This is a genomic window from Erwinia sp. MMLR14_017, from assembly GCF_033657285.1.
Taxonomy (GTDB): domain Bacteria; phylum Pseudomonadota; class Gammaproteobacteria; order Enterobacterales; family Enterobacteriaceae; genus Erwinia.
The window spans coordinates 1-57,671 of the sequence record NZ_JAWVWP010000017.1 but is presented as its reverse complement, the minus strand read 5'-3'; the positions used below and the strand labels follow the sequence as shown (position 1 = coordinate 57,671).

Here is a 57,671-nt window from a genome sequence, read left to right as displayed (position 1 = left end):
ACCGGGAAATTCAGGGTTGTCCCCACCTTTTCCGGCTGGGTGAGCAGAGTGGCATAAGGTTTGGCCTCAAATTTCAGGTTGGCCAGCAGTTCAGGAATATCAATATATTTTGGCGTCAGGCCCGCACGTAACACGTTATCGGAATTCGCCATCACCTCCAGCGCCACGCCCTGCAGATAGGCATGCGGTGTTTCGGCAAATAAGAACATCGCTTCGCCAGGCTGCAGTTCAATCACATTCAACAGCAGTGGGGAAAAGAGTCCGCTGTCATCCGGGTAATCCTCTGCAATCAAAGCAATGGTCTCCCACGGCTCTCCTGTACGGCTTCGCAGTTCACTCTTCAGTAAATCCAGCGCCAGGCTTTTTTGTTCCCCTTCCATCGACAGCAGCGCAGCAAACAGCGCTGACAGGCCGCTCATCGCAGGCGACTGCAGGAAGTGGGCAATGGCCGGGTGCGCGCCCGCTATGGGTTGCAGCAGGGAGATAATTTCATGCAGCTCACGAAATCCGTTGATCGCCTTAAATGGGGTAAGGGCAAACACCAGTTCTGGCTTGTGGTTGGCATCTTTATAATTACGGTTCGCTGCTGAAAGAGGAATGCCGGCAGCATTCTCTTTAGCAAACCCCACTTCGGCAGCGGCCTTGCTGGGATGAACCTGAATGGATAAAGGCTGGTCAGCGCAGAGCACTTTGAATAAGAAAGGCAACTCTCCAAATCGCTCTGCTACGGCTTTACTTAATAAAGTTTCTTTATCTGTCTCTATAACCGCACGCAGCGACTCTTTTTCACCGTTAACTTCAATATAAGAGGGGCTTTTGGGATGCGCGCCCATCCAGAGTTCAGCCATAGGTTGCCCATCTGGATTAGCAATCCCATACAGATCCGTCAGGGCCGTCGGGCTTCCCCAGGCGTAATTTTGCAGAGAATTGATCAATTTTTGCATGTTAAGTCACCTGTATTTTGATAATTTCTGCTGATATTAAAGCAGAAAACCGTGACTAAAAGACAATGCGGTGTGCAATAAGAGCGTATGAGTCGCATAATGTTAAATTATTGTATGACACACTACGCCCCGCGCTTTCAGCCCGGAAGGGAGAAAGAAAGGGTTAATATTCATATCATTGTGTAAAAGGAGAGAATCATGGCTGCCAACCGTATTGAGAAAGACTCAATGGGTTCCATTGAAGTTCCTGCGGATAAGCTTTGGGGGGCGCAGACACAGCGCTCGCTGGAACACTTTCGCATCTCCACGGAAAAAATGCCCGTTGAGCTGGTGCGCGCGCTGGCGCTCACCAAGCGAGCAGCGGCAAAGGTTAACAGTGATTTAGGGCTGCTCCCGGCTGAACGTGCAACGGCAATCATCAACGCAGCGGATGAAGTCCTGGCCGACAAGCACAGCTCAGAATTCCCGCTCGCTATCTGGCAAACCGGCTCCGGTACGCAAAGCAATATGAATATCAATGAAGTGCTTGCCAACCGCGCCAGTGAGATCCTGGGCGGCGTACGCGGCATGGAACGTCTGGTTCACCCTAACGATGATGTGAACAAGAGCCAAAGCTCTAACGATGTTTTTCCGACAGCGATGCACGTCGCTGCCGTGCTGGCGGTGCAGGAGCATTTACTGCCCGAACTGAGAACCCTGCAAAAGACCCTGAATGAAAAAGCAGAAGCCTTTAAGGATATTGTTAAAATTGGCCGAACTCACCTGCAGGACGCCACGCCGCTGACGCTGGGCCAGGAGATCTCCGGCTGGGTTGCCATGCTGGGGCACAATCTGCGGCATATTGAGCAAAGTATTCCCCATCTGGCTGAGCTGGCGCTGGGCGGTACGGCGGTGGGAACCGGCCTCAATACCCATCCTGAATATGCCGTTCGCGTGGCGGAAGAGCTGGCCAACCTCACCAGCCAGCCATTTGTTACTTCACCCAATAAGTTTGAAGCGCTGGCAACCTGCGATGCGCTGGTTCATGCCCACGGTTCGTTGAAGGGTCTGGCCGCTTCTTTGATGAAGATCGCTAACGACGTTCGCTGGCTCTCTTCCGGCCCGCGCTGCGGCATTGGTGAAATATCTATTCCTGAGAACGAGCCGGGCAGCTCAATCATGCCAGGAAAAGTCAACCCAACACAGTGTGAAGCCATGACCATGTTGTGCTGCCAGGTTATGGGGAATGACGTTGCCGTGAATATGGGGGGCGCTTCAGGCAACTTTGAACTGAATGTTTACCGTCCGATGATTATTCATAATTTCCTGCAATCCGTACGTATGCTGGCGGACGGCATGGAGAGTTTTAACCATCATTGCGCCGTAGGTATAGAGCCTAACCACGATCGCATCACTCAGTTGCTCAATGAATCTCTGATGCTGGTGACGGCGTTAAATACGCATATTGGCTACGATAAGGCGGCTGAAATAGCCAAAAAGGCACATAAAGAGGGATTAACCCTTAAAGCATCAGCGCTGAAACTTGGCTATCTCTCGGAAGAGGAATTTGATGCCTGGGTACGCCCGGAAGATATGGTTGGCAGCATGAAGTCGTAAAATTATGCGGATAAAAAGAGCGGGGCGCCTCCCGCTCTTTTTTGCTTTCTGTCGCGTTTAAAGCTCAATATCGCTATATAGATGCAGCCTTGGGATCACGGAAAAGAGAGGTTTTGCCTGGGGTTTAAATTTGTGAACCACATTATCGGCATCGTAATTGAGCAACTCCCCTAATTTCGGCACGCTGGTTGCATCCGGACAAAGAATCAGTAGCGGGGAAGGGCAGGCAAGCTGCGTTTGCTTCTGCTGCTGTTTATTCCATACGCGCGCAATGGGCTGCACCTTAACCGGGCGTTTTATCTTTAGCTTCGCGGAAGCGGGCAGGGAATTAAGCAACGCAATCTCGTCGCTGAGTTTTTCTGCCCACTCTTCCCGCGTCCAGGGCGCCATTGCCCGTCCGGCCTTAACGCTTTTATTCAGTTTTTCCAGCATCTCTTCGCGTGTGACATTTTTAATAATATGCTTGTTTGCCCAGCCAAAATGCAGGGAATCTGCGGAGTCCAGCAGGGTAATAGTCCTGTAAGCATTCAGCGTAATTAGCCCCTTTAAATGCGTATGGACAAATTCAAAGCGCTCCTCGCTGGGCACACCAGATTCCACGGTAATAATCTGCTCAAGGCGCTGTTTAAGGCTATTAATGTTATCGATATGTTGGTGTACCAGCCGGGATTGTTCGGGGCTGGCGGCAAAACAGAGGGCGCCCGGTAAGCGAACCGCAGCTTTAGTACTTAACGATTCAGACTGATGCTGAATAAAAAGGCGAAGGTAGTGTTTGAGTGCAAGCTCCAAAGCGGGTTGCGCCAGGTGCTGTCTCACCAGAATTTTGCGCACCGGGTCATGCTCTTTTCCCTTCATAACGGGCGGCAATTCAAACACCCGTGCCACTAACAACCGCAGGTCAGGCAGGGAGTTTGTGAATGTTTTCAGCGCGGTCTCAAGGTCCGCCACGCAGCGATGAAGATTGTCTACAGCTTCATAACGACTCATCTGGCATCCTTAGTTACAACATACTAATCGCTGTCAGCGTAATATAACAAGTGAGTTTATAAAACTTAAAAATTAAGCGGGCAGGGATAATAAAACGCAGAGGCCACGCCAGGATAAGCTGACGTGGCAGGAAGATTAAATCAGGAAATCTTCCAGTTTTTTACCCTGATCTAACGCCTGCTTAATTACCGCTGGGGTACGACCCTGGCCGGTCCAGGATTTAGTTTCACCATTTTCGTCGGTGTACTGATATTTAGCCGGGCGGGGAGCACGTTTAGCACGGGATTTGCCGGTAGTGGTTTCTGCCGCAGTCAGTTCGCTTAAATCAATGCCGTCATCCAGCAACATCTGACGATATTTCGCCAGCTTTTCTTCTTTTTCCTTGACTTCAGAAGCAATGGCCGCTTCTGATTCACGACGTTCATTCACTACCGCTTCGAGTTTTTCCAGCATCTCTTCAAGTTCAGTTAAAGAAACTTCACGAGCCTGTGCACGAAGAGTTCGAATGTTATTTAATACTTTCAGAGTTTCGCTCATAAAGGAATCCGTAGCGTTGAGTGGTTTAAAAATTAAACAGTTGAGGTAACAGGGCTCAGTGTACAGAGAAAATTCCCGGTAAAAAACAGTTAATGCGTAAATTCGTTATTTATTTTCTGTGCCGTCACCTTTTTAACCGAAAGAACAGGGCGTCTGCATTAATATATTTACATTAATAAGACAATTCTTAACGGTGCATGAGCGGAACGTTTGGACAAATGAACAAACCCCATTCTGCAGAGAAGGATAATTGTCGGCGTCATTCGTTCAGCTATATTCAGTCGCTCTGGCAGGGCCGCACTTAAAAAGTTCAGAGCCAGAGTTAATATGAGTGAGCATACCAATATTTTTAGCTGGTAAAAATTAGCCTGCTGTCATTGTTATAGTAATAACTCCTCTCTTCATCAGGATTAAAAGCGGTTTATCTGGCTGCCCGCCAGACAGATTGATAAAAGCACCATGCTTTTGGCTTTTCAAAGCATATGTTTATTAACGGCCAGCCGGTCAGGAAGGCGCAAAAATGAGGATGGCAGAAAGTGGTTGTTGCTCATATTTTAGTTACAACATACTATTAATTGAATCAGACAACCATCGCGGCAAAACCGAGTAAACCTGAAAAAAAATGTAGCTGTAAGAATGCCTGGCAGGCAGGCGATGAGCTGATAAAATGCGGGGGTTCGTGTTGAACACCTCCTGGAGCTATAAATGAAAACACCCCGCATGCGCTGGTTCTGGCTGATTCTGTTTTCGGCTCTTACGGTTGTTGGGCTGGAGAGCCTGAATCTACCGGCAGCACTACTGTTGGGACCCATGGCCATGGCTATTATTTTCGCAGCACGTGACAAGCCATTGGTTATCCATCGCCAGCTCTTTTCTCTGGCTCAGGGGGTGGTAGGGATGATGATTGCCAGAGCGATGCCCGCCTCACTCTTTGTTGAAATGGCTAAGAACTGGCCTTTATTTGTCGCCAGTATCAGTTCGGTGATTATCGCCAGCACTCTGCTGGGATGGTTACTGGCTCGCTGGCAAGTGTTGCCAGGTTCAACCGCTATCTGGGGATCGTCACCCGGTGCGGCTACGGCCATGACATTAATGGCAGAAAGTTATGGGGCAGACGTGCGGCTGGTCGCCTTTATGCAATATCTGCGGGTAGTGGTCGTGGCTATAACGGCAACGCTGATGGCGCGTATCTGGGCACCCGCAGTGCCTGCAGGCAGCATGGCTTCAAGCTTTGATATCATTCAGGCCGTGGCATGGAGCCATTTTGGTTATACGCTACTGATTATTGTCGGGGGAGTGCTGGTGAGCCGGTTCTGGCGTATTCCGGCAGGGCCGTTATTAATCACCCTTGCGGGCGGGGCGCTCTTGCAGGATTTCAAAGTGATCTCAATCGAATTGCCGCCAGCTCTGTTAATGGTGGCTTATGCGATTATTGGCTGGAGTATTGGGCTGCGCTTTAACCGGGCAATTCTTACTTATGTAGCGAAAGCCTTGCCGCGACTCTTATTATCGATTTTCAGTCTGGTAGCGATCTGCGGTGTATTTGCTTTTTGCCTGGTCCATTTTGCCGGTATCGAGCCGCTGACTGCCTATCTGGCAACCAGTCCGGGCGGGGCCGACTCGGTGGCTATTATTGCTTCATCCAGCCACGTTGATATGCCGTTTGTGATGTCAATGCAAACCGGGCGTTTTATTATTGTACTCCTGACAGGACCTGCTCTTGCAAGGTGGGTTGCGAACTCAATGGCGGCTAAACAACGAAAGCAGGAGAGGCTGCGCTAAATATAAAGCCAGGCACTTGCCTGGCTTTATTACTAACAAGAGTGCGTTAAGTGACTTCGGGGAAGGGCATGGTGTTGCCCGGCGCTTCCCGATGAATATGCAGGAAGGTTAAGTGACGCTCATACTGATCGAGGATGTCATTAATGATCTGCTCTTTGGTGTAATCCATCAGGTCATTGCCCTGGGTACCTTCAAGCAGGAATGTTTCCAGCCGGAAATAATCTGACTTGCCGCTGCGTGCCCGATAAGTAAAGGCGGGCACAGAGTAGCGCTGAGGCCAGATCTGGTAGAGAAAACGCTGCTCTTCGCCCAGCGTAACTAACATCTCCAGATGATTCAGACGCTCATCTTCCAGCGGCGGCAGTTCGTTAACCTGTACCTCAGCACCGCGCCTTTCCAGCTCCAGCGCAACTTCCTGCAGGGCGGGCAGACAAACGGTATCCAGCATCTTTTTAGTGTGGGTGCTGCCAGGGTAGTTCATCACGCGAGAAATACGCTGCTTCCAGTTCAGACGGTCTTCACGGGAAACCGGCATGGGCGGAGTACTGGCAACGCTGCTTGCACGCCGGTGATCTTCCACGCGCAGAGATTTGTACAAACCGGCCATGACAAAGAAAATCACAAAGCTGAACGGCAGTCCCATGATCACCGTGGTTTTCTGCAGCGCCGTGACGCCATTGACCATCAGCATTCCCAGCGTAAGCAACCCAATAGCCAGTGACCAGAAGATCCGCAGCCAGTTTGGTGCATCACTATTGATGTCGCTGAGTTGAGAGGTGAAATTTCCCAGCACCAGCGAGCCGGAATCAGCAGAGGTGACGTAGAACAGCAGGCCGGTAATGGTTGCCACCGAAGCGCTGAAGGTAAAGGCTGGATATTGCGCCAGCAGGCTATAGAAGCCGCGCTCAGGATGCGCCAGCGTTTCCTGCGCAAAGCCCAGGTTACCGTGGATAATTTCATTCAGCGCGCTGTTGCCGAAAATCGACAACCAGAGCAGGGTAAAGATAAAGGGAATGGTCAGCGTGCCGACGACAAACTGTCGGATTGTACGGCCACGAGAGATTCGGGCCAGGAACAGGCCGACAAACGGCGACCAGGCAACCCACCATGCCCAGAAAAAGAGCGTCCAGTTATTCATCCATTCCGTTGGGCGATCGAAGGCAAAACTGTTCAGCGTCATGCCCATAAAGCGGTTGATATAATCCCCGACGTTCAGCACCAGCGCATTCAGCAGGAAACTGGTATCGCCCATAAACAGCACAAAGAGGATCAGCCCCAGCGCCAGCAGAACATTCAATTCCGAGAGGATGCGGATCCCTTTATTTACGCCTGAGGTCACCGAGATGGTCGCCATAATCACGGAAAGGGCAATTAACGCAGCCTGCGCCGTCAGCCCTTCAGGCACATGGAACAGCACATTGAGTCCATAGTTCAGCTGAACTACGCCAATCCCCAGTGTGGTTGCAATGCCAAAAATGGTACCGATTACCGCAGCAATATCGACCGAGTGACCGATAGGGCCATTAATACGTTTGCCAAAAATAGGATAAAGGGCAGAGCGGATGGTCAGCGGCAGACCGTAGCGGTAGCTGAAGTAGCCCAGAGCGATCCCCATCAGTGCGTACATAGCCCAGCCGGTTAAACCGTAGTGGAACAGCGTCCAGACCATGGCCTGGCGCGCCGCTTCCATCGTCTGACCCTGGCCTTCAGGCGGCATCATATACTGTGTCACCGGTTCTGCTACCGAGAAAAACATCAGATCAATACCGATACCCGCAGCGAACAGCATCGCCGCCCAGCTCATCAGGCTGAATTCAGGTTTGGATTGTTCTGGTCCCAGTTTGATAGAGCCAAAGCGCGAGGCGGCAATAACCACTACAAAGACGATATAAACCGTAGCTGCCAGCAGATAATACCAACCAAAGGTATTTGATACCCACTCCAGGGCAGTGTTAATCCACCGATCGGATAATTCAGTAAAAAAAATGGTGGTTAAAGAAAACAGCAGTATCAGCGCTGCTGAGGTATAAAAGACCACAGGATTTATGCGGTCTTGTTGTTCTTTCCTGGATATTTCAGTTGTCGGCATACCTTCTCCGAAATCAATCAAGATGGAACCTGATTTTCGCAAAGCGTGCCTTAGCGCATACTGGGAAAAGTCGCCGCATATCCGCTAACTACACTGGGGAAATCTCAGGTGTGTAAAGTTATCTTTCTGATTTAACTCTGTTAATTAACCAATTTTTCACCTTTTCAATAACATAATGTGCAAAAACTGATAACCATCATAGTTTTTATTGATTGAGCATTCAATTAAAAATAATCAGGGGAGGCCGGGCATGATCTATTTCCGCATTAAGAGTGCGGTATATATTTCCACCGCTTAGTTGCAGTAAATAAACCAGATCTAAAAGGGATTTTGAGGGGATTTAGCGCTGCGGGATTTGTACACATGTTGCAGAGAGAACAAAAAGCGAAGGGGAAGGAAAAGAAAAAGGAATATTTTTTCCTGAGTGCAGAAAAATAACCGCCGCCAGCTGTGAGCTGACGGCAGGGCGGCTGTCGAAATTAATTATAAATGATGGCTGTGCCATGCAGGTTGTTCTGACCAGAGGTCGAAGTGATGAGGAAAGATTTCGCGCCCGCCTCCTGAGCCTTTGCCGAGAGTTGTGCCTCCAGCGAAGCCAGGTTAGTGCTGCCGGTTGCGCTGACTACGCCCAGCTTCTGCTGACTGGATGGGGCACTGGTAACCAGTTCTGCCGCCATGCTGCCAAAAGAGAGAGAACCCAGGAGAACGGCCGCGATAGTTAATTTGATATTTTTCATGACGATACCCTTAATAATTTAAATTTTTAGAAAGAAAGCTCATTCGGCGTAATTACTGGTAAATCTCTGCAGTAGCATGCATGCGGTTATTACCTGTAGTTGAGGTAATCCGGAATGATTTAGCGCCTGCGGCATCGGCTTTAGTAGCCAGCTGAGATTCCAGTGAGGAGAGGTTGCTACCTGTAGCACTTACCACGCCCACCTGTTGTTGGTTCATCGGTTCCTGATTCACGCTGTCTGCCGCAAAACCGGCAAATGAGAGGGAAGTCAGTGCGAGGGCTGCAAGGGTCATTTTCATCGTTTTCATGGTTTATATTCTCCTTCAATCCGGTTTAGTTTATCTGTGCGTCGTTATTAGTTAACGATCGATAACTAAATGGTATGCCTGCCTCGCCTGTTCGTCAATAGTATTTTGTTATCGATCGTTAATTTAATTATCATCTCCCTGATTTATAAGATTTTAAACCCAAAAAAAAATTTTAAATCTCCCCTGAACCTGCGCTTGCTGCGGTAAATTATTTTTGCAGCAGGAATGTGATAAAGAGACTCGACATCACGCCCTGAAAGTTTTTATAATGATCGGTAATTTAATCAGCAAGTGCTGTGTCAACAGAGAGGACTTATGACTGATCAGGACATCTGCACACGTAAGGGCCGGGGACGGCCAAAAACGTTTAACCGCGAAGCTGCCCTTGATAAGGCGCTTGAACTCTTCTGGCAACATGGCTATGAAGCCACATCCTTGTCAGATCTGGTCGAGGCGACGGGTGCAAAAGCCCCAACGCTCTATGCAGAATTTACCAATAAAGAGGGGCTGTTCCGCGCGGCCGTAGACAGATATACCGAGAAGTTTGCCGATCAACGGCAGGCGGCTTTAGCCTGTCCGGAGAGCTGCGTTGAAAAAGGGGTGGAAAACTATTTCCGTTCTACCGCAGCCTGTTTTACCGACGGGCAGAAACCAGCGGGCTGCTTCTTTATCTGTACTTCTACGGCGCTTTCAGCGGACTCTGCCGAAGTGGCAGATATGCTTAAAGCGCGCCACACCAGTCAGGAGAGCCATCTCCAACACTTTTTACTTGAACGTCAGAGCGCTGGTGAACTTGATGCACAAACGAATATTGCCGCGCTTTCAGCCTATCTTGGCTGCCTGCTGCAGGGCATGTCCGTGCGCGCACGGGAGGGGGCAAGCCGGGAAGAACTGGATGGTATTATTGACACGCTTATGCTGCAATGGCCTGCATTGAGCCGGATCGGCTGTCATTAAGTCCGGCTACATTAAAAGAGGAGTCACCATGACAATAGAATATGCAACCATCGCCGGAGGCTGCTTCTGGTGTACCGAAGCGGTCTTCAAACAAATCAACGGTGTAGTTTCTGTAGAAAGTGGTTATATCGGCGGGCATACTGCTAATCCAACTTACCGTGAGGTTTGTGAGGGTGATACGGGCCATGCTGAAGCCATCCGCCTGGGCTTTGATCCTGAAAAGGTGAGCTATGGTGACCTGCTGGATATCAGCTTTGCTACCCACGATCCAACCCAGCTTAATCGCCAGGGTAACGATATCGGTACTCAGTATCGTTCAGCCATTTTTCCCGCTGATGAAGCTCAGGCTGAAGAAGCCAGGGCCGCTATCGTGCGGGCACAGGAAGATCATACCAGCCCAATTGTGACCACGATTGAGGGGCCGGCGGAGTGGTATCCGGCTGAAGATTATCATCAGAATTACTGGGAAGGCGAAGGGCAGCAGAATCGTTACTGCCTGGCAGTTATTCCCCCTAAACTGCAAAAGCTACATAAACGTTATGCGGACCGCACTAAAGCGTAAGCCTTTAGGTGCAGCAGAGCAGAGGACGGGCGCAAGGCCCGTTCTTTTACAGCTGTTTACTTCTGAGACGAACCCCCACCAGCAAAGCCACCATCAGCAGTACAATAATAAAAGCGGTAATTCCCTGCCAGCCGAACTGATGCCAGAAAACCCCGCCCGCCGTCCCGGCCACGCTGGAACCCAGATAATAACTGAACAGATAGAGAGAGCTTGCCTGGCCTTTAGCCCGTCGGGCACGTGGGCCGATCCAGCTGCTGGCTACCGAATGTCCGGCAAAAAATCCTGCGGTAAACAGCATCATACCCGGCAAAATCAGCCAGACGGAACTGAACAGCGTCATCAGTACGCCTGCCACCATCATGCCAATCGCAAACAGCAGTACGGCTGCACGACCAAATTTTGCCGTCATCAAACCCGCTTTCGGCGAACTCCATGAGCCGGTGAGATAGACCACGGAAAGCAGGCCGACAATGGCCTGGCTCATAAAGTAGGGCGGCGCCAGCAGGCGATAGCCGATGTAGTTAAACAGCGTAACAAAGGCACCCATCAGCAAAAATCCTTCTGCAAACAGCAGCGGAAGACCGTTATCGCGCCAGTGCAGCCTGAAATTAATCAGCAGACTGCGGGGTTTTAAGGATGCAGGACGGAAATGGCGCGAAGGCGGCAGGATTTTCCAGAACATCAGGGCCGAGGCGAGAGCGAAACAGCCGATAACAGCGACAGCAATACGCCATGAGCTGAAATCGGTGATCACTCCGCTTAGCAGTCGGCCGCTCATTCCGCCGATAGAGTTACCACTGATATAGAGCCCCATCGAGAAGGCGATCACGCCTGGGTGCATCTCCTCGCTGATATAGGTCATGCCCACCGCAGCCACGCCGCTTAGTGATAAGCCGATAAGCGCCCGCATAATCAGGATCCCGTGCCAGCTGGTCATGACGGCTGAAAGCAGCGTACAGCTTGCGGCCAGAAGCAGCGCGGTCACCATCACAGATTTCCGGCCGACGGCATCCGAAAGCGGCCCGGTCAACAGTAAACCCAGCGCCAACAGCCCCGTAGAAACAGAGAGCGAAAGGCTGCTGGCGGCCGGAGAAACGCCAAATTCATGCGACAGCACCGGCATAATGGGCTGCACGCAATAGAGGAGGGCGAAGGTGGCTAATCCCGCTGAAAATAAGGCCAGGGTTACGCGCAGGTATTGCGGGGTGCCGCGCTCAATAAATTCACTATCAGGCACAGGTTGCGGATTCCGCTTAACGCGGTCGTCCAGCGTCGCGGAAGATAAGGAGCGATTCACTGCAAATCCTTTCAGGGAGTTAATTTCATCATTTACTGTAATAAGCGCTCAGTATGATGTCTAATATATTAATAATCTTAAATGAGATTTTAAAGATATGAATATAGAGCTGCGCCATTTGCGCTATTTTATTGCCGTAGCGGAAGAGCTTCATTTTGGCCGGGCGGCACAGCGTCTTAACATCTCTCAACCTCCGCTCAGCCAGCAGATCCAAATCCTTGAGCAGCAGATCGGCGCACGGCTGTTCGCGCGAACTAACCGAAGCGTTCAACTGACGGCAGCAGGTATGCAGTTTCTTAATGATGCCAGGCAGATCATGCAGAGCGTAACGCAGGCTGCGGATAAAGCTGCCCGCCTGCATCGGGGAGAAGAGGGCGAGCTGCGGATTGGGTTTACCTCTTCGGCTCCCTTTATTACCGCCGTATCAGATGCCTTATTCACTTTTCGCCAACGGCATCCGGGCGTCCATATTCAGATGCAGGAAATCAATACGCGACAGCAGCTTGAACCTCTGAATGAGGGCCGACTGGATCTGGGGGTGATGAGAAATACACCGCTACCTGAAACGCTTGCCCATCAGTTGCTGCTTCGTGAACCGCTCTGTGCGGTACTCCCTCGCGATCATCGCCTGGCGGGGAAAGCGGCAATCTCAGTCACGGAACTGGCGCAGGAACCCTTTGTCTTTTTTGACCCCCAGGTCGGCACGGCGCTCTATACCGAAACGCTGGCTCTGCTTCAGCGATACGCTGTTGCGCCCAATATTGCTCAGGAAGTGGGAGAGGCGATGACCATTCTCGGCCTGGTCGCCACTGGCCTGGGCATTTCCATTCTTCCAGCCTCGTTCAGCCGTATTCGTCTGGATGATGTCCGCTGGCTGGCACTGAAAGAGCAGGATGCCTGGTCCGAAGTCTGGCTGGTCTGGTCGCGACGACGCGAAACCACAGCGGTTATTGAACAGATGAAAATCCTGCTGCTGGCGGCCAGCGTTGGCGGTTTATCGGGCAGCTGAAGCGCTTTTATGTGCTGTAAATCACATTCCGAATCAAATATTTGACGGCATCCGTGAAGTGTTTCACCATGCAGATAGGCTTTATTTTGAAGCGTGAAAATAACCAGGAGCAGGGTGTGATAGTGGACGGCCAGCCAGGCCATATTGACCAGATCAAACAGACCAATGCCGGGGCCGTTTATCGCCTGATTGACCGCTGTGGTCCCATTTCGCGCATTGAACTGTCTAAAAAAGCGCAGCTCGCCCCCGCCAGCATTACCAAAATTGTACGTGAGATGCTGGAAGCGCACCTGGTACAGGAAACGGAATTTCAGGAACCGGGAAGCCGCGGACGGCCTGCCGTTGGTTTGATCCTCGACACCAAAGCCTGGCACTACCTCTCGGTGAGTATTGGCCACGGCGATATTCTGCTGGCTTTACGCGATTTAAGCAGTCAACTGGTTACGGAAGATATCTGTCCGTTGCCTGTAATGGACAGCGAGCCGTTGTTAAACAGGATCATTGCAGAAATAGACGCTTTCTTTATTCGCCATCAACAAAAGCTGGAGCGCCTGACAGCGATAGCCATTACGCTTCCCGGCATTTTAAATGCCCGCAGCGGCATTGTTCACCGCATGCCTTTTTATGACGTCACCGATATGCCTCTCGGGCCAGAGCTTGAGAAACGCACTGGTTTACCGGTCTATATTCAGCATGATGTCTGTGCCTGGACGCTGGCCGAGTCGCTTTTTGGTGCTTCCCAGCAGGCCAGAGACGTCATTCAGGTCGTTATCGATCATCAGGTAGGGGCGGGAGTCATCACTGGTGGAAGACTGTTGCATAACGGCAGTAGTACGCTGGTAGAGATTGGCCATACGCAGGTCGATCCTCACGGCAAACAGTGCTATTGCGGCAATCACGGCTGTCTGGAAACAGTCGCCAGTAGCGAAAGTTTGTTAGAGCTGGCTGAACAACGCCTGCGAACTGGTGAAGCCAGCAGCCTGCAGGGGCAGCCCCTGAGCATTGACAGCCTGTGCGAAGCGGCCATGCAAGATGATGCGCTGGCAAAAGAGTTGATAGCGGGCGTTGGGCAGAGCGTGGGACGCATCGTCGCCATCATGGTTAATCTCTTTAATCCACAAAAAATTCTGATTGGTTCGCCGCTTAATCAGGCCCAGTCGATCCTGTTCCCCGCTATCGCTAACGCGATTCATCGCCAGGCATTACCGGCTTACAGCCAGCAGATTGAAGTCGAACCCACACATTTTCATCAGGTGGGAACAATGCGCGGCGCGGCATTAGTTAAGGATGCGCTTTATGACGGCACCTTGCTGGTGAAGCTCCTGCAGGGGTAATAAATATTCGCACTTAATGAGAAAATATTGCGCTAACGCAAACCGATCTCATCTCGCCTGTCCTACCATGCCTGCTCTGACAGTTAACGAAATTTAATTGATTGACCAAGCGGGGTCGATGGGGAGGGCATGTTGATGCAGTTATTTGTCACTGGCACCGATACCGAGGTGGGTAAAACAGTGGTCAGTCGTGCGCTTCTGCAGAAACTGGCAGAGGGCAATAAAATCACCGTTGGCTACAAGCCTGTAGCAAAAAGCAGCCAGCAAACAGATGTGGGGCCACGTAATAAAGATGCGTTGATTTTACAGGCCTCTTCTTCACTGCAGCTACCCTATGCCGCAATCAATCCGGTCACAGCACTGGATGATGAACTCAGCACCAGCCGCGAAACCACAATCGATTACCCGATGCTGAGTGCCGGTCTGCGATCGCTGGCAGAACAGGCCGATTATGTGGTCGTGGAGGGAACGGGGGGCTGGCGAAGCCTGATGAACGATCTCAGACCGCTGTCAGAATGGGCAGTAAAAGAGAAGCTTCCGGTCGTTATGGTGGTAGGGATCAAGCTGGGTTGCCTGAGCCATGCGTTACTGACCGCAGAGGCTATCCAGAATGATGGCCTGCCGCTGTTGGGCTGGGTTGCCAACCGCATCAATCCGGGGCTGGCGCATTATGCCGAGATCATCAGCGTGCTGAGCAGCAAAATTCAGGCGCCGTTATTGGGTGAGCTACCTTATTTACCGCGCGCCGAAACGCGGGAGTTGGCAAAATATCTGGATCTTAGTGCGTTAAAACTGTGACAGCCCAGTCAGCGGCAAAGTCTTCTGATAAGCTTTGCCACCACAACTGGTGGCACAGAGTGAATATAACAGCCAGCGGCTCATCACCGCTGGCTGGATCGTCAGGCCAGATTCAGCACCCGACGGGTACGACCTGAACTCAGATAATCCGCAATATAATCCTGCGAAATCTCTCCGCTGTAACGGCCTTCCTCATCCACAATTGGCATCCAGACCAGGTTGTGCTCATAAAGTTTGGACAGCACAACGCGCAGGTTCTCTTCCGCACGTCCGGTTACGGTAAATTTATTCAGCATATCGGCACAATGACCAGAAGCGCCGCGCGCCTCGCGGCGTTTCACAAAGCCAAGCGGTTTGCCATCATCATCCACCACCGTAATGGAGCGCATATCATTATCGTCCATCATGCCGAACGCCTCAGCAAGCGGGGTGCTTTTCCTGACGGTGATGGTAGGTTGCTGGTCGGTTACGTCGCCCGCCTGAACCAACAGCAGTCGCTTCAGCGTACGATCCTGGCCGACGAAAGAGCCAACAAACTCATTAGCCGGTTTTGCCAGAAGCTCATCCGGGCTGGCGCACTGCACAATTTTACCCTGACCAAATACCGCAATGCGGTCACCCAGCTTCAGCGCTTCATCAATGTCGTGGCTGACCAGCATCACGGTCTTCTTCAGCTGACGTTGCATATCAAGGAATTCATTCTGGATAGCTTCGCGGTTGATCGGGTCGACCGCGCCAAAAGGTTCATCCATCAGCAAAACCGGTGGATCGGCGGCCAGGGCACGGATCACGCCGATACGCTGCTGTTGCCCGCCAGACATTTCACGGGGATAGCGATGCAGGAAGTTTTTGGGGTCCAGCGCAACCATACTCATCAGTTCACTGGCGCGATCGCGGCAGCGTTTCTTATCCCAGCCCAGCATCCGGGGCACCACGGTAATGTTCTCCTCAATGGTCATATTCGGGAACAGACCAATCTGCTGGATAACATAACCAATATTCCGGCGGAGGGTAACGGTGTCCAGTCCGCTGGTATCTTCACCGTTGATCAAAATTTTACCGCTGGTCGAGGGGATCAGACGGTTAATCATCTTAAGAGTGGTCGATTTACCGCAGCCGGAAGGGCCAAGCAGCACGCACATTTCGCCTTCCGGCACGTTAAGGCTGACATTATCCACGGCATTAAAAGTGGCGCCGTTTTTCTGGCTAAAGGTTTTGGTGAGGTTTTCCAGTTTTATCATTATCGAATCCCCTTTGGAGTCAGCGCCAGCTGCAGACGGTGCAGCAGCCAGTCGAGAATAATTGCCAGCAGGCAGATCATCAGAGCGCCTGCAATCAGCATACGGATGTCGCTGCCGCTGATACCATCCAGCAGCAGCAGGCCCAGTCCGCCGGCGCCAATAACGGCGGCAATCGCCATCACGCCTACGTTCATCACTACAGCGGTACGAATACCGCCAAAAATCACCGGCAGCGCCATCGGGATCTCAACCCAACGCAAACGCTGAGAAAAAGTCATACCAATACCGCGACCCGCTTCGCGAAGCCCCGGTGGGATATTCTCCAGAGCAGTATGGGTGTTGCGCACGATAGGGAGCAGAGAGTAGAGAAATACTGCGGTCACCGCTGGCAATACCCCAATTCCCTGGCCCACCAGCGAAAACAGCGGGATCATCAGGCCAAACAGCGCAATGGAAGGGATAGTAAGCACAATGGTTGCCAGGCCAAGAACCGGTGTAGCCAGCCATTTGTAGCGCACGATAACAATTCCCAGCGGCACGCCGATAACGATCGCCATTCCCACCGCCAGCCCTACGAGCCAGAGATGCTGGAAAGTTAAGGTAGCCAGATAGCTCCAGTTATCAATAATATAATGAAGGGTGTCCATATGGTCTCCTCAGATCAAACCTTTAGATTTCAGGAAATCACTCGCCACCTTTTGCGGAGACTGATGATCGATATCAACGCGCTTATTCATTTCGGTAATCGCATCGTCTGTGATCAGCGGTGACAGACTGTTAAGCGCTTCGGCCAGTCCGGGATGCGAATCCAGCGCGGCCTGGGTCACTACCGGCGTAACGGCATAGCTGGGGAAGAAACCTTTATCATCTTTCAGGATTTTCAGATCGAAGCCTTTTACGCGGCCATCGGTGGTATAGACCAGTCCGGCATCAACAAAACCATCCCGTACAGCGTTATAAACCAGTCCGGGGTCCATCTGCCGGATCTGCGGCCGATCCAGCGGCATGTTATAGGCTTTCTGTAACGGCTTCATGCCATCTGAACGTCCGGCAAACTCCAGATCCAGGCCCAGCATCCAGTTATTATCGGGGTCATTTTTGCGAATATCTTCAATTTTCGCCACCAGTTGCGACATTGTTTCAATGTGCTCTGCCTCAGCACGCTTACGCTGCATGGCGAAGGCGTAAGTATTGTTCATCGGCGCGGGATTCAGCCAGACCAGGCCCAGTTTGGCATCCAGTTTTTTAACCGTGTTATAGGCTTCTTCAGAAGACATCGGCTTATTAATATGGTTGAAAATAATCAGCGAGGTGCCGGTATATTCCCAGGTCATATCAATTTGTTTGTTGATCATGGCATTACGGCCAATGGTGGTCGCAATATTGGTTTTAGGCTCTATCTGAAACCCTTTTTTACGCAGGTACTGCGTGGTCAGGGCTGAAAGGATATGTTGCTCAGTAAAGCTTTTGGTTGCCATTCTGATCGGTTCAGCCGCTACGGTAGCGCTCATTGCCAGCGTGGCTCCCAGCGCCAGCGCGGTAGATCTGACCCAGCGGGTCATTGAGAAGGCCTTAGCCATGATTCACTCCTGATTATTCTTATACGGCCGTGTGAGGGCTTAAAATACGCCCCAGGCCAGCGAGCAGCATATCGAGGATCAGCGCAAACAACGCTGTCGCTGCGGCGCCAAGGATGAGCGTAGGGAAGTCATTAAGGTAAATTCCGGGGAAGATCAGCTCACCATAGCTGCTGGCGCCAATCAGAAACGCCAGCGGCGCGGTACCTACGTTAATGGCTGTCGCCACGCGAATGCCGGACAGCATAACCGGCCAGGCGTTAGGCAGTTCGACCTGGCGCAGGCGCTGGCCTTTAGTCATGCCGATGCCCTTAGCCGCTTCGGTCAGAGAAGCAGGCACCGAGCAGAGACCGGAGTAGGTGTTACGCACAATAGGCAGTAAAGAAGCCAGGAAAAGCGCGATGATGGCAGGGCGATCGCCAATGCCCAACACCACCATGGCCAGCGCCAGGACGGCAAGCGGCGGAAGAGTATTGCCGACGTTGAAGATCTGCATGACATATTCAGCCCATTTACGGGCGAAAGGACGGCTGAGGATAATCCCGCTGGGAATGCCTACCAACAGGGCTAAGAGCATCGACCAGAATACCAGCAGCATGTGTTGCTGGCCGAGATAAAGCAGATCGACCTGACGGGCTTTAATGGTTTCTAACCCAAGGCCGTAAACCAGCAGACCAATAACTACAGCGATAAAGAGCATGGCGAGTAGAGCCCGCCGAAGCAGAGTATGATGTTGCATGGATCCCATTCTCCCTGAAAATCCCAAAGGGATAGAGCTAAGTAACAATCTGGCAGTCTCACTGCACAAAAGCAGCGCATGGCCAGAAAACGTCTAACTTGTTCAACACGGTACGACACCTGAAAAAGTGTGACGTTTAACGCTTTTTGTTGATAAAGGGTCTGAAAGCGCCTTCAACCTATAGCAGTCTTCATCGGGTAATGCCAAGTTTAAGGCTTAAAATCAGAGGGATAGTTTTAGTGAGCAGGGCGCTTAATCCCTTACCGGTACTGGCCTGAGTTCAATGAAAATATTTTATCGATTGAAAAGTGACACTGTCACAATGAATCTTGCACAAAAAGCACTTTTCGGAAATTATTGCCCCCATTCCAGGCCAGAATAAAGGAAGCTTATTCAAGGAGACTTATGTCTGATACAGCCCAATCCCAGGTGACGCATCGCCACTGGATCCTGGTTGCCGCTATGCTGGCGATGTTTATGGCGGCCATTGAGGTGACCATTGTTGCTACAGCAATGCCTACCATTATTGCTGAACTCGGTGGGTTTTCGCAGTTTGGCTGGGTTTTTTCCATCTATTTACTGACGCAGGCGGTAAGCGTCCCTGTCTATGGCCGGCTGGCGGACTTATGGGGTAGAAAACGGGTCTTTTTCATCGGCACCTCGCTGTTCCTGTCAGGCTCTGTGCTTTGCGGTTTTGCCACTAACATGGCCTGGCTGATCCTCTTCAGGGCGTTCCAGGGACTGGGCGCAGGGGCGATCATGCCGCTGACTTCAACCATTATTGCTGACGTCTATCCTCCTAAAGAGCGCGCCAGCATTCAGGGTTGGCTTTCCAGCGTGTGGGGCATTGCTGCTATAACCGGCCCGTTGACGGGGGCGTGGATTGTGCAGCACTTCAACTGGGCGCTGATTTTTTGGGTTAACGTGCCCATTGGGATTGTTTCGATGCTGATGCTGGCCCGCTGGTTCCCTGAATCCCATAGTGAGAAAGGGCAAAAGTTAAACCTTGCGGGTAGCGCCTGGCTGATGCTGACCGTCAGCGCGCTGCTGACCGCTTTATTACAGGCGGAATCACTGGGTTACTGGGCTTTAGCGCTGATTGCGGTAGCTTTAGTGGCGGGAATGGCGTTGTTGCGCCATGAACGAGGGACTGATGAGCCGCTCTTTCCAATGGCTATCTGGCGCAGCCGCACGCTGGTGGCGGGCAACGCCGGTAATCTGGCGATCGGCGCTGCCATGATGGGGATCAGCGCCTTTTTACCTACCTGGATACAGGGCGTAAATGGCGGAACACCGCTCCAGGCGGGCAGCGCGTTAGCAATGATGTCCATCGGCTGGCCGCTTGCCAGTACCCTGAGCGGGCGGCTGATGCAAAAAACATCCTACCGTTTTACTGCTCAAACAGGTTCTGTGCTGTTGATACTGGGGACCTCATTACTGTTAACCTTGCACAGCAGCAGTTCAGTACTGCATGCCGCGATCTCCGCTTTTGTCATTGGCACCGGCATGGGTATGACAAGTACCACTTTCCTGATTGCAGTGCAAAATACAGCAGAGTTTTCAATCCGGGGTATTTGTACCGCATCCATTATGTTCAGCCGTATGCTCGGCTCAGCGCTGGGTACCGCAGTCATGGGGGCAGTGCTGAATTATAATCTGATGGTTCGCCTGCCGGGCCATAACGATCCGGTACAGCAGATTATGTCCCAGCCGCAGCGGGATGCGCTCGGTCAGGGCGTGCTGCACTCTATGGTGAATGAGGTTGCTTATTCACTGCACTGGGTGTTTGTGGTATCGGTAGGAATTGCCGTGGCCAGTCTGCTGATTGCGCGCTGGGTTCCCGCAACAAAGCCCCATTAGAAGGAACAGGCGAGAGAAGTCTGGGGGCGAGAACCGCCCCCATGTTTATCAGGAAGCAGGAGCATCCTGAGAGGTTCCGGTGCTGGCAGGGACAGATTCGCTTTCTGCACCGTTGCGCTTATAAACGATTTTTTGCGTGTCGTTCGCGCAGTGTCCCACCACCTGGCCGCCCGCCTGATCGACCTGATCGTTTGGCACAACATCTAACGTAAAATCACTGGCGCCAACGCCGTTATTAATGATTTTCTGATTAATGTCCGCTTTAACCGTCTCGCAGGAGGCCTGTACGGCCAGCGGCGCGGCGATCATCACTGCGGCTAACATCCACGAATACTGTTTCATCCTGTCATCCCTCTGTTTACCGGAGCTGTTTGCTTCGGGCTAACTATAGCAGTTCTTATTGATTATGGCGCAACCGGACGCCCGTTACGGCGGTCAAGGCAGCGGAGGGTGTTTGGTTCCCAGTAAGCATTAACGTTAAGGCTCTGGTCGCAAGCGTCACGGGTATCAATAGCGCGGTCTGCTTTATCAAAATTCTTTTCAACGCGCGTGTTTACTTTACTGCGTAGCCGATGGGTTTCATCCCACTGCTCTTTCTCCTGACGCGCCTGCTCGTTACTCAGTGCGTTATCGCCATCCTGAATAATTAAACGATCTGTTTTGGCCTGAGCACTCTGCTGTATGCTGAACAGGGCGCCCAAAAGCACCAGCGGCAGAGCAGCCTTGCTCAGATTTTTTTGCCATTGTTTCATCGACATTTCCTGATTTCCTCTGTTTTCGCTATTCTTGAAGGCTCATACATCCAGTAGTGAGTATATCATCTGCCGGAAAAGTGTAACCCGTGAGCCGCCCCTTCGTTTATCTTTCTGAGAGAAAGTTCATGCTGTTTTTCAAGACCACATGCCTGTTTTTCCTCACGGCCATCGCCGAGATTGTCGGCTGTTTTTTGCCCTGGTTATGGCTTAAAAAGGGGGGCAGCATAGCGCTGTTAGTGCCTGCAGCAGCCAGTCTGGCACTGTTTGTCTGGCTGCTTACATTGCATCCGGCAGCCAGCGGCAGAGTCTACGCCGCCTATGGCGGTGTTTATGTCGTAACGGCATTAATCTGGCTGCGGTTTGTGGATGGCGTGAAGCTCACGCATTACGACTGGCTGGGTGCTGCCGTCGCTTTTTGCGGCATGCTGATCATTGTTGCCGGATGGGGAAGGGCTTAGCGCTAAAACGAATAAAAAGGAATAAAAAAGGTAAAAGGGATAAGAACGGTAAGTTGCCTGAAAGTTGGGTAGCCTGGTCAGGGAGAGCGGGCTGAACACAAAAACGCCGTGAACCCATCCCTGGGGCTGCGAAGCGGCGTCCATGCCGCTTAGCTTTTGCTTATCAGCCCGCTCTCCCTTCCCCCAAACATTGGTGTTGCCTGTTATAGAAAATCAAAACCAACTTCCAAATCCATATCCATATCCATATCCAGTATCAAATCTGGTTTTGACCTGTGTGAACGTCAAACTCATCAACAACACCGAATTCATTGGGTGGCACCCCGGTGTGCATTAGCCGAGTGTATGCCGCAGGGATGCGGCAGCCAAGTCTCCACGGATGGATTCACGACGTCCCGGATAATGTGCTCCGTGGTGACGCCTTTCCACCGCACCCGGTTTAGTCATGAATAACATGCTCCGTAACAATGCCTTGCTACCAGCCAGGTTTTTTTCTTTCACCTTATGCCTTATGCACCTTCAGGCCTGCCAGCGTCTGGCCCACCGGCATCATCTCCAGCGTGTTGATGTTGACATGCCCAGGCAACGTCGCCACCCAATAAACGGCTTCAGTTACATCTTCTGGCGTTAATGGCTCGGTACCGTCATAAACGCTTCCTGCTTTGGCATCATCACCTTTAAAACGCACATTAGAAAACTCCGTTCCGCCTACCAGGCCCGGTTCAATATCCGTAACGCGCAGGGCGGTACCGTGCAGGTCGGTACGCAGATTCAGGCTGAACTGCCGGACAAAGGCTTTGGTCGCGCCATAGACGTTTCCACCAGCGTAAGGCCAGCTGCCCGCTATCGACCCGATATTGATAATATGACCAATATTTCTTTCCACCATGCCCGGCAGCACCGCGCGGGTCATATATACCAGACCTTTATTATTGGTGTCGATCATCAGCTCCCAGTCATCCAGATTGGCCTTGTGCGCCGGCTCGATGCCAAGCGCCAGCCCGGCATTGTTCACCAGGACATCAATGTTGCGCCATTCAGCAGGCAGACTTGCCAGCGCTTCTTCAATTCCCGCACGATTGCGCACATCCAGTTGCAGAGGATAGAGCGCATCGCCTAACTCCTCTTTTAAAACCTGAAGTCGCTCCTGACGACGGCCAGTGGCCACCACTTTATGCCCATGGGCAATGAACCGACGGGTGATGCTTTCTCCAAAGCCAGCGGTGGCGCCGGTAACAAATACAATCATCTTACTGTTCCTCAACACATTTCAGGGTTACGTCACCATACCACTTCGAACCCAGGCTGGTAAGGATGAAAAAGTTATGAATTATTGACCTGTTTAAAGCGCACGCGGATGGTGCAGGTCAGCATTAAAACGCCTTAATTCAGTGCAGAGGTTTGCCGCGTGGCCGCTCTTTATCCTTAACAAAAGAGTTATTTGCCGAATGCAACCGTTTGCTAACACAGGCAACCGGTTGCGCATACGTTTCCATGCCGCCGCGCTCACAAAACAGGCCATTAATAAGTTAACTTACTGATAATTAACTATAATAATAGTCATAGTGAACTGGCATAACAATTGCTACCTACAATAAAGCTCTTTACCTGCACTTAACACCAGAGAGAGTAAAACTCTCTCCACAGGAATCGCTATGTCAGTTACCTATACGCAGGCACTTCGTGGCAGTTTTTTTGATATTACTGCGGTCGTGGATACTCCTCAGCAGTTACCCGATCATGCCCGTTATATTGAAGATGGTTTATTGTTGCTCAATGGCGGAGAGATCGTCTCTCTGCAGAGCTGGGAGGAGGGAAGAGGCCTGCTGGCTGAAGGGGCCGCAGTACAGGACTATCGCGGTAAGCTCATCGTTCCGGGCTTTGTCGATACGCATATCCACTATCCGCAAACGGAGATGATTGGCGCCTATGGCGAGCAGCTGCTGGAATGGCTCCAGCAATATACCTTCCCGGTGGAAAGTCAGTATCACTGCCCGCAGCATTCGGCAAAAATGTCCGCGTTCTTTCTCCATCAGCTGCTGAGCAACGGCACCACCACCGCGCTGGTGTTCGGCACCGTTCATCCTGAGTCCGTTGATGCCCTGTTCCACGCCGCCGATCGACTTGGCATGCGCCTGATCGCCGGAAAAGTGATGATGGATCGCAATGCGCCGGACTATCTCACGGAAACGCCTGAACAGAGCTATCAGCAAACGCGTAAACTGATCCAACGCTGGCATAATCATGGCCGGCTCAGCTATGCGTTAACGCCGCGCTTTGCGCCAACTTCCTCACCCGAGCTGCTTGCCAGAGTTCGTCAACTTAAAGAGGAGTTCCCGGATACCTGGGTACATACCCATCTCAGCGAAAACCCACAGGAGGTGGAGTGGGTTAAATCGTTGTTCCCGGAACATAAGGGCTATCTGGACGTTTATCATCACTACCAGCTTACCGGCCGCCGCAGCGTATTTGCGCACTGTATTCATCTTGAGGAAGAGGAGTGGGACTGCCTGCATCACACCGATTCTGCCATCGCTTTTTGTCCTACCTCTAACCTGTTTCTGGGCAGTGGGCTGTTTAACCTGAAAACCTGCTGGGACAAAGGGGTGAAAATGGGGATCGGCACCGACGTGGGCGCTGGCACCACCTTTAATATGCTGCAAACGCTGGGCGAGGCTTACAAAATCGGCCAGCTACAGCGCTACAGGCTGGCGGCCTGTGAAGCGTTTTACCACGCCACGCTTGGCGGCGCTAAAGCACTGGATTTGGCAGACCGCATCGGCAATTTTGTTGCGGGAAAAGAGGCAGATTTTGTGGTGCTGGATCCGGCTGTTTCGGCTCTGCAGCAGATGCGCTACGCGAACAGTCGGGATATCTGGGAAAAGCTGTTTATCCTGATGACGCTGGGCGACGACCGAAACATCGCCGCCACCTGGGTTAATGGCGAATGCGTCTGGCAATCACACAGCGAGGAAAAAGCAGCATGATCCAATTCTTACTTAATCAGACGCTGGTGACAGAACACGCGCTGGACCCTAATCTCACCGTCCTGAATTATCTGCGCCAGAATCAACGGCGTTCCGGCACCAAAGAGGGGTGTGCCTCTGGCGACTGCGGAGCCTGCACGGTCACGCTGGGGCGCGTTGAAAAAGGGGAGATGGTCTATGAAACGGCTAACAGCTGTCTGACGTTTGTCAGCAGCCTGCAGGGCAAACAGCTGATCACCGTGGAAGATCTCAGACAGGGCGACAAGCTACATTTGGTCCAGCAGGCGATGGTGGAGTGCCACGGTTCGCAATGCGGATTCTGTACGCCTGGCTTTGTTATGTCGCTTTTTACGCTACAAAAAAACAGCAGCGGCTGGCAACACAAAGAGGCTGAGCAGGCGCTGGCCGGAAACCTTTGCCGCTGTACCGGCTATCGTCCCATTGTGGATGCCGCCCGCAAAGCTTGTGAAAATCGGGAAGAGGACAGCTTCCGGCTGCAGGCGGCACTGACCGTTAAACGTCTTACGGCGCTAAAAAATGGCGATCTACAGACGCTGACGCTCAACGGCAAAGCCTGCTTTATCCCTAAAACGGTCGGACAATTATCCCTGCTGCTGAAGGATAATCCCGAGGCGAAATTGCTTGCCGGGGGGACCGATCTGGCGCTACAGGTCACGCAGCAATATAAATCGCTGCCGCTGTTGATCGCGCTGGAGCAGATTGACGAACTCAAAGTCTGCCAGATTAATCAGCATGAAATTGTGCTCGGTGCGGGTGCTTCACTGCATCACTGTTATCAGCTGCTGGCGGAGGAGATCCCCGCTTTTGCCGCCATACTGGAAAGATTTGCTTCCTTACAAATTCGTCATCAGGGCACGCTGGGTGGGAACATCGCTAATGGCTCACCCATCGGCGACACGCCACCGATGCTGTTGGCGCTGAATGCGACGCTGGAACTGCAACAGGGGGAGACACTCCGTCGCCTGCCGTTGGAAAAGTTTTTTCTGGCTTACCGGAAAACGGCGCTCAGGAAAGGCGAATTTATTCGCAACATTATCATTCCAAAGGTGACAACGTCACAAACATTTCAGGCATGGAAAATCTCTAAACGACGGGAAGATGATATCTCCGCCGTGTTTGCCGCTTTTATGATTGAAACAGACGAAAAGGGTCTGATTACCCAGGCGCGTATCGCCTTTGGCGGCATGGCCGAAACATCCAAACGCGCCACACAGTGCGAACAGCAGCTTGTGGGTAAACCTCTTACGGCAGCTAGCGTTGAGCAGGCCTGCGTAGCGCTCGCTGAAGACTTTACGCCGCTGAGCGATTTTCGGGCCAGTGCAGATTACCGCCTGCAAATCGCTAAAAATCTGCTGCGCCGCTATCATGCATCCTGCTCTGGCGAACTTAAGCTCCTGGAGGTATCACGCTATGTCTCATAATCGACCTGTTGTGGCTGAAGAGGTGATTGCAAGCCAGTACCGCGAAGGAATTCAGAGCGGCGTGGGTAAAAGCAACAAGCATGAAAGTGCGGAAAAACATGTCTCTGGCGAGGCTCTCTACATCGATGACAAGCTGGAATTGCCCGGGATGCTGCACCTCTGTCCGAGGCTGAGTGAACATGCCCATGCCCGCATCCTCTCTCTGAACCTGGAGCCTTGTTACGCCATACCGGGCGTGGTGCAGGTGCTGACCTGGCAGCAGGTTCCCGGCGAGCTGGATATCGGGCCTCTGGAGCCAGGCGACCCGCTGATGGCTAAAGATCTGGTGGAGTATGCAGGCCAGGTGATCCTGGTGGTGGCGGCAGAAACGCCAGAAACTGCCCGACTGGCAGCGGAAGCCGCCATCATCGAATATGAAATCCTCACGCCAGTGCTGGACGTAAAGGAGGCACTGGAAAAGCAGCATTTTGTGCAGCAACCTCACGTGCATCAGCGCGGCGATGCCCAGGCCGCGCTCGACCGCGCTGTGCATCGCGTGCAGGGCGAATTCCATATTGGCGGGCAGGAACATTTTTACCTGGAAACGCAGATAGCGATGGTTATTCCCGGTGAAGATCGCTCTTTACAGGTATTCTCCTCCACGCAAAATCCTACGGAAGTCCAGAAGCTGGTGGCATCGGTGATGGGCGTGACCATGAACAAAGTCACTATTGATATGCGCCGGATGGGGGGCGGATTTGGCGGCAAAGAGACACAGGCGGCGGGTGTAGCCTGTCTTTGTGCCGTAGCCGCCAGACTCACTAATCGACCGGCAAAAATGCGCCTGGCGCGGCGGGATGACATGCGCATGACCGGTAAACGACATCCATTTTATGTGCGCTATGACGCAGGCGTGGATCAGGAGGGACGGTTCTGCGGCGTAAAAATCGATCTGGCGGGCAATTGTGGCTATTCGCTGGATCTCTCAGGCTCCATTATAGATCGCGCCATGTTCCACGCAGACAACGCCTATTATCTGGGCGATGCGCTGATCACCGGCTATCGCTGCCGTACAAATATGGCGTCCAACACGGCCTATCGCGGTTTCGGCGGACCGCAGGGAATGGTCGCCATTGAGCAGATTATGGATCATATTGCCCGCGAACTGCATCTCGATCCGCTGGAAGTGCGTAAGCGTAATTACTACGGCAAACACGAGCGTAACATTACCCATTACCATCAGCAGGTGGAAGACAACCTGCTGGATGAAATGACAGAAACGCTGGAGGTCAGTTCCTCTTATCAGGCACGTCGTGAAGAGATTACCGCATTCAATGCTGGCAGCCCCTACCTGAAGCGGGGATTAGCGCTGACGCCGGTAAAATTTGGCATCTCCTTTACCTCAAGTTTCCTGAATCAGGCGGGTGCGCTGATCCTGATTTATACCGACGGCACGGTGCAGCTTAACCACGGCGGGACGGAGATGGGACAGGGGCTGAACACCAAAGTTGCGCAGATTGTCGCTGAAGTGCTGCAAATCGATGTCGATCAGATCCAAATCACCGCCACCGATACCGGCAAAGTACCTAACACATCGCCCACCGCGGCTTCAAGCGGTACTGACCTCAACGGAAAGGCGGCACAGAATGCGGCGGAAATTCTGCGCGATCGTCTTACTGAGATGTTGTGCAAGATCTGTAAGTGCTCTCGCGATGAGGTGAACTTCAGTAACGGCATTGTCCGGGTCAAAGAGCAGCACTTTACCTTCCCGGACGTGGCGCAGATGGCATGGCTGAATCAGGTGCCGCTTTCCGCTACGGGCTACTACAAGGTGCCGGGCATCCATTACGATCGCCAGGCGGGGCGCGGTACGCCTTTCTACTATTTTGCTTTTGGCGCCGCCTGTGTGGAAGTCATCATTGATACCTTAACGGGCGAATATCGCCTGCTTCGCGCTGATATTCTGCATGATGTGGGAGCCTCGCTGAACCCGGCAATTGATATTGGCCAAGTGGAAGGGGGATTTGTACAGGGCGTGGGCTGGCTCACCTGCGAAGAGCTGGTGTGGAACGATCAGGGGCGTCTGATGACCGACGGCCCTGCCAGCTACAAAATTCCGGCAATTGGCGATGTGCCTGCCGATATGCGGGTCACGCTGGTAGAGAACCGTAAAAACCCTAAGGATACGGTATTTCACTCTAAGGCCGTTGGGGAACCGCCCTTTATGCTGGGGATTGCCGCATGGTGCGCCCTGCAGGATGCCGTCTCCAGCGTCAGCGACTATCAGCAGCATCCCCGGCTGGATGCGCCCGCCACGCCAGAGAGAGTCTTCTGGGGAGCAGAAAGATTGAGTAAGGGTAATGTGAATGCGAACGGATGACTGGATAGCGGTGCTGGCAAAATTACGTGAGAAGCGTGAACCTTGCGTTCTGCTGACCGTGCTGGAGGAAAAAGGCTCCGTGCCGCGCGATCGCGGCAGCAAAATGGTGGTCACTGCTGATAAAACCTATCTGACTATCGGCGGCGGACATCTGGAGTTTCACGCCATCGGCATCGCCAGGAAAATGCTGACGGAGCACCATTCTCAACCATTAAGCGAACAGTTCAACCTGGGCGCAAGGCTGGGGCAATGCTGTGGCGGAATAACCACCGTATTTTTTGAACCGCTGATCCAGCCTCAACCGCAGATTGCAGTATTTGGTGCCGGGCATGTTGGTCAGGCACTGGTTAATCTGCTGTCAACGTTACCCTGTCACGTATTTTGGGTGGATGAGCGGCGCGAACAGTTCACCCATGTGCCGGAAAACGTCACCGTATGCTGCCTGGAAGATCCTGTCGATCAGGTCAATCTGATGCCACCGGAGAGCTACTTCGTGGTGATGACCCACCATCATCCGCGTGATTTTGAGCTGTGCGAAGCCATACTCAAGCGGGATGATTTTCACTATTTCGGCATGATCGGCTCAGCAACCAAGCGTCAGCGCTTTGACTATCGTCTGGAGGGCAAAGGTTTCAGCCGCCAGCAGCTGGACCGCCTGCGTTGCCCTATTGGGCTGGCAGACGTCACCGGCAAACTGCCGGCAGAGATTGCCGTAGCGGTAGCGGGTGAAATCATTGCGACTTATCAGCGGGCTGCTCAGCGCTGAGCAATAAGGGACATGCTGAAGATATTTCAGCCTGAATGCCCGGGGGGAATTGCCACGGTTCTGGTGCAAATCTCAAAAAAACAGGTGATAAAGGAATGTCCTGCCTTGAACTAATAAATTCTTCAGTAGAAGAGACAATCTACGAGGAAAGGATTGGAAAAATGAAGTGAGGAGATGAAAAGTATCTTTTCTGAAATTACTGCCTGTAAGTGACGCCCTTCAGAACAGGTTTAACCCCTGTTTTAGGTCTGACTTCATCATTTACAAGTTCACGTAACAGCGTGCAGATATGTTCAAATGGCCATGGTCGCCTGCGGCCTGCGGGTAAAGAACAGAGACCTTCGCCACCCGACTACGTAAACCAGTTAATCCATCGCCCAGAGATGAACGGGCACAACAGAGCGTTCTGGTAACTGCGCTGACGCATTTCCCCCGATGTAACATCAGCATCGTAGTCACTCTGCGGGTGTGGTTTTTGTTACGCGTTTTATGGATAGCTTTCTGCATCAGGCGTCGTTCGTCACGGGGAATGGTTGCTATGATTGGCATTGCTCTGGCCGGTTAATGATTTGTTTTGATTTGGCAATTGCTCAGATCGCACCATCCGGGCTGAATACCCATAAAGTGATCAACTATTCCACGCAGCTATTTAGATTATCCGTGCCGATGCAGAGCTTGACGGTGAGAGACTTAAGCAAACAGTCAATGAAATAAAGTTGCTACGAAATTATTTCTTCTATGTAAAAATTATCTTTTTTTGTGAAAAATAAGTATATAACAGGATTTTTTTAATTAAAAATAAATTAAACCCTTGTTTGTAATGAAATTTATTTGCCTTCAGTTTCTGGATCTCATAATTGACACCATGAGTTTAGTGGTGTAGAAAACTTATTGAATCCACCGATTCAAACTAAAATCCACTATCTGATTGAAAAGGAATGCATTGTGAAATATTTAAAGATAAAGGAATTAGATCAAGTTTCAGGTGCTGGTGCTAATTCAGCTACAGAACAAGTAGGTGCTAACAGAAGCAGTGGCCGAAATAATGGGGCGTCTGGGAATGGTGGGGCCTATTCGGGTGTATCAAACGACTGCTTAGCTGACATGGCGTGGGGCTTCGCTGCAGGAGCGGCTACTGGCAGTTTAATAGGTGGTGCACTTGGCATGGCAGCTAACGCCCGCAAGAGTTGTACTTCTGATAATGGGACTGGTGATAACAACAGAGGCGGGAGTGTTTCACCTGGTCAATGCACTTGGTAAATTGCTGTGAATTTTAAAAAGTTTATATATAAATGCGGAGAATTGCTTGCGGTATTATTGGGGATAATGATTTCTTCATCAATTTTAGCAAGCGTAGGATTAAAAAAATATGGATTCTTCGATGTTCAATCAGAGTTAGCTAAATGGTTGATTGTTGGTATAACGACCGTTGGAACGGTAGTTTTGATGCTGGCTTTATATCGCAAGACAGGTCAGTTTTTAAATAAAAAGCATTAGTTATTACCGTGTAAGGCTCACTTTGGTGGGCCTTGTTTATTTCCTTCGGTCAGCGGTGACAGGGAGCGGAGATGTGAGAGATGCCCGATAAAAATCCTGATGCATGGGCTGGGGTAATCGAGTGGCTTTACTCACACAGTAACGAATTAACCTGTGCAGGTGTGTCCGGGTTGATACCGCTACACTTTTGCCAGACCATGTTTACCATTCCGGGAATGGGCTGACGGTTTCCATAAAATGGTGAACCTTTCTCAGCAACGGCCCCATTGAACGGCACTGATGGTTACGCGTTAATGTATCGTGAAGTGCCTGCAATAGTCGATCAACGTGGTTCACCCACGGCAAGTAAACCAGTGATATATTCGGGTTTGCTTTCAGCCAACGCTGCGAAAAAGTTTGAGCATTTCAGAACTGTTCAAGGGAGTTCTGCAGGCTGATTGAGTTGGCTTGCGTGGCCGATCGGCCTATGCTGAAGATCTACCGTGACCAGGAGAATACCGATGCCAGCCAATCCCTTCAGTCAGCCAAGTACTTTGCCTTATCAGGCTCCGCCGTTCGACAAAATAACGGATGAGCATTACCGTCCGGCACTGATCGAAGCGATAGCGCAAAAGCGCAGGGAAGTGCAGGCCATTGCTGAAGATTCAGCAGAACCCAGCTTTGCGAATACTTTTGAGGCGCTGGAAAAATGCGGCAGTATGCTTCGTCGTGTGGAAAACGTGTTTGGTGCGATGACTTCCGCTAATACGAATCCCACGCTACAGGCGCTGGACGAAGAGATGTCGCCACTGCTTGCCGCGCTGGATGATGATATTCATCTTAACAGCGCACTTTTCCATCGGCTGAATGCTCTCTATGAGAAGCGCAACACCGCAGGCCTTTCGCCGGAAGCCTTAAGGCTCACCGAGGTGATATGGCAGCGGTTTCAACTGGCGGGGGCCAGTCTTGCAGAAGAGGCGAAAACAGAGCTTAAGGCTCTGAATCAGCAGGCGGCCACGCTGAGTACGCAGTTTACCAATCGTTTGCTGGCGGGTACCAAAGCGGGCGGCCTCAACGTTACCGATCCTGCATTGCTGGCAGGCCTCACCGACGCCGAACTGACCGTCGCTGCCCAGGCTGCCGCTGAACGGGGTCTGGAAGGGCAATGGCTACTGGCGTTGCAAAATACCACGCAGCAGCCGGTTTTGCAGGATCTCAGCAACCGCAAGACGCGGGAAACGCTTTTCAGCCATGCATGGCAACGGTGCGAGAAAGAGGATCTCAACGATACCCGCGCGCTGGTTACTCAGCTTGCCACAATTCGCGCGCAGCAGGCGAAGTTAATGGGCTTCAGCAGTTTTGCTGAGTGGAAGCTTCAGGATCAGATGGCAAAAACGCCGCATGCCGCGCTGGCGTTTATGCGTGCTATCGTGCCTGCCGCTACGGCGCGCGCCAGCAGAGAAGCAGCTGATATTCAAAAGGTTATCGACCAGCAGCAGGGTGGTTTCAAGCTTGAGGCCTGGGACTGGTTGTTTTATGCCGAACAGGTTCGCCGTGAGAAGTACGATCTTGATGAGAGCCAGATCAAACCCTATTTTGAACTTACTAACGTGCTGGAAAACGGCGTCTTCTATGCCGCCACGCAGCTGTTTGGCATTACCTTTGCCCGGCGTGAGGATCTTCCCGTCTGGCATCCGGATGTTTCCGTGTATGAAATCATCGACAGCAGCGGCCTGCCGATGGCGCTGTTCTATACCGACTACTTTAAACGAGACAATAAAGGCGGCGGTGCCTGGATGAGTAACTTTGTTGATCAGTCTAAGTTGCTGGGGACGCATCCGGTTATCTACAACGTCTGTAACTACACTAAACCGGCAGAAGGCAAACCAGCCCTGATCTCCTGGGATGACGTGATCACGCTGTTCCATGAATTTGGTCATACGCTGCACGGGCTGTTTGCTGAACAGTGTTATCCCTCTCTTTCAGGCACCAGTACGCCACGGGATTTTGTCGAATTTCCTTCGCAACTGAATGAACACTGGGCCAGTAACGAACAGGTGTTTCGCCATTATGCGCGGCACTATGCCACCGGCGAGCCGATGCCTCAGGCTCTGCGGGATAAAATCGTTAAAGCCAGCAAGTTTAATAAAGGTTACGACATGACCGAACTGCTGGCCGCAGCGTTGCTGGATCAGCACTGGCATACGCTTTCCGCGGAGGCAGAAAAACAGGATGTGGCGCAGTTTGAAAAAGCCGCGCTCGAAGCTGACAACATTCTGTTGCCGCAGGTGCCGCCGCGCTACCGTTCCAGCTATTTCCAGCACATCTGGGGAGGAGGCTATGCGGCGGGCTATTACGCCTATATCTGGACGCAAATGCTGGCTGATGACGGCTTCGAATGGTTTAACGAGCAGGGTGGACTGAACCGCAAGAATGGTCAGCTTTTCCGGGAAAAGATCCTTTCACGGGGAAACAGTGAGGATCTGAAGCAGCTTTACGCCAGCTGGCGGGGGCGCGATCCGGTTATTGAACCGATGCTGATTAACCGTGGCCTGAAAGAACAGTAAAAACAGGCTCTGGCGCAGGTAGAGAATGATGCTGCGCCAGATATGATTTCCGGATAGCGGAGGCCACCAGGCTTATCAGTCAAAGGGAAACGGGGCGGGTAAACCGCCCCGGTTAATCAGGCCAGCGGGCCGCCCTGAATGGTGTCGCACATGCCTTTAATAATGCGTTCACCGGTTTCTGTTTTCAGATCTTCATACCACTGCCGGGTGACGTCCCTCTCTTTACCGTGCGTCACATCGCAGCGCTTACGCGCCTTCAGTACCAGATCTTTCACCCGGTCAGCACGCTTGTGCTGATAGCGCAGCAGCGCATCTTCAATTCCCAAAGAGTTGGTCTGCAACAGGGTAGCGAGCACCACCGCATCCTCCATCGCAGCGCAACCGCCCTGGCCAATATCGGGCGTCGTGCTGTGTGCGGCATCGCCCAGCAAAGCCACGCGCCCTTTAACCAGTTCCGGGAAGGGATCGATATCATGGATCTCCACACGGTTAGTGGTGGCGGGATTAATCTGTGCAATCAGCTTCTGTACGGGCGCTGCCCAGCCGCTGAAATAGCGGGTTAAATCTTCACGCAGGCTGCTGCGGTCTTCTGCCAGTCCGGCAGGTAACGGCACATCAAAGAAGAAATAGAAGCGGTTATTCGCGACCGGCATCAGCGACACGCGTTTGCCTTCGCCAACAAACGTCGTCCACTGCTGCGCGGGTGCAATGCTCTCATCGATCTCTACCAGGCCGTTCCAGTTCACATAACCGGCATAGCGGCGCTCTACCGTCCGGCCCAGCACATATTTTCGTACTACAGAATGTGTACCGTCACAGGCGATAAGCAGGTCACCCTGGGCTTCACTGCCCCCTTCAAAGCGTGCCGTTACGCCGTTTTCATGCTGTTCAACTTCAGCGACGCGTTTGCCAAAGTGGACTTTTTCACGGCCATAGGTCTCCAGCAGCATTGCCTGTAATTCTGCCCGAGCTACCGGATAAGGACGCTCGCCGGAATCCTGCACCAGCGGATCAAGGCTGAACTGGGTCAGCCTGTCACCCGTTTTAAAGTCGTTATAGGCCATGGCGTGCATCGGCCCACCCAGCTTGCGCAGCGGCTCTTTCATACCCAGAAAGTTCAGGCATTTCACGCCATTCGGCCAGATTGAGATCGCAGCGCCCACGGGCCTGATCTCTTTAACGGCTTCAAAAACCTCCGTCTCAATCCCCACACGTTGCAGTGCAATGGCAGTACACATGCCGCCGATACCCGCGCCAATCACTATTGCTTTCATCTGTTTCTCCTTTCATCCATAAGGATTATTAAGCAATTTTTGTACCAGTTTCTTATGACGAGGGAGAGCGCATAATGCAGGCATTTTCGGGGGCGTGAAACAATGGTTTCATCAATTTCCTGCATTACAGTGATGCATTGCACCATAAAGGTGAGCCACCAGTGAAACGACTGCAATTTAGCATCATCGCAGGTTGGCAAACTCCGGCTTATTTGTCACAGTAGCGGGATACCCCCTGAAAGGACGCCGCTATGGCCACCGTTGCCTGCCTTCATGCTGCAAGAAGTAATATCGCTGTTTTTGAAGAGGCGCTTCGGGCGCTGGATTATGCTGATATCCAACTGCTGCACCGGGTGGAGAGCGAGCTGCTCGATCGCGCAGCGGAAGCCAATGAGGTTACGCCAGAGATCGCTGACGCCACGCGGGTAGCCATTGCCGAGCTGTGTGAGTATGCCGATGTGGTAATAGTGACCTGCACAACGCTGGGTATGGCCGCCTGGGATGCGAAGCAGTTCAGCAAACCTGTGCTGCGCGTGGATACCACGCTGGCAAAAGCGGCGTCACGATACCAGGGTTCCATTCTGGTACTCTGCACCGCACACAGTACGCTGGAAAGTACTACGCATCTGTTCCAGGCCTTTATCCCTGGTGACCGGCTGGCCGTAGAGCTGATACCCCGAGCCTGGGCGTCGTTTAACAGTGGAGATATCGAAGGTTATCATCGTGAAATTGCGCACTATGTTCAGCAACGGCCAGAGTGTTCGCTGGGCTGCATTGTACTGGCACAATCCTCCATGGCGGGTGCGGAAAGCTATATCAACAGTACGCTCGCAGTCCTGACAGGCCCTCAGGTCTCCCTTCAGGCGGCTATTGAAACGTTATTCTGATGCGCTGCATAACGCTGATTTCAGGAAATCCCTCTGCTATGATTGCGCTCTTTTTTATCCCAGAGGATAACCGGTGAGCAGTAAACAAGATAAACGTGCAAAACGCGCCAAAGTAAAAGCAAAACAGGCCAACAACTCCCGCGCGCGCGGCAAGCAGCTGGATGCGGTAGGGCGTCAGAGTTATGTTGCCACGCCAGAGATGCTGGCGCTGTTTGATACGCTGCCGCCGCTGGATGAAAACGGCGAGATGCCGTTTGTGGCGGAGATCTACCGCTGGTCAGACAGAGAGTATGGTTTTGAGGGGACTGACCGTGAAAACGACATGCTCCAGGTCGCCGCCTTATGCGTGCTCTATATTCACTGGCGCACCAGCGGTGGCTCAACCAGATTAGTGCAAAATGAGATGATCGAAGCGGCTATCCGCCTGACCGAAAAGAACGAGCTGTTTAAAGCGCAGTATGAAGCTGCCGAAGCGGCGGCTCAGGCAGAGTAAAACCCCGCCTTCAGGCCGATCAGAAACCGATGTTCCGTAAGTAGTGCAGGCTGGCAGTCACGTCTTTCAGACTGCCGGCAACGTCACGGGGATCGCGTTCCTGCTCAATGGTTATCCAGCCCTGCCAGTTCAGTTCCGCAAGCAGTGCCCGCACGGCTGGATAGTCTATGTCGCCAGTGCCAAGAGGGCACATCACCCCCGCCGCACATGCTTTAAAGAAATCCTGTTGCTGAGCGATGGCCGCCTTATAGACGGCTCTGTTTACATCTTTAAAATGCAGATAATCAAGGCGAACGGCATATTTTCTCAGCCAGCTAACCGGATCCAGCCCGGCATAATAGAGGTGTCCGGTATCGAGACACAACCCGGCCTCGCTGGCCGGGATATCTGCCGCGATACGATCAATCTCATCGCCGAACTCAATAAACCCTCCAGCGTGAGGATGGATTACCGGGCGCACGCCATATTCGCGGGCGATAGCGCTCAAGGCACGGATATGAGAGACCATTCGCTGCCACTCCGCCTCGGGCAGACGTTTGGCCCTTGCAGACTGGCCTGCACACCTTGCCCGCTCTGCATCGCCAAAGTCGATAATTACCAGGTAGGGCGGGGGAAGCTCGCTTTGCGCGTTACTGACCGGTACCTTCTGCAGGTTTGCACAAATATTATGCGCCAGTTCGCGCATATTTTCGAAATTTGCTTCTGAAACAAGATCGTCAAAAATCGTTCCGGCAATCAGCGACAAATTATGGTTTGCGAGCGCCTGTTTAAGCGCAGCCGGATCGGTAGGGAGATAGCCCCAGGGACCCAGCTCGATGCCTGGATAGCCAGCTTGCTGCGCTTCGCTAAGCACCTTTTGCCACGGCGGTAAAAAAGGGTTTTTCGGGTCATCTACCCCCCAACTGCATGGCGCGTTAGCGATTGAATACATTGGATTTCCTTACTGTTTATGTTTATCACCAGTACAGCCTGACAAAGAAAGAAATTAGATGCCGGTGGTGCTGTTCAAAAAGCGCAGACGATGAAACGAGCCTATTTTAAAGGAAATTAATATTCCACTTAAAGATTAAGTGGAATATTAATTCTTTGAGCCGTGTCATAATTCGCGGGTTGCCGAGAATGCCTTTGCAAGGCTGGCAGGATTTAACAATGATTTTCAGGAGCGCATAGTGCAGACAGAATCAGACTTCCCCTTTGACGCTACGTTCTTCGGCTTTACCTGTCCCGGTTATCAGACCTGAGATGAGAACGCCGCAGCAGCAGCCGATCCTGATGCTGAAAATCAGGCTGCGTACGCTCGATCCCTGTAAGACGAAAAATGGCATCCTGCATCATGGCATTCAGCGGCTGGGCAAAAGTGGTAAGTTGATAACGGGGAGAAGAAGCCAGTTCGATATCGTCATAGCCGACTATTCCCAGCTGATGATGCGAGGCTAACCTTTCCTGTGCATCTGTTACCCCAATCGCCAGGATATCATTTTCACAAAAAAGCGCATCCACCCACAGCCTGGGGAGGGTGGTTTGCAGGTGCTGCTCAAAGGCACTATAGCCGCTGATGCGGTTATAGTGATTGGCCTTCAGCAACAGGATGTTTTGCTCCTTCACGCCAAGTTCCCTTAGCCTGTTGCGATAACCTTCATATCTCAACAGCTGCGTGGATTCTGTATCTGGCCCCTTCATATAGCCAAATCTTTGATATCCCTGCTGATAAAGAATATCAGCAGTTTGACAGCCAGCCTGATAACCATCGGTATTTATCACCTGAATATAGGGGTTGTCATCATTACGGCAGAGCTGCACAAGAGGGATGCGGTGAATATCCTGCGCCAGCGCAATCAGCTCGTCACTCAGCAGCGTACCTAAAAACAGCAGGCCATCCACCTGCAGCTGATCGGCAAGCTTCAGCACCGCTTCTTCACTCTGCTGCGCGCTGATGTTCAGCAGCAGCGCCATATAACCCCGCAGCTGAAGCTGCTGTGTAACCTGATCCAGCAGCGTCACCAGATTGGGGTTAAGCATCTCATCCACCACCACACCAATCAGGCGTGAGCTTTTCTTCGACAGGCTGCGTGCCAGTAAATTAGGGCGATACCCCAGCTCTTTGGCCGCAAGCTGGACGCGTGCCAGCGCCTGTTCTGAAATAGAAGCGCCGTCAGTAAAGGCTCTGGAGACGGTCCATTTGGACACTCCCGCCCGTTTAGCCACATCGCTGGCGGTTATTTTACGTGAAGCGAGGCGACTGGCAGGTGCTTTTGTGTTCATGGTTATCGCTATGTTAAATGAAGAAGGCCAGTGTAATGCACAATCCGATCCGCATGTTGCAACCGGGTGCAAAATAATCTCTTCCTGTGATCTGCTCAACGGTTTTTCCTGGCGAAGATTTACTTCTTAAACAGCCTCACCGACAGTTCAACCACTGGTTCATTAAAAATTGCACCCGGTTGCAAAAGCAGTGAAGACAAGCGGATGCAAAGTCATAACAACAAGCCTGTACCCTTAAAATCTTGTAAAAAGAGGTGGTTATGCTGAATGGAGAAAAGAAAATTGTCCGTCCACTGCGCTGGGCGATGGTAGGCGGCGGCCGCTTAAGTCAGGTGGGCTATAAACACCGCTGCGGCGCATTACGCGATAACACGGCTTATCAACTGCTGGCAGGCGCTTTTGATATTGATGCCGGACGTGGCAGAGAGTTTGGCGTCAATATCGGTGTCGAAGCCAGTCGTTGCTATGAGAGCTATGGGCAGATGTTTGCAGAAGAGGCAGCACGCCCGGACGGGATTGAAGTTGTTACGATCGCCACCCCCAATGGCACTCACTACGAGATAACCAAAGCAGCGCTTAATGCCGGGCTGCATGTTATTTGTGAAAAGCCGCTGTTTTTCACCAGTGCCGAGGTCCGCGAGATAAAGCAACTGGCTGCAGAAAAGGGGCTGATCGTGGGGGTGACTTACGGTTACTCGGGCCACCAGATGTTGCTACAGATGCGCCATATGATCGCTAACGGCGACATTGGCGAAGTGCGTATGGTAGAGATGCAGTATACCCACGGCTTCAGCGCCAGTGACAGCGCCGATAAATTTTCTGATGCTCAGAAATGGCGGGTTGACCCCAACATCGCGGGGCCAAGTTTTGTGCTTGGCGATCTCTCCACTCACACCTTCTATATTTCCCAACTGGTGCTGCCGGAGCTGAAGCTGAAGTCGCTGTTATGCGACCGTCAGAGCTTTATTCCCTCCAGGGCACCACTGGAAGACAACGCCATGGTGTTGATGCATTATCACGGCGGCGCGGTGGGGCGCTTGTGGACTTCCGCCATCAATGCCGGTTCGATGAATAGCCAGTTCATCCGCGTGATAGGGTCAAAAGCCAGCCTGCAATGGGGTGATTACCAGCCCAATGAACTGGTTTATGAGGTGCAGGGGCAGCCTGTTCAGGTTATGCATCATGGGATGCCTTATCTGGATGACTCAGCGCTGGCAGACGATCGGTTGGGCGCGCTGCATACCGAAGGGTTAATTGAATCCTGGTCCAATATCTATCTGAAGCTGGCCATCGCGATTGATGCCAGAGAGCGCGGTGACGAAGCGGCGCTGGAAAAGATGGTCTATCCGGGGATTGATGCCGGGCTGGACGGCGTACGCTGGGTAGAAAACTGTGTGCGCTCGGCAGAGCAGGGATCAAGCTGGGTGAATTTCGCGTAGATCATCTTGCCGATACGTTGTGATAAAAGGGCGGCGCAGAAACCGCCCCAAACGCTTAGCCGGGATAGATACCGCGATCTTTACGCGCCATCAGAATACGTTCACAGGCTACAATATAAGCTGCCGTGCGCAGACTACAGGCTTTCTCGCTCGCCTTGTCCCAGACATGGATCATCGCTTCTGTCATGATCTTGTCCATGCGTTCGTTAATCTCACTCTCGCTCCAGAAGAAGCTGGCCATATCCTGCACCCATTCGAAGTAGCTTACGGTTACCCCGCCTGCGTTGCAGATAACGTCCGGCACCACGGTGACGCCCCGTGAAGTCAGCATATCGTCCGCGTCCGGATAGGTCGGGCCGTTTGCCCCTTCCAGCACCAGCTTACAGCTCAGCACTTCGGCTCGTTCACGGGTTATCTGTCCTTCCAGCGCGGCAGGGATCAGAATATCCATCTGTGTGGTCCAGAAATCCTCGCTGGCTATCTCTTTCGCACCAGGGAAACCGGCGATATTCTTGTTACTGTTCTGCCATTCGCTCAGCGCGGTAAGATCGATACCTTCTGCATTAAACAGCGTGGCAGAATGGTCCTGAATGACCACCACGCGCGCACCGGCCGCCACAAACAGGCGAGCGGCTTCGCTGCCTACGTTACCAAAACCCTGAACGGCGATTTTTGCGCCTTCGATTTCAATGCCGGAGCGGCGGGCCACTTCACGGCCAGTGATATAGACGCCGCGCCCGGTAGCTTTTTCACGGCCTAAAGAGCCGCCAAGATGGATCGGTTTACCGGTCACCACGCCAGTAATGGTGGTGCCGTGGTTCATGGAGTAGGTATCCATCATCCAGGCCATGACTTTGGCGTTGGTGCCGACGTCCGGTGCGGGAATATCCTTCTGCGGGCCGATAATCAATCCGATTTCGCTGGTATAGCGGCGGGTCAGACGTTCCAGCTCACCTTCCGACAGTTTGAAAGGATCGACACGTATGCCCCCTTTTGCGCCGCCATAAGGGAGGTTAACCGCCGCGCATTTGATGGTCATCCACGCAGAGAGCGCCATTACCTCATTCAGATCTACGTTAGGATGATAGCGAACCCCCCCTTTACCCGGCCCGCGAGAGAGGTTGTGCTGTACGCGAAAACCTTCAAAGTGGCGAATCGAGCCGTCGTCCATCTGCAGCGGGATATCCACTATTAACGCACGTTTAGGATGACGCAGGGTATCGATCCAGCGGGTCAGATCGCCGAGATAGGGCGCCACGCGGTCGATCTGTTGTAAGTAAGTTGACCAGGCCGTTGTGCTGCCTTCTGAAACGTAAGATAGCTTATCCATAACAAACCTTTCTTAAATTAGTTATATGTACTGCGAAATCGTGAATGGGTCAGTGCATCTGACTTATGCGCGAGAGAATTTACCATCAAACAGACGTTTTCAATTCGTTAATTAAGTGTGAAATTTTGCAGTAAGTGGTGAAAGCAAGGGACAGAGGCGAATAATTAGTTATGATCTGGCCCGTTCCAGCGGCAGGCTTGCTGACAATGCTAATAGTTATGCATTAAAGATGCATAGCAGCTGCTTTGGCTTTATTTATCAGAAGTTTGAATGGGATCAAACTTTGGCCATTCTCGCGTCGCTTAGCCGGAAAGGAAAGACAGGGGTCAGCAGGGCCAGGTGAGGCAAGAGAGTGGGTTACACTTTTCGTTACATTATAACAGTCCTCTTTTTAGCGCTTCGCTAAACTCTCTCTTCTTTACTTTGTCTGACACTTTGCTTACGCATTATTGTGGCAGTTTCCGCAACGTTAACGTTGGGTAACTGACACGCCATTCACCGGCAATTACGAAGAACCAGATGAAAAAAATGCATTTTTTGACCCAGACGCGGGTCTGTTGTTTTATTGCTTTCTATATTGGCATCCTGCTTAATTTCCCGATTTTTCTCCGTCGCTTTCATCAGCTTCATTATGATGCGGCGCTCTCTACCGGTATTGAAATAGTCGCAGCGTTTATGCTGGTGCTGTTTACCACGCTGCTGGCTTCAATGGCTGGCCGCTGGCTGTTCAGAATATTGATTACGCTGCTGATCATCTTTTCGGTCTGTGCCAGCTACTACATGATCTTCTTCAATGTTGATATCGGTTACGGCATTATCGCGGCAGTTATGGCGACCGACAGTCTTGATCTCTCCCGAGAGTCAGTGGGCTGGCATTTTTCCCTATGGACGGTGCTGATGAGCCTGCTGCCAGTGCTGGTACTGTGGCTTGCACCCATGCCTGAGGCGGCTATCCGCCGTAAAAATGGCCTCTCTTTCCTGCGCCGGGGCGGCATTATGCTCGCCGCCGGGCTGTGCTGCTTCCTGCCGCTGAAGGTAATGGGCAAGCATCAGGACAAGATGGACAAACAGCATAACCGGATGATGGCCAGCTACGGCGGCGTGGTGGCAGGTACGTATTCTCCCTCTAACTGGCTTTCCGGGATGGGGCTGCTCGCCTACAGCAGCTGGAGCCAGGCTGAGGACAGCCGCAATCTGTTTGATCCGGCAGCGCACTTTACCTACACGCCACCCAAAGATGTTAACGATCTCTACGTGGTCTTTGTGATTGGTGAAAGCGCGCGCCGCGATCATATGGGTCTTTATGGCTACGATCGTGACAACACGCCAAATCTGGATAAAGAACCCAATCTGGCGGCCTTGCAGGGCTATTCGTGTGATACCTCGACCAAGCTCTCGCTGCGCTGCATGTTTGTAAGAGAAGGGGGCGCTTCCGAAGCGCCGCAGCGCACCTTAAAAGAGATGAACGTTTTCTCGGTGCTGAAAAAACAGGGCTTCTCTTCTGAACTCTTCTCTATGCAGAGTGAAGCCTGGTTCTACAATAAAGTGCTGGCGGATGATTATGCGCTGCGTGAAACCATTCAGTCTGAGAAGCGCAACGTCGGCAAACCGATTGATGATATGGCGCTGGTCAGCGAGCTGAAAGATTCCATTGAGCGCCATCCGCAGGGCAAGCATCTGGTTATTCTGCATACCAAAGGCTCTCACTACTTATATACCGAGCGCTATCCCCGATCCTTCGCGAAATATCAGCCGGAGTGCCAGGGTATTGATGACCAGTGTTCAACGGAAGAGATGGTCAATTCTTACGATAACAGCCTGCTCTATACCGACCATGTGCTGGAAAAGGTGTTCAACCAGTTGCGCGACAAGAACGCCATTGTGTTTTATGCCTCCGATCACGGTGAGTCGATCTCAAAAAATATGCACTTCCATGGCACCCCACGTAATGAGGCTCCGATGGCACAGCGTACCGTACCGATTATGGTCTGGGCCTCTGATAAATTCCTGCAGCAGCCTGATAATGCCAGCGCCTTCCAGCAGCTGAAAACGCTGGCGAAAAATAAGACGCCGGTCTTCCACGAGAAGCTGTTCGACAGCATCCTGGGCTGTATTGGTTATACTTCTCCGGATGGCGGCATTAACCAGCTGCGCAACTGGTGCCATGTCAGCCACTGATGCAGGTGCAGCCAGGCTGCGCGAAGAGTGAGCAACTGGCTGAATGAAAAGGTATCCTTTGCCCGTTAACTTTGCCTGAACCGGCACAAGCGGGTATTCTACTGCCCATATTTACTGTGACAGTATCAATTGAGGTCGACATGATTATTAAACCACGCATCCGTGGCTTTATCTGTGTTACTGCCCATCCGGCGGGTTGCAAAGCTAACGTTGAGAAACAAATCGACTACGTGACCAGCCAGGGCAAAATCGCCAACGGCCCGAAAAAGGTGCTGGTGATCGGCGCTTCTACGGGTTACGGCCTTGCAGCGCGTATCTCTGCTGCTTTCGGTTGTGAAGCCGATACGCTGGGCGTGTTCTTTGAACGTGCTGGCGAAGAAACCAAGCCGGCTACCGCAGGATGGTACAACTCTGCTGCCTTTGAAGAGCTGGCAGAGGCCAAAGGTCTCTATGCGAAAAGCATCAACGGCGATGCCTATTCGGATGCGGTGAAGCAGAAGACCATTGAGCTGATCAAACAGGATATGGGACAGGTGGATCTGGTAGTGTACAGCCTGGCTGCGCCGCGTCGTACCCATCCGAAAACGGGCGAAGTGTTTAACTCAACCCTGAAGCCAGTGGGCAAAACTCTGACCACTCGTGGTCTGAACACCGATAAAGAGACCATCACCGATATCACTCTGGAGCCTGCTTCACAGGAAGAGATCGACGGCACCGTAGCGGTGATGGGTGGTGAAGACTGGCAGATGTGGATTGACGATCTGAAAGCCGCAGGCGTGCTGGCTGATGGTGCAAAAACCACCGCCTTTACCTATCTCGGCGAACAGATCACCCATGACATCTACTGGAACGGCTCTATCGGTGAAGCGAAGAAGGATCTGGACAAGCGCGTCCTGACGATTCGCGACACCCTGGCAGAAAAGGGCGGCGATGCCCGCGTTTCGGTACTGAAAGCGGTTGTTACTCAGGCCAGTTCCGCTATCCCGGTGATGCCGCTTTATCTCTCACTGCTGTTCAAAGTGATGAAAGCGAAAGGCACTCACGAAGGCTGCATTGAGCAGGTTTATGGCCTGTTCAAAGAGAGCCTGTACGGCAACTCACCAATTATGGATGACGTAGGCCGTCTGCGCGCCGACTATAAAGAGCTGGCGCCGGAAGTGCAGGACGAAGTCACCAAACTGTGGCCAACCGTGACCAACGAAAATCTGAATGAACTGACGGATTTTGTGGGCTACAAAACGGAGTTTATGCACCTGTTTGGTTTCGGCCTTGAGGGCGTGGACTACGAAGCGGACGTTAACCCGGACGTGAAAATCAAAAATCTGGTCCAGATGTAATTTTGGCAGATTGTGCAGCAAGCCTGTCTCCGGACAGGCTTTTTTTTGCGCTATCTTCAGCAGACAGGCACGCCTTCTGGTTCACTTCGAGCATATTTATCATCGCACGCAGATTGGCAGAGGTATGCCCTTTGCGCCACACCAGCCAGATATTGAGGTGGCCACGCTGTTCAGCCAGCGGCCAGGCGAGTACGCTCTCCCTGCCTGGCATATTTTGCAGCATACTTCCTGGGATCATCGCCAGACCCGCCCCCGCGCTGACGCAGGCCACAATGCCGTGGTAGGACTCCATCTCGAAAATTTTGCCTGGTGCGGCGTTATCCCTGGCAAACCAGTTTTCAAACAGTCGCCGATAGGAACAGTTAGCGCGAAAAGCGTAGATGGTTGATCCGGCAATATCTGTCGCGCAGGTCACTGGCGGATGATTCAGGGAAGAGATCAGCACCATCTCCTCAGCAAAAACCGGTATGCCTTCCAGCTGCGGCTGTTTGGGCGGCCCGTCGATAAATACTGCGCTAAAGCGGCCTGCAAGCAGACCATCACTCATATCGCCCGAAGGGCCGGTTGAGAGATCCAGCTCCACCTCTGGCCAGGCCTGATGATACCGTGCAATCAGCGGCGGCAGGCGCACGGCTGCGGTACTTTCAATGGCGCCAAGCGTAAATACTCCAGCAGGCTGTTGGCTGGAAACCCGCTGGCGTGCCTCTTCGGTGAGCGCCAGAATTCTGCCAGCGTACTCCTGCAGCGTTCTGCCAGCGTCAGTAATATGCAGGCGCAGCTTTTCACGGGTAAACAGGGCGACGCCCAACTCCTCCTCAAGCTGGCGTAGCCGCGTAGAGATATTGGAGGGGACGCGGTGAAGCCTCTCTGCCGCAGCGGTTACGCTTCCTTCTTCTGCGATAGCAAGAAAGATCGCCAGCTGAGTTAAATCCATAATATTCCCGAAATGAGTAAGATATTTTCATTATTATTCATTTTTAAAGAATGTATCGCAAGCCTATGATGAAGGCATTAATCCATTTATTCTTCATTCCCGGCCAGTCATTCTGGTCTTCAGGAGAGCTTTATGACTGTTCCCAATGGTGCCGTTTCACGTAATCCCTTTACCGGCGAGATCTCTCGTCAGACACCTTTTGCTTCTGCTGCGGAAGTGGATTTTGCTCTGCAGGAAACCTGGTCTGCCTTCCAGGCCTGGCGTGGTACCGCCGTTGCCACCCGCAGCCAGCTGCTGCTGAAGATGGCCGCCGGGCTGCGTCAGCATGGCCGCGAGCTGGCAGAAATGATGACTGATGAAATGGGCAAGCCCGTTACTCAGGGTCTGGCAGAAGTAGAGAAAAGCGCCGGCCTGTGCGAATGGTATGCGGAACAAGGCCCGGCGTTCCTCAAGCCGGAACCCACGCTAGTTGAAAACAATAAAGCCTTTGTGCAGTATCTGCCGCTTGGCCCGATTCTGGCCGTGATGCCGTGGAACTTCCCTGTGTGGCAGATTATGCGAGGCGCTGTGCCCATTCTGATGGCCGGTAACAGTTATTTCCTGAAACCTGCGCCAAACGTGATGGGCTGTGCGCTGTTGCTGCAATCCATTCTGCTGGAAGCTGGCGTGCCTGAAGGGCTTTTTAAGGTGGTAAATGCCGATAACGAGGCGGTGGCAAAAATCATCAAAGATCGTCGAATCGCTGCCGTTACGCTGACTGGTAGCGTGCGTGCCGGTGCAGCCATTGCTGCTCTGGCCGGTGCAGCTATCAAGAAAAGCGTGCTGGAGCTGGGCGGATCGGATGCCTTTATCGTGCTGGCTGATGCGGATATTGACGCAGCGGTGAAAGGTGCCATTTCCGGGCGCTTTATGAACAGCGGGCAGATCTGTATTGCCGCTAAGCGCATCATTGTAGAAGCGTCTGTTTTTGACCAATTCCGCGACAAATTCGTTGCCGCCGTTAAAGAGATGAAAGTGGGCGATCCGCGTGAAGCAGAGACTTATATCGGTCCAATGGCGCGCTACGATCTGCGCGATGAGCTGGACACGCAGGTACAGGCAACCTTAAAAGAGGGGGCGGAGTGTCTGCTGGGCGGTCATATCATTCCGGGGGCAGCGAATTTCTACGCGCCAACCGTTTTAAGCAACGTTAAACCTGGTATGACCAGCTTTAAACAGGAGCTGTTCGGGCCGGTCGCCTCACTGATCGTGGCGAAAGATGCCAGTGAAGCTGTTGCCATGGCCAACGATTCAGACTTTGGCCTGGGCGGCAGCCTGTGGAGTCGCGACCTGGATCGGGCCAGAGAGCTGGCGGCGCAGATTGACACCGGTGGCGTGTTCATTAACTCCCCGAGCTTTTCCGATCCGCGCGTGCCGATCGGTGGCGTCAAGCAGAGTGGCTTTGGTCGCGAGCTGTCCCACTTCGGCATCCGCGAATTTACCAATGCGCAAACTGTGTGGCAGGAAGGCTGAGTCTCAGCCTTCTGCTTTACTCTGCCCCTTCAGCCAGTGCTCGAGACCTTCAGGCAGAAGGGGTCTGCTGCAAAAAAAGCCCTGGGCTTCATCGCAGCCCAACTGTTTTAAGATCAGCAGCGTTTGCTCATCCTCCACGCCCTCAGCCAGCACGACGTACTTCAGCTCTTTCAGCATGGTAATGATATGTCTGGCTATGGTGTGACTGGCTTCATCAGAAGCGAGTCGGTAAATCAGGGAACGATCGAGTTTGATCACATCTACCGGGATCCGCCGCAGATAGTTAATATTGCTGTAGCCGGAACCGAAATCATCCAGTGACAGGCTGAATCCCTGACGCTTCAGTAACTCCAGCCCGGCCATAGCCAGCGGGCTTTCCAGCACTTTTTCCGTTTCCAGACACTCAATACGCAACAGTGCAATGGGCACGCCAGCCTCATGCACTTTGGTCTCAAGCCAGTCGGCAAAACCGGCGCGGGCGAAATCGCTCACGTTGACGTTAACCGAAACGGGTAGCTGAAGCTCTTTATCAACCCACTTCTTTAGCTGGGAAAGCACCGTCAAAATCACCCACTCTGTTACCTCAGCCATCAGGCTGGTTTTTTCCACCAGCGGCAAAAATTCGGCGGGCGGAATATTGCCCAGCTCAGGATGTTGCCAGCGAATTAGCGCTTCCAGCCCAACAGGAGCGCCGCTGTGCAACGAAATCTGAGGCTGGTAGACCAGATAGAGGTCGTTACCACCGCGTAAAGCCGTCGCTAAATCGTGCATCAGCCTGAAATCCAGATTCCGGCGATGATCGATCTGCGCGTCATAGCTCAGAAAGGGTTTGTTCTGTCCGGTCGCTTCATGCAGCGCGCTGACGCTGCGACGCAGCACTTCAGGCGCCGGGCATTGGGTCGGGATAAAGCTGACTTCGCCCAGTCGGACAGCCAAATCAATAGAGATATTTTCATAGACCTGCGCATGAATTTTGCCCAGACGTTCGCTAACCTCTCCAAGCCAGTCGGGTGATTGTATGCTGGTAAGCAGAGCAAAACGGCCGGTAGAGACGGAGTACAACACTTTGTCTTTACTCAGCTTCAGTCGTTCACGCAGCATAGTGGCCATCCCTTTCAGGATGGTTTCCAACGTTGCCATGCCCAGAGAGCGCGCAATCTCGTAGGCTCTTGGCGTGTTGATGCAGTCAATCAGCACCAGTCTGTGGGGCGTCTCTATCGAAAGCTTTTCCAGCAACTCAATATCTTGCATCAGCTTATGACGGTTGGGTAACAGAGTGACGACGTCGCGAAAACCTGAGCTGTACCAGGCGTCCAGCCAGGCGGTCATAATGGCCGCCAGCAGCTCCAGCAGTTCAACCTGCTGCTGGGAGAATTCATGGGGTTTGGTATCAGCCACACAGAGCGTGCCGATGACCGCACCATCCCGCGTCCGTAAAGGCGCCCCGGCATAAAAGCGGATATAGGGTGCGGCCAGGATCAGCGGATGAGTGGAGAAGCGTGCATCCTGCAGAGTATCTCTGCAGACCAGCAAAGTGCCGCAGGATGCCGTATGGCGGCATAATGCATCATCAAGTGAGGTCTGCTCCAGGGCGAACTGCTGGGCGCCTTTGATATATTGCTGCTTATCATCCAGTACCGAGACAAAACTGCCCGGCACGTCAAGCAACTGGCTGGCCAAAGCGGTGAATTTGCTGAGGATATCATCCCGGCCAGCGTCGTCCTGTTTTAGCATCTCCAGAGCCAGCTGGTGTCTGGACTCTGCAGGGGTACTCGGCGTCATTGTTGCCTGCCAGCTCTTCGGAATAGGGGAAGAAGTAAATGGATGCCAGATTTAGAGAATATGCCAGACTAAAGCAATGTTATTGAACGGTTAGCGTGCATTAAAGTGCGTATTTCTTCAGATAGGGGGATAGAAATGCAGAAAATGAACCCGAACGGCGTAAACGAAGCCAGCCCGCGTATTGTTTTATATGATGGCGTCTGCAAGCTTTGCAGGGGCTGGGTCAATTTTATTATCCGGCACGATCCCCGGCATCAGATCAAGCTCTGTGCTGTGCAGACCCAAACGGGTCGCGACCTGCTGATAAAAGCGGGCTTATCGCCCGATAACATCAATACCATTGTTTTGATGGAAGAGGGCAAAGTCTGTTTCCGCGCAGAAGCGATCTTCCGCGTGATGAAGCAGTTACCGCTGCCGTGGCGCTGTTTCTCCGTTCTGCGTTTCCTGCCTGAGGCGTTAAGTAACCTTTGTTACGATATGATTGCCAAAAACCGCTATCGCCTGTTCGGGCGATATAATGATTACCAGCAGCCGCAGGCGGATCACCCTGAACGTTTTTTGCAGTAGCTATGCAGGATTGCCCACTGCTTCTCAGACAGCAGATAGAGAAGCAACCTGTGTTCAGGGAAAAAATCAGATTATTTTAAAGGAGAGAAGCTGTGACTGTCAGAGTGAATAAATACCAGCAACCGGTTGGTGAAGCGATGGAAGAGTGGACCGTGCGTCCGCGCCCGGACCGCGTGGTTCTGTCAGGACGTTTCTGTCGGGTAGAGCCTCTGGAAAGTGAAAAACATTTTCACGATCTCTATGAAGCTTATGGCAAAGCACCTGATGGCCGTGACTGGACCTATATGTTCACCGGGCCATTCGAGGATGAAAATCAGTTCCGTGGGCACCTTAACGCCGCAGCGACCAGCAGTGATGCCGTGCATTTCGCCGTTATCGATCTTAAAAACGGCAGGGCGGTTGGTACCCTGGCACTGATGCGCATCGAGCCGGTTCATGGCGTGATGGAAGTAGGGCATGTCACCTTTTCTCCCGCACTCAAGCGTACCCCCCTCTCCACGGAAGCCCATTACCTGCTGATGACTTATGCATTCGATCGGCTGGGCTACCGCCGTTACGAATGGAAGTGCGACAGCCTGAATGCACCGTCACGCAAGGCTGCTGAGCGTCTTGGCTTTACCTTTGAAGGAGTATTCCGTCAGGCTCTGGTCTACAAAGGCCGAACCCGCGACACCGCCTGGTTCTCAATTATTGACAGCGAATGGCAAACCTTGCGTACGGGTTTCGAGCGCTGGCTGAATGCCGGTAATTTTGACGCCCAGGGGCAGCAGATTCAGAGCCTTTCTGCCCTGCGGGAAGCATCATAACGCCGATGCCAGGGTGTTAAGCGGAAAAATTCGGTCACTTTTATCAACAGAAAGTTGTTAAATTTACTAACCTTTTACAGGCATGCGTGGCGGCGATCGAAAAAAGCGCCGTTACGTGCTTACCTTATAAGGAACCTGTAAATGTCAATCCAAGCATCCTCGCGTAATTCCACGCTGGCTATTGCGCTTTACTCACTGTTAAACCCCATGCCGCTGGGCTTTTTTGTCGCCGCATGGATCTTCGATATCATTTACGTTTACAGCACGGAAGTCTTCTGGACACACGCTGCCAGCTGGCTGATCGTCTTTGGTCTGATCCTTGCTGTGATCCCACGGCTGATAAATCTGGTGCAGGTCTGGGTAGGGCACACATATCCGCAGAGTTCTCCGGTAAAGCTCCATTTCTGGGCCTGGCTGCTGGCTATCGTGCTGGCGATCCTCAACGCCTTTATCCACAGCCGTGATGCTTACGCCGTTGTTCCGGCGGGCGTTATTTTATCTACGCTGGTGGTCCTCCTGTTGCTTTTCTCTAATGTTCAGTACGCGTTACGTACCCGTACTCAGGAGGTTATCTGATGAAAACGATCCTTTCACTGCTGGCACTCTCCGTTGCGCTAACTCTTTCCGGCTGTGACGATGGCGCAAAAATCGATCCTTCCCGCCAGACTGGCGCGAATCCGGAACTCCCCGCTGCGAAAAACTTCCTTCTTCCTCCAATGAAGGTACCAGGCAGCACGGACTGGAAGCAGGGTGAAAAACCCAAAGTGGCTGAAGGCCTGCAAATTGAGCAGATTGCCGACGGCCTGAAACATCCACGCCAGCTCTATACCTTGCCTGATGGCGATATCCTGGTGGTGGAAGGCAGCGGGCCAAAATCACCAACATCGCAGCCCAAGGAGCTGATCACCGGCCTTGTGCAAAGCGCTTCTGGTAAAGGCGGTGCCGGTGGCGACCGCATTACGCTATTGCGCAACAGCAGTGGCGACGGAAAAACCTGGGAAAAACACATTTTCCTGGAAAATCTCTCCTCCCCGTTTGGCGTACAGCTGATTGGCGATACGTTGTACGTGGCGAATGCGGATGCAGTAAGAAAATATCCCTATAAAAATGGTGAGACGAAAATTACCGATGCGGGCAGTGAGCTGACTGAATTACCCGGTGGGCCGATTAACCACCACTGGACTAAATCGATGGTCGCCAGTCCTGATGGCAGCAAACTGTATGTTGGCGTGGGCTCCAACAGTAATATCACCGAAAACGGCATCGGAGCAGAATACCGCCGCGCCGATATTCTGGAAGTCGATGTAGCCTCCGGCGCCAGCCGCATCTATGCCAGTGGCTTACGTAACCCAACCGGCCTGCAGTGGGAACCTCAGAGCGGGAAGCTGTGGGCTATCGTCAATGAACGTGATGAAATAGGGGCCGATTTAGTGCCGGACTATATGACCTCGGTGCAGGAGGGCGGCTTCTACGGCTGGCCTTACAGCTATTACGGACAACATGTTGACGAGCGGGTTAAACCACAGCGTCCGGATCTGGTTGCCAAAGCCCTGAAACCCGATTATGCGCTGAGTTCGCACGTTGCCCCGCTGGGATTTTTGTTCTATCAGGGCAGTAACCTTGCGGATTACCGTGGCGGTGCCTTTGTCAGTGAACATGGCAGCTGGAACCGTAAACCGCTGAATGGCTACCAGGTCGTCTGGGTCGCTTTCAAAGATGGTAAGCCCGTAGGTCAGCCCAAACAGGTTGTCAGCGGTTTCCTGACGGATGACGAGAAAGAGGTTCGTGGGTTACCGGTAGGGCTAACGGAAGATCGGCAGGGTGGTCTGCTGATTGCTGATGATAGCGGAAATCGGGTCTGGCGAGTCTCTGCGGTCGCTAAACCTTAATATGTCAGCCGCTTGTGATCACTGACAGCACGGATCATCCTTGTGGTTAAGATATATCATAGATATATTTTGCACCATTCCGGTCAGGCGGGCTCGTGACGGGCCCGCCAGCCTCACAAGGGAGATTTAGCTTGGAAGTGATTGAAAAAAATCGGCGCGTGCCGCGTCGTGTCAAAAATGAACTGCGTTTTCGTCCGGTTGAGGTTATCGCCAGCGAGTTTATTGCCAACAGTTTTTACCGCATTACCTTTGCAGGAGAAGCGCTGGAAGGGTTTACCTCCTCTGGTTTTGATGACCATATCAAAGTTTTCTTCCCGGACCCGCAAACCGGTGAGTTCCATCTTCCGGAAATCACTGAAGAGGGCGTGGTGTGGAAAGATGGCGTAAGGCCGGTCGCTCGTGATTACACGCCCCTCTTTTTTGATCCCCTGCAACAGCGCCTTACGCTCGACTTCTATGTCCATGAATCTGGCGTGGCCAGCGACTGGGCAGCCAGCGCTAAACCGGGTGATGTGCTGGCAATTGGCGGGCCAAGAGGATCGCTGGTGGTGCCGGAAGATTATGACTTCCAGCTTTATATCTGTGATGAAACGGGGCTGCCTGCCTTCAAACGTCGTCTGCAAACCCTTAGCGGTAGCCAGATTAAGCTGTTTGCCTGGACGGATGAAGCAACGGGCAGGGACTATCTTGAGTCTCTGGAAAACGTTGATGTGACCTGGCTGGGAAGCGGCGGCATGAGCAGCGAAAATGTTGCACCACTGATAGCTCAACTGAACGACATTACGTTGCCGGATGAAGATTATTTCATCTGGCTCACTGGCGAAGGGACTGCGGTAAAATTGCTGAGCGATTATTTCACCGGCCAGCGCGGACGCGAAAGCGATTTTGTCAGAGCCGTAGCTTACTGGCATCAGAAACAAGCTTAACTAAAAACTTTCAGGGAGCATTTACCCTGGCTCCCGCTAATTAACTCAGGCTGGCAATGAAAATATCCCCTCACGCTTCACAGGATGCAGCTCAACAGGACGCTTACGCCATCGTGCGTAAAAAACGGCGTGAAAAAATGCTCGATGCTGCGGATATTCGCTTACTTATCCTGCACTTTATCTCGCAGGGGGCTGCCTATGGCTATGAGCTGATCAAATCCATAGAAGAATTATCTAAAGGGGAATATACCCCAAGCCCTGGCATCATCTACCCTAATCTGGCGCTGCTGGAAGAGATGGAATACATTTGCATCAAAGAGCCGCAGGCGGCAAGAAAGGCTTTCACGCTGCAGCCTGAGGGCGAAAAACAGCTGCTGGAAAATCACTCCCACCTGCAAAAAGTGATTGCCCGCCTGACTTCAATGGCTGTGTTAGTGAATAACCGCACTATTCCTGAAGTGGAACGCGCCATTCATAATATGAAAATGGCGCTGAATGGCCGTCTCTCTCAAGCCGGCGTCAGCCAGCAAACGCTTTATGCAATTATTGACGCGCTTGACGATGCGGCTAAAAAGATTGAACGGAGCTAAAGAGGTTTAATGGAGGAGGGAGGTTTCACAAGGGAAGAGCAAGGGGCTGGCTCTTCAGCCCCTTTGCACGCGAACAGTGTTCACAAAATCTAAGGCATTTTTCCTGAGCTGAAGAGACTTGCCCCGGCCCTTACCGCTGAGAACTGTCTCGCTTTGATCGCGATTTCTGACGCGGCCTGGCAGATGGAAAAAAAGCTTTACCAGCGCCGTCCCGAGTTGGCAAAGGTGATCATGGAAAAAACCGTTATCATGCATCCGCCGCAAAAATTGCATCTTACTGCAAGGCCCGAACGTGACCCTGGCCAGCCCGTGCATTTTGTCTTTATTGGTAATGAGTTTTATCGCAAAGGGGGTGGGGAAGTGGTGCGCGCGTTTGCCGAACTGGTGGAAGAAGGGCAGCTGCAACCGGATCGGATTCAGGTTTCCCTGATTGGCGATCTGGAAAAAAAACATAATTATGCCCACGCTCACTATCAGGACGATCCGCTTTTTGGTAGTTATACGGAATCGGTCATTGCCCGCTACACCTTCTTCAGTCATCTCAGCTTTATGCCTAATGATAAGGTTTTAGAGCTTCTGCAACGGGCCGATGTGGGCTTGTTGCCCACCTGGGCTGAAACTTATGGTTTCTCCGTCCTGGAGATGCAGTCCTGTGGCTGCCCGGTGATCACTTCAAATGTCAGGGCATTGCCAGAAATTAACCCATTGAGTGCTGGCTGGCAGGTTATCACTCCCCTTAATGACGATTTAGACTACAGCGTAACTTCGGTTCAGGAACGTAATTTCGTGCGTCAGCAAATCATTACTCAGCTTAAGGCCCATATCCTGGCGATTGTGAAAGACCCCACTCAGATTAGCCAGAAAGCCGCGGCTTCCATTCAAAGAATTAAGAATGAGCATGATATATCGGCCTACCAGGAAAAACTCCGGGCGATTTATCGGCGCTGAATCGATTTTACTCCTCCGGATGCTTCACACCCTGTTTTAACTAAGCCTCTGTTTAAGAGGATTTTTTATGCCATTTTTCCTGCCACTCATACCCCTGCAACGTATTCAGCAAAATATAACCGGAATGAAACAATCACCCGAGATACATTAAATAAATGGGTTTTATTTCTAATGTTTTTTTAGTTAAATTTGTGTTGTCGAATTGTAAGGGTTCGTTAGGATATTATTTATCCATTCGTATACATTGAGAGATGAAAATGATTAACAAGTTGACGAGTATCGTTATAGCGATAGCAGGTCTCGCTATGCTTTACATGGGTGGTCAGCTGCTGATGATCGGCGGCTCACCATTTTATGCCATTATGGCAATCGGACTGCTGATTACCGCAGTCGCCCTGTTTAAGAATAAAAAAATCGCCCTGACCATTTACGCCATATTAATGTGGATCGTACTGGCATGGATGATTTATGAAGTTGGCTTCGATAAATGGCAGTGGATCCCTCGCGGCGATCTGATTGGCCTCTTCGGCGTCTGGCTTGCGCTGCCCTGGGTGGTTCGCCCGCTGTCAAAAGCGCAGAACCCGGCAAAGCCCGCCAGTTTCCATCCGTTTTTAGGCACAACCGTTATCGTCATGATCGCTATTGTGATTGGCATGATGTTCTACGATCCCTACCCTAAAGAGGGAACTATCACTAACCAGCGTGCGGCAACGGATACCGACCTGGCGGCGAATGACTGGTCTGCTTATGGTGGCAACAACAACGGCACTCGCTTCTCTACGCTGAAGCAGATCACCTCCGATAACGTCAGCAATCTCGAAGTAGCCTGGACCTATCACACAGGCGACCTGCGTGACCCTAAAGACGATGCGACAGAGTATACCTTTGAAGCCACGCCGCTAAAGGTCAACAACACCCTTTACTTCTGCACGCCGCACAATGAAGTGCATGCGCTGAACCCGGAAACGGGCGCGGTGAAGTGGAAATATGAACCGACTAAAGATCGCTCATATCTGCAACAGCACCAGACTTGTCGTGGCGTAAGCTACTACGAAGCAGACGCGGCAAATGCCACAAATGCCGTACAACCTGCTGCAGCCGCTAATTCACCAGCCATTTGTCGCAAGCGTATTTTCAATGCGACTACTGACGCTAAGCTGCTGGCTCTGGATGCCGACACCGGTAAACTGTGTGCCGATTTCGGTAACAATGGCATCGTCAATCTGCGTGACAATATGGGCGAAATTCGTCCGCATGCGCTGATGCAGACTGCTGCGCCGCTGGTTGCCGGAAATCTGGTGATTGTGGGTGGTTCCGTGATGGATAACGGCTTTAATGCCGGTAACCCGTCTGGCGTTATCCGCGCTTACGACGTCATCACTGGTCAACTGGTCTGGAACTTTGATCCGGCCAACCCGGAGAAGACTCAGCCTGTCGCTGCTGGTCAGACCTATCCACAGGATACGCCTGTTGCCTGGGCCACGCTGAGCGCAGACATGAAAAATGGTCTGGTCTACGTGCCGTTTGGTAACGCTTCCCCGGATGAGCTGGGCCTGAAGCGTGATGCTAACAGCAACACCGAAAAATTCCGCGACACGCTGGTGGCGCTGGATCTGAAAACCGGTGCCTTCAAATGGCGCTTCCAGTCTTCCAAACATGACCTGTGGGATCGTGATAATCCGTCTCAGCCTTCTCTGCTGGATATCGATTATCAGGGAACCAGGCAGCCTGTAGTCATTCTGCCAACCAAGACCGGCAACCTGTTTGTGTTGAACCGTCTTACTGGCCAGCCTGTCTATCCGATTAATCAGGTTGATGTCTCAACCAAAGGGCTTGATGGTGAGAAGTATTCACCAACGCAGCCGGTTTCTGCGCTGAACTTCATTCCGGACCCGCTCAGTGAAAAATCGATGTGGGGCATTACGCCGTTTGATCAGATGGCCTGCCGCATCGACTTTAAATCTCTGCGTTATGATGGCAACCCATGGACGCCAGCCACCGAAGGCGGTTCGATTGTTTTCCCTGGCAACATTGGCGTATTTAACTGGGGTTCTGTGTCTGTAGATCCGCAGCGTCAGATCCTGATCGCCTCTCCGGTTCGTCTGGCTTATAAGTACAATCTGATTAAGCGCACCCCGGAAACGGCGGAAAAACGTCTGTTTACCAAAGATGGCACTCCTTACTGGAATGAAAACTTCCAGGGCGATTATGCTATCCACATCCAGCAGCTCTCTTCTGGTCTGGGTATCCCTTGTATTGCTCCACCATGGGGCCGTATGGTTGGCGTGGATCTGAAAACCGGCAAAACCGAGTGGTTGCGCCGCGTGGGAACCACTAAAAACCTGAAAACGACCTTCCTGCCAGGCCGTTTCCCAATTGGCTTCCCAATGGGAATGGTAGCGCACGGTGGACCGCTGACTACAGCAGGCGATCTGGTATTCCATGGCGCAACGGCAGATAACTTCTTCCGCGCCTACGATATCAGCACCGGCAAGCTGCTGTGGCAGACCGAACTGCCAGCAGGCGGTCAGGCTACGCCAGCCACCTATATGGGTGCTGACAACAAGCAGTATGTGGTGATTTCAGCCGGTGGACACGGTTCACTGGGTACGAAAGAGGGCGATGCTGTAGTGGCATATCGTCTGAAGTAATAAGAGAGGAAGGAGGATAATCTGATCTCACTTTGGGTCAGTTATCTCTCCCCGTCAGCTAATGAGCCGGACAATATGTCTGGCTCATTTTTTTTGTCCAGCCGGGGACGATGCTGAAAAGTCAGAGAGCCTGCTCAAATTCTGTCATGGCGTTGGACTTTTTGACTTGCCTTCAAGGGGCAGTTTAAATATCTAAAATTATTGTACCTTAAGATTGTTTTTAACCCTCTCGATTTGGCTGGTCTCAGCCGACGAAACTTACTGAAAGCCGGAACCATATTGCTTATCCAGATATAACCGCCGGTCAAATTGATCTGCTCTCAGCCTGACGGCGACAAATGCGACAGCAACTGCTCGTTGATCTTTAGCCCTTAACGATTCAGGGCATCAATTAGTTTATTCATAAGTTCGTTCAGGAGCGGGGACATATAACGCCAGTTACTACCGCAAGAATAGTAGTAGTAAAAAAGCTGACCAGACCGCCGCTGGGTAAAAACCGGGGCCGGCCGGCAGCAGAAGGTCCTTTACTGCCGGCTGGTTAAGAAAATGAGTATCAGAGAAAAGCGGATCTCTGGGGATAGGGTCCTTCGTAAATCTGCCGTATCCAGCGTTATACCGGCAGTCAGAAACTGAAGATTTTGGTTAAGTCATGAATAAGGTATCATGCACTGATTTTATAACCACTTTATTCATGAGGGATTAT

The 57,671-nt window shown here is 52.2% G+C and carries 50 protein-coding genes and 3 pseudogenes (1 of these 53 running past the window's edge); 30 read left to right on the top strand and 23 right to left on the bottom strand.

What is annotated here, in order from left to right; translation table 11 throughout:
* On the bottom strand, window positions 1-944 hold the 5' portion of the coding sequence (gene manA / locus SD961_RS20745) for a mannose-6-phosphate isomerase (RefSeq protein ID WP_318792214.1). Its footprint begins 241 nt before the window's first position; 944 of the gene's 1,185 nt are visible here — the first part of the coding sequence; it begins with the start codon at window positions 942-944; its stop codon lies beyond the left edge, outside the window.
* Window positions 945-1,142: 198 nt separating this feature from the next.
* On the opposite strand from manA, the gene fumC reads away from it, so the two are divergent.
* Entirely contained in the window at window positions 1,143-2,540 is a 1,398-nt protein-coding gene (fumC, locus tag SD961_RS20740; protein ID WP_318792213.1) for a class II fumarate hydratase, read from the top strand.
* A gap of 57 nt (window positions 2,541-2,597) precedes the next feature.
* Here the strand turns inward: fumC and tus are convergent, their stop codons facing one another.
* Both tus and SD961_RS20730 read right to left on the bottom strand, forming a co-directional pair.
* On the bottom strand, window positions 2,598-3,527 hold the full coding sequence (gene tus, locus SD961_RS20735; protein ID WP_318792212.1) for a DNA replication terminus site-binding protein: 930 nt from the start codon (window positions 3,525-3,527) through the stop codon (window positions 2,598-2,600).
* Window positions 3,528-3,662: 135 nt separating this feature from the next.
* Window positions 3,663-4,064, bottom strand: coding sequence for an H-NS family nucleoid-associated regulatory protein (locus SD961_RS20730; protein ID WP_306212757.1), 402 nt, complete (start codon window positions 4,062-4,064; stop codon window positions 3,663-3,665).
* Between the two features lie 705 nt (window positions 4,065-4,769).
* Here SD961_RS20730 and SD961_RS20725 point away from each other — a divergent pair.
* Entirely contained in the window at window positions 4,770-5,846 is a 1,077-nt protein-coding gene (locus SD961_RS20725) for an AbrB family transcriptional regulator (RefSeq protein ID WP_318792211.1), read from the top strand.
* A gap of 46 nt (window positions 5,847-5,892) precedes the next feature.
* Here SD961_RS20725 and SD961_RS20720 read toward each other — a convergent pair whose 3' ends face one another.
* The 3 genes from SD961_RS20720 to bhsA (SD961_RS20710) all read right to left on the bottom strand — a co-directional run bounded on the left by SD961_RS20720 (window position 5,893) and on the right by bhsA (SD961_RS20710) (window position 8,979).
* A complete protein-coding gene (locus tag SD961_RS20720; RefSeq protein ID WP_318792210.1) occupies window positions 5,893-7,935 on the bottom strand; it encodes a choline transporter in 2,043 nt (680 codons plus the stop codon).
* Window positions 7,936-8,414: 479 nt separating this feature from the next.
* Window positions 8,415-8,672: a multiple stress resistance protein BhsA gene (gene bhsA / locus SD961_RS20715; protein ID WP_318792209.1), complete on the bottom strand. Its 258-nt coding sequence runs from the start codon at window positions 8,670-8,672 to the stop codon at window positions 8,415-8,417.
* 52 nt (window positions 8,673-8,724) lie between these two features.
* Entirely contained in the window at window positions 8,725-8,979 is a 255-nt protein-coding gene (gene bhsA, locus SD961_RS20710; protein ID WP_318792208.1) for a multiple stress resistance protein BhsA, read from the bottom strand.
* A gap of 315 nt (window positions 8,980-9,294) precedes the next feature.
* Here bhsA (SD961_RS20710) and SD961_RS20705 point away from each other — a divergent pair, with 315 nt between their 5' ends.
* Complete coding sequence (locus tag SD961_RS20705) at window positions 9,295-9,936, top strand: TetR/AcrR family transcriptional regulator (protein ID WP_318792207.1); 642 nt, start codon at window positions 9,295-9,297, stop codon at window positions 9,934-9,936.
* A gap of 28 nt (window positions 9,937-9,964) precedes the next feature.
* Window positions 9,965-10,498: a peptide-methionine (S)-S-oxide reductase MsrA gene (gene msrA, locus SD961_RS20700; RefSeq protein ID WP_318792206.1), complete on the top strand. Its 534-nt coding sequence runs from the start codon at window positions 9,965-9,967 to the stop codon at window positions 10,496-10,498.
* A 46-nt stretch (window positions 10,499-10,544) separates the two neighbouring features.
* Here msrA and SD961_RS20695 read toward each other — a convergent pair whose 3' ends face one another.
* Window positions 10,545-11,795: an MFS transporter gene (locus tag SD961_RS20695; RefSeq protein ID WP_318792205.1), complete on the bottom strand. Its 1,251-nt coding sequence runs from the start codon at window positions 11,793-11,795 to the stop codon at window positions 10,545-10,547.
* A 97-nt stretch (window positions 11,796-11,892) separates the two neighbouring features.
* Between SD961_RS20695 and SD961_RS20690 the strand changes: the two genes are divergently transcribed.
* The 3 genes from SD961_RS20690 to bioD all read left to right on the top strand — a co-directional run bounded on the left by SD961_RS20690 (window position 11,893) and on the right by bioD (window position 14,936).
* Complete coding sequence (locus SD961_RS20690; RefSeq protein WP_318792204.1) at window positions 11,893-12,804, top strand: LysR family transcriptional regulator; 912 nt, start codon at window positions 11,893-11,895, stop codon at window positions 12,802-12,804.
* A 116-nt stretch (window positions 12,805-12,920) separates the two neighbouring features.
* Window positions 12,921-14,138: an ROK family protein gene (locus tag SD961_RS20685; RefSeq protein WP_318792231.1), complete on the top strand. Its 1,218-nt coding sequence runs from the start codon at window positions 12,921-12,923 to the stop codon at window positions 14,136-14,138.
* 129 nt (window positions 14,139-14,267) lie between these two features.
* Entirely contained in the window at window positions 14,268-14,936 is a 669-nt protein-coding gene (gene bioD / locus SD961_RS20680) for a dethiobiotin synthase (RefSeq protein WP_318792203.1), read from the top strand.
* Between the two features lie 101 nt (window positions 14,937-15,037).
* On the opposite strand, the gene osmV is transcribed toward bioD, so the two are convergent.
* The 4 genes from osmV to osmY all read right to left on the bottom strand — a co-directional run bounded on the left by osmV (window position 15,038) and on the right by osmY (window position 18,493).
* Window positions 15,038-16,177 carry an osmoprotectant ABC transporter ATP-binding protein OsmV gene (osmV, locus tag SD961_RS20675; RefSeq protein WP_318792202.1) on the bottom strand — a complete coding sequence of 380 codons (1,140 nt, stop codon included), beginning with the start codon at window positions 16,175-16,177 and terminating at the stop codon, window positions 15,038-15,040.
* Window positions 16,177-16,824, bottom strand: coding sequence for an osmoprotectant ABC transporter permease OsmW (gene osmW / locus SD961_RS20670; protein WP_318792201.1), 648 nt, complete (start codon window positions 16,822-16,824; stop codon window positions 16,177-16,179). Before osmW ends, osmV begins: the two co-directional genes overlap by 1 nt.
* Before the next feature lie 9 nt (window positions 16,825-16,833).
* Entirely contained in the window at window positions 16,834-17,688 is an 855-nt protein-coding gene (locus SD961_RS20665; protein ID WP_318792230.1) for a glycine betaine ABC transporter substrate-binding protein, read from the bottom strand.
* An 88-nt stretch (window positions 17,689-17,776) separates the two neighbouring features.
* Window positions 17,777-18,493, bottom strand: coding sequence for an osmoprotectant ABC transporter permease OsmY (gene osmY, locus SD961_RS20660; protein WP_318792200.1), 717 nt, complete (start codon window positions 18,491-18,493; stop codon window positions 17,777-17,779).
* 405 nt (window positions 18,494-18,898) lie between these two features.
* Here osmY and SD961_RS20655 point away from each other — a divergent pair, with 405 nt between their 5' ends.
* Window positions 18,899-20,353, top strand: coding sequence for an MDR family MFS transporter (locus SD961_RS20655; RefSeq protein WP_318792199.1), 1,455 nt, complete (start codon window positions 18,899-18,901; stop codon window positions 20,351-20,353).
* A gap of 48 nt (window positions 20,354-20,401) precedes the next feature.
* Here SD961_RS20655 and SD961_RS20650 read toward each other — a convergent pair whose 3' ends face one another.
* The gene (locus SD961_RS20650) at window positions 20,402-20,695 is read right to left on the bottom strand and encodes a DUF1161 domain-containing protein (protein WP_318792198.1); all 294 of its coding nucleotides are present in this window, start codon (window positions 20,693-20,695) and stop codon (window positions 20,402-20,404) included.
* Between the two features lie 62 nt (window positions 20,696-20,757).
* Complete coding sequence (locus SD961_RS20645; RefSeq protein WP_318792197.1) at window positions 20,758-21,105, bottom strand: DUF1283 family protein; 348 nt, start codon at window positions 21,103-21,105, stop codon at window positions 20,758-20,760.
* Between the two features lie 128 nt (window positions 21,106-21,233).
* Between SD961_RS20645 and SD961_RS20640 the strand changes: the two genes are divergently transcribed.
* Window positions 21,234-21,566: a YnfA family protein gene (locus SD961_RS20640; RefSeq protein ID WP_318792196.1), complete on the top strand. Its 333-nt coding sequence runs from the start codon at window positions 21,234-21,236 to the stop codon at window positions 21,564-21,566.
* A 502-nt stretch (window positions 21,567-22,068) separates the two neighbouring features.
* Here SD961_RS20640 and ydfG read toward each other — a convergent pair.
* Window positions 22,069-22,815 (bottom strand): bifunctional NADP-dependent 3-hydroxy acid dehydrogenase/3-hydroxypropionate dehydrogenase YdfG, encoded by a 747-nt coding sequence (gene ydfG, locus SD961_RS20635; protein WP_318792195.1) that lies wholly within the window; start codon window positions 22,813-22,815, stop codon window positions 22,069-22,071.
* A 406-nt stretch (window positions 22,816-23,221) separates the two neighbouring features.
* On the opposite strand from ydfG, the gene guaD reads away from it, so the two are divergent.
* The 4 genes from guaD to xdhC are packed head-to-tail and all read left to right on the top strand — an operon-like array spanning window position 23,222 to window position 29,120.
* On the top strand, window positions 23,222-24,553 hold the full coding sequence (guaD, locus tag SD961_RS20630; RefSeq protein WP_318792194.1) for a guanine deaminase: 1,332 nt from the start codon (window positions 23,222-23,224) through the stop codon (window positions 24,551-24,553).
* The gene (gene xdhA / locus SD961_RS20625; protein WP_318792193.1) at window positions 24,550-25,995 is read left to right on the top strand and encodes a xanthine dehydrogenase small subunit; all 1,446 of its coding nucleotides are present in this window, start codon (window positions 24,550-24,552) and stop codon (window positions 25,993-25,995) included. The genes guaD and xdhA overlap by 4 nt, the downstream gene beginning before the upstream one ends.
* Window positions 25,985-28,354 carry a xanthine dehydrogenase molybdopterin binding subunit gene (gene xdhB, locus SD961_RS20620; RefSeq protein ID WP_318792192.1) on the top strand — a complete coding sequence of 790 codons (2,370 nt, stop codon included), beginning with the start codon at window positions 25,985-25,987 and terminating at the stop codon, window positions 28,352-28,354. The genes xdhA and xdhB overlap by 11 nt, the downstream gene beginning before the upstream one ends.
* Window positions 28,341-29,120: a xanthine dehydrogenase accessory protein XdhC gene (gene xdhC / locus SD961_RS20615; RefSeq protein ID WP_318792191.1), complete on the top strand. Its 780-nt coding sequence runs from the start codon at window positions 28,341-28,343 to the stop codon at window positions 29,118-29,120. The genes xdhB and xdhC overlap by 14 nt, the downstream gene beginning before the upstream one ends.
* 262 nt (window positions 29,121-29,382) lie before the next feature.
* Here the strand turns inward: xdhC and SD961_RS20610 are convergent.
* Window positions 29,383-29,669, bottom strand: a pseudogene (locus SD961_RS20610) (IS630 family transposase); the annotation flags it as partial.
* 342 nt (window positions 29,670-30,011) lie between these two features.
* On the opposite strand from SD961_RS20610, the gene SD961_RS20605 reads away from it, so the two are divergent.
* On the top strand, window positions 30,012-30,380 hold the full coding sequence (locus tag SD961_RS20605) for a hypothetical protein (protein ID WP_318792190.1): 369 nt from the start codon (window positions 30,012-30,014) through the stop codon (window positions 30,378-30,380).
* A gap of 6 nt (window positions 30,381-30,386) precedes the next feature.
* Entirely contained in the window at window positions 30,387-30,617 is a 231-nt protein-coding gene (locus SD961_RS20600) for a hypothetical protein (protein ID WP_318792189.1), read from the top strand.
* 179 nt (window positions 30,618-30,796) lie between these two features.
* On the opposite strand, the pseudogene SD961_RS20595 reads toward SD961_RS20600, so the two are convergent.
* Window positions 30,797-31,001 (bottom strand): annotated as a pseudogene (locus SD961_RS20595) (IS630 family transposase); the annotation flags it as partial.
* A gap of 116 nt (window positions 31,002-31,117) precedes the next feature.
* Here SD961_RS20595 and dcp point away from each other — a divergent pair.
* A complete protein-coding gene (dcp, locus tag SD961_RS20590) occupies window positions 31,118-33,163 on the top strand; it encodes a peptidyl-dipeptidase Dcp (protein ID WP_318792188.1) in 2,046 nt (681 codons plus the stop codon).
* 116 nt (window positions 33,164-33,279) lie between these two features.
* Here the strand turns inward: dcp and hpxO are convergent, their stop codons facing one another.
* The gene (gene hpxO / locus SD961_RS20585) at window positions 33,280-34,437 is read right to left on the bottom strand and encodes an FAD-dependent urate hydroxylase HpxO (protein ID WP_318792187.1); all 1,158 of its coding nucleotides are present in this window, start codon (window positions 34,435-34,437) and stop codon (window positions 33,280-33,282) included.
* A gap of 251 nt (window positions 34,438-34,688) precedes the next feature.
* Here hpxO and SD961_RS20580 point away from each other — a divergent pair, with 251 nt between their 5' ends.
* Both SD961_RS20580 and SD961_RS20575 read left to right on the top strand, forming a co-directional pair.
* On the top strand, window positions 34,689-35,324 hold the full coding sequence (locus SD961_RS20580; RefSeq protein WP_318792186.1) for a hypothetical protein: 636 nt from the start codon (window positions 34,689-34,691) through the stop codon (window positions 35,322-35,324).
* 73 nt (window positions 35,325-35,397) lie between these two features.
* Window positions 35,398-35,817 carry a hypothetical protein gene (locus tag SD961_RS20575; RefSeq protein ID WP_318792185.1) on the top strand — a complete coding sequence of 140 codons (420 nt, stop codon included), beginning with the start codon at window positions 35,398-35,400 and terminating at the stop codon, window positions 35,815-35,817.
* A gap of 19 nt (window positions 35,818-35,836) precedes the next feature.
* Here the strand turns inward: SD961_RS20575 and SD961_RS20570 are convergent, their stop codons facing one another.
* The gene (locus tag SD961_RS20570; protein WP_318792184.1) at window positions 35,837-36,748 is read right to left on the bottom strand and encodes a TIM barrel protein; all 912 of its coding nucleotides are present in this window, start codon (window positions 36,746-36,748) and stop codon (window positions 35,837-35,839) included.
* A gap of 284 nt (window positions 36,749-37,032) precedes the next feature.
* Window positions 37,033-38,079 carry a LacI family DNA-binding transcriptional regulator gene (locus SD961_RS20565; RefSeq protein WP_318792183.1) on the bottom strand — a complete coding sequence of 349 codons (1,047 nt, stop codon included), beginning with the start codon at window positions 38,077-38,079 and terminating at the stop codon, window positions 37,033-37,035.
* 260 nt (window positions 38,080-38,339) lie between these two features.
* Between SD961_RS20565 and SD961_RS20560 the strand changes: the two genes are divergently transcribed.
* Window positions 38,340-39,518, top strand: coding sequence for a Gfo/Idh/MocA family oxidoreductase (locus SD961_RS20560; RefSeq protein ID WP_318792182.1), 1,179 nt, complete (start codon window positions 38,340-38,342; stop codon window positions 39,516-39,518).
* Window positions 39,519-39,573: 55 nt separating this feature from the next.
* Here the strand turns inward: SD961_RS20560 and SD961_RS20555 are convergent, their stop codons facing one another.
* Window positions 39,574-40,848, bottom strand: coding sequence for a Glu/Leu/Phe/Val dehydrogenase (locus SD961_RS20555; protein WP_318792181.1), 1,275 nt, complete (start codon window positions 40,846-40,848; stop codon window positions 39,574-39,576).
* Window positions 40,849-41,367: 519 nt separating this feature from the next.
* Between SD961_RS20555 and eptB the strand changes: the two genes are divergently transcribed.
* Together eptB and fabV are read left to right on the top strand one after the other, a co-directional pair.
* On the top strand, window positions 41,368-43,026 hold the full coding sequence (eptB, locus tag SD961_RS20550) for a kdo(2)-lipid A phosphoethanolamine 7''-transferase (RefSeq protein WP_318792180.1): 1,659 nt from the start codon (window positions 41,368-41,370) through the stop codon (window positions 43,024-43,026).
* Between the two features lie 140 nt (window positions 43,027-43,166).
* Window positions 43,167-44,363 carry an enoyl-ACP reductase FabV gene (fabV, locus tag SD961_RS20545; RefSeq protein WP_318792179.1) on the top strand — a complete coding sequence of 399 codons (1,197 nt, stop codon included), beginning with the start codon at window positions 43,167-43,169 and terminating at the stop codon, window positions 44,361-44,363.
* Here the strand turns inward: fabV and ptrR are convergent.
* Complete coding sequence (ptrR, locus tag SD961_RS20540) at window positions 44,341-45,297, bottom strand: putrescine utilization regulator PtrR (protein ID WP_318792178.1); 957 nt, start codon at window positions 45,295-45,297, stop codon at window positions 44,341-44,343. The genes fabV and ptrR overlap by 23 nt on opposite strands.
* 132 nt (window positions 45,298-45,429) lie before the next feature.
* Between ptrR and SD961_RS20535 the strand changes: the two genes are divergently transcribed.
* Window positions 45,430-46,809, top strand: coding sequence for an NAD-dependent succinate-semialdehyde dehydrogenase (locus tag SD961_RS20535; RefSeq protein WP_318792177.1), 1,380 nt, complete (start codon window positions 45,430-45,432; stop codon window positions 46,807-46,809).
* Window positions 46,810-46,812: 3 nt separating this feature from the next.
* Here SD961_RS20535 and SD961_RS20530 read toward each other — a convergent pair whose 3' ends face one another.
* Window positions 46,813-48,591 carry a sensor domain-containing phosphodiesterase gene (locus tag SD961_RS20530; protein ID WP_318792176.1) on the bottom strand — a complete coding sequence of 593 codons (1,779 nt, stop codon included), beginning with the start codon at window positions 48,589-48,591 and terminating at the stop codon, window positions 46,813-46,815.
* 144 nt (window positions 48,592-48,735) lie between these two features.
* On the opposite strand from SD961_RS20530, the gene SD961_RS20525 reads away from it, so the two are divergent.
* The 8 genes from SD961_RS20525 (at window position 48,736) to SD961_RS20490 (ending at window position 56,968) form a co-directional block, all read left to right on the top strand.
* Window positions 48,736-49,158 (top strand): thiol-disulfide oxidoreductase DCC family protein, encoded by a 423-nt coding sequence (locus SD961_RS20525; RefSeq protein ID WP_318792229.1) that lies wholly within the window; start codon window positions 48,736-48,738, stop codon window positions 49,156-49,158.
* A gap of 92 nt (window positions 49,159-49,250) precedes the next feature.
* Window positions 49,251-49,964, top strand: a complete 714-nt coding sequence (locus SD961_RS20520; RefSeq protein ID WP_318792175.1) for a GNAT family protein — start codon at window positions 49,251-49,253, stop codon at window positions 49,962-49,964.
* 141 nt (window positions 49,965-50,105) lie between these two features.
* Window positions 50,106-50,540, top strand: a complete 435-nt coding sequence (locus SD961_RS20515) for a DUF2231 domain-containing protein (RefSeq protein WP_318792173.1) — start codon at window positions 50,106-50,108, stop codon at window positions 50,538-50,540.
* On the top strand, window positions 50,540-51,853 hold the full coding sequence (locus SD961_RS20510; protein ID WP_318792172.1) for a sorbosone dehydrogenase family protein: 1,314 nt from the start codon (window positions 50,540-50,542) through the stop codon (window positions 51,851-51,853). The genes SD961_RS20515 and SD961_RS20510 overlap by 1 nt, the downstream gene beginning before the upstream one ends.
* Window positions 51,854-51,984: 131 nt before the next feature.
* Window positions 51,985-52,779: a siderophore-interacting protein gene (locus SD961_RS20505; protein ID WP_318792171.1), complete on the top strand. Its 795-nt coding sequence runs from the start codon at window positions 51,985-51,987 to the stop codon at window positions 52,777-52,779.
* 56 nt (window positions 52,780-52,835) lie between these two features.
* On the top strand, window positions 52,836-53,369 hold the full coding sequence (locus SD961_RS20500) for a PadR family transcriptional regulator (protein WP_318792170.1): 534 nt from the start codon (window positions 52,836-52,838) through the stop codon (window positions 53,367-53,369).
* A gap of 183 nt (window positions 53,370-53,552) precedes the next feature.
* Window positions 53,553-54,317 (top strand): glycosyltransferase family 4 protein, encoded by a 765-nt coding sequence (locus SD961_RS20495; RefSeq protein ID WP_318792169.1) that lies wholly within the window; start codon window positions 53,553-53,555, stop codon window positions 54,315-54,317.
* A 257-nt stretch (window positions 54,318-54,574) separates the two neighbouring features.
* Window positions 54,575-56,968 (top strand): membrane-bound PQQ-dependent dehydrogenase, glucose/quinate/shikimate family, encoded by a 2,394-nt coding sequence (locus tag SD961_RS20490; protein ID WP_318792168.1) that lies wholly within the window; start codon window positions 54,575-54,577, stop codon window positions 56,966-56,968.
* 198 nt (window positions 56,969-57,166) lie between these two features.
* Here SD961_RS20490 and SD961_RS20485 read toward each other — a convergent pair.
* Window positions 57,167-57,372, bottom strand: a pseudogene (locus SD961_RS20485) (hypothetical protein); the annotation flags it as partial.
* Window positions 57,373-57,671: the final 299 nt, after the last annotated feature.

Bases quoted from the DNA above. Each gene is read 5' to 3' on its own strand.
- fumC (WP_318792213.1), top strand. From the start codon at position 1,143: ATGGCTGCCAACCGTATTGAGAAAGACTCAATGGGTTCCATTGAAGTT.
- tus (WP_318792212.1), bottom strand. From the start codon at position 3,527: ATGAGTCGTTATGAAGCTGTAGACAATCTTCATCGCTGCGTGGCGGAC.
- SD961_RS20730 (WP_306212757.1), bottom strand. From the start codon at position 4,064: ATGAGCGAAACTCTGAAAGTATTAAATAACATTCGAACTCTTCGTGCA.
- SD961_RS20725 (WP_318792211.1), top strand. From the start codon at position 4,770: ATGAAAACACCCCGCATGCGCTGGTTCTGGCTGATTCTGTTTTCGGCT.
- SD961_RS20720 (WP_318792210.1), bottom strand. From the start codon at position 7,935: ATGCCGACAACTGAAATATCCAGGAAAGAACAACAAGACCGCATAAAT.
- bhsA (WP_318792209.1), bottom strand. From the start codon at position 8,672: ATGAAAAATATCAAATTAACTATCGCGGCCGTTCTCCTGGGTTCTCTC.
- bhsA (WP_318792208.1), bottom strand. From the start codon at position 8,979: ATGAAAACGATGAAAATGACCCTTGCAGCCCTCGCACTGACTTCCCTC.
- SD961_RS20705 (WP_318792207.1), top strand. From the start codon at position 9,295: ATGACTGATCAGGACATCTGCACACGTAAGGGCCGGGGACGGCCAAAA.
- msrA (WP_318792206.1), top strand. From the start codon at position 9,965: ATGACAATAGAATATGCAACCATCGCCGGAGGCTGCTTCTGGTGTACC.
- SD961_RS20690 (WP_318792204.1), top strand. From the start codon at position 11,893: ATGAATATAGAGCTGCGCCATTTGCGCTATTTTATTGCCGTAGCGGAA.
- bioD (WP_318792203.1), top strand. From the start codon at position 14,268: ATGTTGATGCAGTTATTTGTCACTGGCACCGATACCGAGGTGGGTAAA.
- osmV (WP_318792202.1), bottom strand. From the start codon at position 16,177: ATGATAAAACTGGAAAACCTCACCAAAACCTTTAGCCAGAAAAACGGC.
- osmW (WP_318792201.1), bottom strand. From the start codon at position 16,824: ATGGACACCCTTCATTATATTATTGATAACTGGAGCTATCTGGCTACC.
- SD961_RS20665 (WP_318792230.1), bottom strand. From the start codon at position 17,688: ATGAGCGCTACCGTAGCGGCTGAACCGATCAGAATGGCAACCAAAAGC.
- osmY (WP_318792200.1), bottom strand. From the start codon at position 18,493: ATGCAACATCATACTCTGCTTCGGCGGGCTCTACTCGCCATGCTCTTT.
- SD961_RS20655 (WP_318792199.1), top strand. From the start codon at position 18,899: ATGTCTGATACAGCCCAATCCCAGGTGACGCATCGCCACTGGATCCTG.
- SD961_RS20650 (WP_318792198.1), bottom strand. From the start codon at position 20,695: ATGAAACAGTATTCGTGGATGTTAGCCGCAGTGATGATCGCCGCGCCG.
- SD961_RS20645 (WP_318792197.1), bottom strand. From the start codon at position 21,105: ATGAAACAATGGCAAAAAAATCTGAGCAAGGCTGCTCTGCCGCTGGTG.
- SD961_RS20640 (WP_318792196.1), top strand. From the start codon at position 21,234: ATGCTGTTTTTCAAGACCACATGCCTGTTTTTCCTCACGGCCATCGCC.
- ydfG (WP_318792195.1), bottom strand. From the start codon at position 22,815: ATGATTGTATTTGTTACCGGCGCCACCGCTGGCTTTGGAGAAAGCATC.
- guaD (WP_318792194.1), top strand. From the start codon at position 23,222: ATGTCAGTTACCTATACGCAGGCACTTCGTGGCAGTTTTTTTGATATT.
- xdhA (WP_318792193.1), top strand. From the start codon at position 24,550: ATGATCCAATTCTTACTTAATCAGACGCTGGTGACAGAACACGCGCTG.
- xdhB (WP_318792192.1), top strand. From the start codon at position 25,985: ATGTCTCATAATCGACCTGTTGTGGCTGAAGAGGTGATTGCAAGCCAG.
- xdhC (WP_318792191.1), top strand. From the start codon at position 28,341: ATGCGAACGGATGACTGGATAGCGGTGCTGGCAAAATTACGTGAGAAG.
- dcp (WP_318792188.1), top strand. From the start codon at position 31,118: ATGCCAGCCAATCCCTTCAGTCAGCCAAGTACTTTGCCTTATCAGGCT.
- hpxO (WP_318792187.1), bottom strand. From the start codon at position 34,437: ATGAAAGCAATAGTGATTGGCGCGGGTATCGGCGGCATGTGTACTGCC.
- SD961_RS20580 (WP_318792186.1), top strand. From the start codon at position 34,689: ATGGCCACCGTTGCCTGCCTTCATGCTGCAAGAAGTAATATCGCTGTT.
- SD961_RS20570 (WP_318792184.1), bottom strand. From the start codon at position 36,748: ATGTATTCAATCGCTAACGCGCCATGCAGTTGGGGGGTAGATGACCCG.
- SD961_RS20565 (WP_318792183.1), bottom strand. From the start codon at position 38,079: ATGAACACAAAAGCACCTGCCAGTCGCCTCGCTTCACGTAAAATAACC.
- SD961_RS20560 (WP_318792182.1), top strand. From the start codon at position 38,340: ATGCTGAATGGAGAAAAGAAAATTGTCCGTCCACTGCGCTGGGCGATG.
- SD961_RS20555 (WP_318792181.1), bottom strand. From the start codon at position 40,848: ATGGATAAGCTATCTTACGTTTCAGAAGGCAGCACAACGGCCTGGTCA.
- eptB (WP_318792180.1), top strand. From the start codon at position 41,368: ATGAAAAAAATGCATTTTTTGACCCAGACGCGGGTCTGTTGTTTTATT.
- fabV (WP_318792179.1), top strand. From the start codon at position 43,167: ATGATTATTAAACCACGCATCCGTGGCTTTATCTGTGTTACTGCCCAT.
- ptrR (WP_318792178.1), bottom strand. From the start codon at position 45,297: ATGGATTTAACTCAGCTGGCGATCTTTCTTGCTATCGCAGAAGAAGGA.
- SD961_RS20535 (WP_318792177.1), top strand. From the start codon at position 45,430: ATGACTGTTCCCAATGGTGCCGTTTCACGTAATCCCTTTACCGGCGAG.
- SD961_RS20530 (WP_318792176.1), bottom strand. From the start codon at position 48,591: ATGACGCCGAGTACCCCTGCAGAGTCCAGACACCAGCTGGCTCTGGAG.
- SD961_RS20525 (WP_318792229.1), top strand. From the start codon at position 48,736: ATGAACCCGAACGGCGTAAACGAAGCCAGCCCGCGTATTGTTTTATAT.
- SD961_RS20515 (WP_318792173.1), top strand. From the start codon at position 50,106: ATGTCAATCCAAGCATCCTCGCGTAATTCCACGCTGGCTATTGCGCTT.
- SD961_RS20510 (WP_318792172.1), top strand. From the start codon at position 50,540: ATGAAAACGATCCTTTCACTGCTGGCACTCTCCGTTGCGCTAACTCTT.
- SD961_RS20500 (WP_318792170.1), top strand. From the start codon at position 52,836: ATGAAAATATCCCCTCACGCTTCACAGGATGCAGCTCAACAGGACGCT.
- SD961_RS20495 (WP_318792169.1), top strand. From the start codon at position 53,553: ATGGAAAAAAAGCTTTACCAGCGCCGTCCCGAGTTGGCAAAGGTGATC.
- SD961_RS20490 (WP_318792168.1), top strand. From the start codon at position 54,575: ATGATTAACAAGTTGACGAGTATCGTTATAGCGATAGCAGGTCTCGCT.